The sequence below is a fragment of the Tardiphaga sp. OK246 genome, from assembly GCF_900188215.1.
GTDB lineage: Bacteria > Pseudomonadota > Alphaproteobacteria > Rhizobiales > Xanthobacteraceae > Tardiphaga > Tardiphaga robiniae.
In genome coordinates, this window is the sequence record NZ_FZOX01000002.1 from 626,544 (window position 1) to 681,097 (window position 54,554).

The window sequence follows — 54,554 nt, forward strand, 5'->3', positions numbered from 1 at the left end:
CTCTTAGGATCTTCGCCTCCTCGTGATCGCTCGCAGGCCTCTCTGCTGTCTCAAGCCAGCTGTTCCAAGAGGCTCGCGTTCGTGCGGCCGTCATCGCGGCTTCGATTAGACTGCGGCTGTCTGTCATTGGTTTATGCCAGCAAAAGCCACAATGGCAGCGCCGTAAAAGTTCGCATTCTCATGGATCGCCTCCGCAGTCCTGCGATCATCCAATCGCAACCAGAGCGCGAGAGCAATGAGACTTTTGCCCAAAGCGCGAGTTGTCACCTATCCATTGGCTACCCATCGAGGGTTATCCCTCCAGCCCGTTACGGTGACGTAGCGAGGGGCACGGCGTTAAGGAAAGAGCAATGGGGTGTGCATGTGCGCACACCCCATTGGTCGACAAGCCAGCGGTCCTAATTTAGGCCGCGCTATTTGCACTGTCCCGATGGGACCGCGTTCGCCCAGGCTGCTCGATGGCGCCAACGGGTCAAGGCAATGCCGACCGCCAAACCCTGACGGCTGGGCCCAGGTGGTGCCGAGCGTTGTCAGCAGACGCGCCAAAGGGCCCCGAGGGGGCGGAGGGTGAATACTAATCGAGCCGTCCCGCTTTTCCGAAATTCCAATCGGTCAGAAAGGTCTTGTTCTTTGGTCAGGAGCGTTGACCGTCAAGATCATGACCTGCTCCCTGAAACGCCCCCGATTTAGAGATGGGGTTCTGTTCTCCACTGAGGAGATCCGTCGCGAAAGCCGTGCTCAATGGAGGCGCAATGCTCTGAATCATCGGCGATGATGAGCTTCCTGATGCGGGCTAGGGGAGCACGTCAGTGTTTATCTCTGCGGCCCCGATAGGTTCACCTCACGCTCAGCCCGAAAAACATTGCTGTGCAGGCTGGCGATCCACTGCCGGCCGCTAGAGGTAACATTGAGATACCGGATCGCAAGCTGGATCTGCGGTGCAACGTTAGTCCAGTAGAACTGAGGAAATTTATAGACGATGTCAGCTGGCGTTGCATAGCCGAGTGCCTTGTTCAGTCCGATCTCCTCGAACTCATGGAACAGAGCATTTGATTTCCTGATGTAATTGGGATCGCCGAGCTGGCCAATCAGATCCGCAGCACGCAACAGCAATCCTTCTTCCTCATCGAGGTCATCACCTCCTCCGTTTGTTGCATCGATGTAGGGAAAGCGCGTGTATTCGATGGCCCGGGCAATCCGGGCGGCGTCGACTTCCTCCACGGCATGGAGCCGCTCAATCACAAAGAGCTTTGAGCGGTCGACATGGTAGGGTGCGAGCGCGGCATCGGAGGATCCAACCGGCAATGCAATTTTGCGCCCAGTAAGGTCCGCAACATAAGCGCCGTCTTCATCGCCTTGGATAATGCCCCGCACATATCCAATGTCATGGGTTAGGCAGGCCATAATAAAGTTCGCATAGTCGGTTGCGGTGGTGGTACGTTGCAGGGCACGCCCAGCCAGGATGTCGTTCCCGACCAGCGTAACCAACATGGTATGTTCGATATTGTGATAGAGTGCGTCACTATTCCCGATGCACTCCAAAGCCAGCCTAGCTGCAAAGGGCAGCAATTTCGTCAGATCGGAATGCGAGGAGCGGAAGCGGTCTTCGGTTTCCCGCGCGAGAAAAGAGCCAAGGGCTTGCGCCGTCAGTTGAGGAATTGTGATCATCTCGGCTCCCTATCTTGCCTCGTTGTTGTTGCACCATGATCGCCGGGTCCTCAGCGGTATCCTTCACCTTCAGCATCGTCAAAGCCCTGAGTGCCTGCGGATTTCAACGGATGCTGCTAGTGAGAGTCCCCTAAGAGTTGATTTGAATCAATGCTCTGAAAGCCAGAATCCCGAAGCGTTCGATGCCAAATAGACCTGAGCGCTAGCGGCACGCTGTCCCACCGAGCGCGTACTTCACCTCACCCCTTGGCCCGTCGGTGGGACTACATACAGCGTCAGTGCAAAAACTGCATAAATGAAGATGAGCAGGGCGCCGACGAACCAGGCCGAGCGGCCGCTGCTCGTAATGAAGCTCGCTGTCACGGTCGCAATCATGACCATGGTGACGGCGCCGGGCCAGAATTGCAGGCTCATCGGCATTGGTCCGACGACATAGCTGAGTAGCACCAGGGCGGGGGCGACGAAGAGCGCAATCTGGGAGGCGCTGCCAAGCGCGATGCTAACGCTCATGTCGAGGCGGTCCTTGCGTGCCGCAGAAAAGGCTACGGCAAACTCGGCGGCGGCCCCGACCATTGAGACAATGATAAAGCCAACGAAGGCCGGACTCATTCCAAATGTTGCTGCGGCCTTCTGCACTGACTCGACGAAAATCTCACTTACAAGTGCAACCAGCACAGTGACAACAAGCAGTGTGCCCACCGCAAGGGCAATTGGCCAATGTTCCTCGCCTTCGCTATGCGCGGCGCCTGCGAACAATTCCTTGTGGGTCTTCAGCGAGAATAGCAGGCCGAGTGCGTAAGCAATGATGAGCAGGATGGCCAGGCCAATGCTGAGCTTCTGCATGACGGTCTCACCCTGCACAAGATCCAGGTCGGCGACTGCGGATGGGGCAAGCAGGGCAACGGTCGCCATGAGTAGGAGACCGGAGTAGAGCCGCGCGCCGGAGCGATTATATTCTTGGACATGGTAACGCAGGCCGCCGAGGAGCAGACAGGCACCGAGCATGAAGAGGGTATTGGTGACAATCGCACCAGCAATTGACGCCTTCACCAGCATGTACTGGCCGGCACGTAGCGCGGTGATCGCAATGATCAGCTCCGTTAAGTTTCCCAGCGTCGCGTTGAGCAATCCGCCGACGGCATCACCCGTCTTGGCGGCAACCGCTTCGGTCGCGTGGCTGAGCAGGGCGGCCAGCGGCACGATGGCGAGAACCGAAAGCATGAACAGCAGCGTATGGGAATGCGGCGCTATTGCTTCCGCGACCAGTACGGCAGGCACGAAGATCAACATCCAAAGCAGCGGTGTGTGCTGAATTTGCTTGAGCAGGGGTTTCATGGCGGCGCCGTCTCCATATCGAATGCGACGGCGGAAACTCCGATCCCATCGCCGGACCGGTATTGATCTAGCTCAACAAGACCTCGAAGTTGGAAGAACGCGGACGCACTTCGACCGCTCTTCACCACACCCCTACACAATGCCGGCGTTGCGTCAGAAGCCGTCGGGAGGGCCAGATTTCTTCTGACGGCGCGAGGGCTATGCACATCATCAGTATCTAGATGCGTTAGGATTTGCCGACCTTGGATCTTAAGTGAGGGTGAGCATCAAGCTGACGATCTGGGGATCTTTCCGCGGGGCTGCCTTGAAGCCGAACCTGGTGAAAATCTTTCGCATCGCAGTGTTCTCGGGCAGAACTTCTGCGGTCAATTCTTTTAGCCCGGCATCGCGCCCGAGAATGATGAGGTGGCGCATGAGGATCGAACCCACTCCGCGCCCTTGCCAGCCATCGACGACCATAAACGCCATTTCGGCCCGATCTGGCTCCGAGACGATATATCGGCAACCGCCGATCAGGATATTGTGGCCGGTTTCCTCGACCCGCGCGATCAGTGCGACATGGTTCTCAAAGTCGACGTCCATGAAGAAAGCGCGCTCCTTGTCTGAGAAATGGCGCTTCATGACGAAAAAGCGCCGCTGCAGCGACTGCACGCTGGCCTGCGCCAGCGCGGCGAGCATGTCGGGCTCGTCTTCGGGGCGAAGCGCCAGGATATTCACCGGGCGGCCATCGCGTAACTGCTCTTGCGCGGCGTAGGTGGCGGCATCGGACATGGGAACTCCGCTGGCTGGTCGGGTATACTAGTTCGGACCAGTGCCAAGCAAACTGCGGTCGACGGACGGGTGCTTGATCTGGATCAAGACCGCGGGCGAGTGCAACGGCAACGCTCGCACGACCTGCACAGATCAAGGCGCGTCCGTGAGAACCGTCCGTCAATTTCTATCCGGAGACGTCATCATCCAGCTTGTAGTCCGGCTGGGACTGCTGGCTTTGCTGGTGACCTGGACATTTATCGTGATCCGTCCCTTCGTGCCAATTCTGGCCTGGAGCGGTGTTCTTGCAGTCGCCTTCTACCCCGCTTTCAACTGGCTGGCCAAATTGCTGGGCGGTCGTCCAAAGACCGCCGCAGTCATCCTCACCATCGTCAATCTTGCAGTTGTCGTCGGGCCGGCGACATGGCTAGGCTTGAGCGCAGTGGAGGGGGTGAGACAACTCGCCGGTGAACTGACCGCCGGGAATTTAGCCATTCCGTCACCGCCCGAACAGGTCAAGGAATGGCGGATTGTCGGGCCCAAGCTCTACGAATTCTGGGGGCGGGCATCCAGTAACGTCCGGGCGGTCTTGCGTGAGGTTGCACCGTATTTGAAGCCCTTGGCGGGGACGATGCTCACACTTGCGGGCAGCGCCGGTGTCGGGACGCTCAAATTTCTCCTGTCTGTTCTTATAGCCGGCTTTCTCTTTCCCTACGGTCTTCAACTGGTCTCGGGCGGGAGGCGCCTTCTGTCACTTATCGTCCATGAGCAAAGCGAACATTTGCTGGATTTGGCGGGGGCGACAATCCGCGCCGTCTCCCAAGGCGTGATCGGCGTCGCGGTCGTGCAGGCCCTGCTGGCCGGCATAGGCTTCAAGATGGCCGGCATTCCCAGCGCCGGCCTTCTGGCCTTCGCGGTCATGTTGCTGACCATTGTTCAAATCGGCGCAGCAATCGTCCTCTTTCCCGTGATCATCTGGATCTGGATGGACAAGGATTTCACCACAGCGCTGCTTTTGACATTATTCCTCACCGCCGTCGGCATTCTCGACAACATATTGAAACCGCTCGTGATGGGGCGCGGGCTCACGACACCGACGATCGTCATCTTCATCGGAGTCATCGGCGGAACGCTCGCGCACGGAATTGTCGGCCTCTTTATCGGGCCAATTGTCCTCTCGGTTGCCTGGGAGTTGATCGCCGCATGGATCCGTGAGGATCGTCCCCAACCCGCGCCGAACTGACTTAGACCCTTGACCTAGATCAACGTTGCGTGCCGGGAAGCCCCTTGAATGAGCTTGCGCGACGATGAGGTCGGAACATGTCGATGGAAACGCCAAACCTGCCAGGCGGCCCCATGTCCGGGCTTGTTGCCTCGGCAGTGGAGTACATGGTCGATGCGGGGCAGCGGAGCATGCTGTTCCTGGACGTCATGCGCCAACGCGGCGATCAGTATCGTGAGCACGTCGCGCAGACAGCGCCGCATGTATTGCAATATGCAGCCGAATTGATCATCGATGGTCGCGAACTGATCGAACCCGTCAACTATGCGCTGGTCCGCATCGTTCCGCCAGACGACGTCGAAATCGATATCGAGCGGCGCCCCTTCATCGTGATCGATCCTCGTGCTGGTCACGGTCCGGGAATTGGCGGATTCAAGGCTGATAGTGAGATCGGCGTAGCGATGAGAGCGGGGCACTCCTGCTATTTCATCGGCTTTCTCCCCGAACCTATGCCGGGACAGACCATCGAGCGCATTGCGCGCGCCGAGGCGCAGTTCATCGAGAAGGTCATCAGCCTGCATCCCAAGGCCGACGGCAAGCCCTGCGTCATCGGCAATTGCCAGGCCGGTTGGGCCGTCATGATCCTGGCGTCACTGCGACCCGAGCTATTCGGGCCTCTGATCATCGCAGGGGCTCCGCTGGCTTATTGGGAAGGCGTGCACGGCAAATACCCGATGCGTTATTCGGGTGGCCTCATGGGCGGCAGTTGGCTCACCGCAATGACCAGTGATCTCGGTGCGGGAAAATTCGATGGCGCGTGGCTGGTGCAGAACTTCGAGAGTCAGAACCCTTCGAACACACTGTGGACCAAGCAGTATAACGTCTACTCCAATATTGATACCGAGGCGGATCGCTATCTCGAGTTTGAGCGCTGGTGGGGCGGGCACGTTAATCTGAACGCCGAAGAAATCCAGTTTATCGTCGACGAGCTTTTCATCGGCAACAATCTTGCCGCCGGCAAGGTCGAGATGTCAGACGGACAAAAGGTGGACTTGCGCAACATCAGGTCACCGATCCTGGTGTTCTGTTCCGAGGGTGACAACGTTACGCCGCCGCAACAAGCGCTGAATTGGATACTGGACTGCTATGCTGATGTGGATGAGATCAGGGCGTATGGGCAGACGATTGTCTATACCGTTCACCAAAGCATCGGCCATCTCGGCATTTTCGTTTCCGGTGGTGTCGCCAAGAAGGAACACGCCGAATTTTCTAGCAATATCGATCTCATTGATGTGCTGCCACCTGGTCTCTATGAAGCGACCTTCGAGGCAAAGGGCGAGGAGACCACGAACTCCGACCTTGTCGTGGGCCAATGGGTGATGCGCTGCGAGGCGCGGACGCTCGATGATATCAGGGCCATGGGTGGCAATTCACCTGAGGACGAGCGGCGTTTCGCTGCGGCCAAGCGCGTCTCTGAGATGAATCTCGCAGCCTACCAAAAATTTGTTCAACCCTGGCTTAAGAACGCAGTGACGCCGCAGATGGCGGAGATGATGCGTAATCTGCACCCGTTACGACTGCAATATGAAGCCTTCAGCAGCAAAAATCCGTGGATGAGCGCCGTAAAGTCCGCAGCCGAAGGCATTGAGGATAACCGTAAACCGGTCTCGAAGAACAATCCCTTCCTGGCATTCCAGGAGCGGATGGGAGAGCAAATCGTTCATCTGCTGGATAGCTGGCGTGACTCTCAGGAGGCGCTGAGCGAAGCCATGTTCCTCAACATCTATGGTTCACCGGCGTTGCAGGCGGCCGTCGGCATTGATCCGAAGTCCGAGCCGTCGCGTCGTCGGGAGATGTCGGATGAACACCGCGTGATGCTCGACAAGAGGATCGCTGAGTTAAAATCGAAGATTTCCCAAGGGGGCTTACGCGAAGCGACCTTGCGCTCATTGCTCTATGTAGGTTCTGCGCGGGGAATGGTCGATGAGCGAAGTATCGAGGCACTGCGTCAGGTTCGGAGCGATCACGCTGGAGCACGACTGACGCTGCCTGAGTTCAAGATGTTGGTGCGTGAGCAATTCTTTATGTTGTTGCTCGATTCCGAAGGGGCGCTGGCCGCTATTCCGAAGTTGTTGCCCGCGGACGGTGCTCAAAAGCGATCGGCCTTTACGGCAATGCGTGAGATTCTGTCCGCCAGCGGTGACATCGCGGGTGAACGCGCGAGCCGTTGGGCGCGGATCGCCGGGTTGTTCGGCGTCGACGCAGGAGAGGCGGGGGCGTCAAACGTTGCCGCGTTCGACCCTGAGGCACGGGCGTCGTAAAGAAATTTCAAACGGGGGAAGCAACATCATGTCAACCGATGCAAGCCAGGCACAATCTCCCAGTAAATATGATCGATTGATCGCGTTGGCGCAGGCCGTGCCGCCGGTTTCAACCGTCGTCGTGCATCCTTGCGACGAAACCTCACTACGCGGAGCTGTCGACAGTGCGCAGGCCGGCATCATTCGGCCAATCCTGGTCGGTCCCGAGCAGAAGATCAGGGACACCGCGGCACAGGGTGGGTTTGACATCCCGGGCTTTGAAATCGTCAATGCCGCGCATAGCGAAGATGCTGCCGCCAAAGGCGTTGAGCTGATTCATGCAGCTAAAGGAGAAATGCTGATGAAGGGCAGCCTGCACACCGACGAGCTCATGCGCGCGGTGACGGCAAAGGCGGGCGGCTTACGCACCGACCGGCGCATCAGCCATGTCTTCGTGATGGATGTGCCGGCCTATACCGAGACCATTTTCGTCACGGATGCTGCGATCAACATCTTCCCGGACCTTGGTGCCAAGCGAGACATCATCCAGAACGCCATCGATCTCTACAATCAGGCCGGGTTCGGCCAGTCTCCTCGCGTGGCGATACTGTCTGCGGTTGAAACCGTTACCGCCACGATTCCTTCGACGATCGATGCGGCAGCGCTGTGCAAAATGGCCGACCGAGGTCAGATCACCGGGGGATTGCTCGACGGACCGCTGGCGTTCGACAACGCCGTCGATGTTGAGGCGGCGCGGATCAAGGGTATCAAGTCCGAGGTCGCAGGCCGCGCGCAGATACTGGTTGTTCCTAACCTTGAGGCTGGCAACATGTTGGCAAAGAACCTGGCGTATTTCGCCAAGGCCGATGGTGCGGGAATTGTGCTCGGTGCCCGGGTCCCTGTTGTGTTGACGTCACGAGCCGACACGGCACGCGCGCGGATGGCGTCTTGCGCCATCGCGTCGCTCTATGCGCATGCCAGGCGTCAACGCGCGCCAACAGTTGCTGGGTGATGGCCATGGACACAATCCTTGTCGTCAATGCTGGCTCGTCGAGCGTCAAGTTTCAGGTCTTTTCGGTCGAGGGAGAGGGGAACTTACACAGGCGGATCAAGGGCCAGATCGATGGAATCGGCAGTCGTCCGCGGTTACGTGCGAACGGGCCTAATGGTGAGCCGATGGCCGATCGTGCCTATCCGATCGAGGCCGTGGCTGACGTGCCAGCTGCGATGTCCGTTGCCGGCGCGTGGCTCCGCGAAGAACTCAATATCAACCCCGTCGCCGTCGGCCATCGCGTCGTCCATGGCGGGCCGGATTATGCAAATCCGGTATTGATTGATCACGGCGTCGTGGGGCGCCTGGAGCGATATGTTTCGCTGGCCCCGCTACACCAGCCGCATAACCTAGCGCCAATCAAAACGATCCTTAACAACTTCCCCGCTCTGCCGCAGGTAGCCTGTTTCGACACCGCCTTTCATCGCGATCACAACGCTCTCGCGGACCACTATGCGATTCCGTACCAGCTCCATGCCGAGGGCATCAGGCGCTATGGCTTCCACGGCTTATCATACGAATATATCGCCAAGCGCCTGCCGCAGGTTGCGCCCGACGTCGCTGGCGGGCGCGTGATCGTCGCCCACCTCGGCAGTGGCGCCTCGATGGGCGCGATCAAGAATGGAAAGAGTGTCGAGAGTACAATGGGCTTTACGGCGCTCGATGGGCTCGCGATGGGAACGCGTGTCGGTCAGCTTGATCCAGGAGTCGTTCTGTATTTGATTGCAGAGAAGGGCATGTCGGTATCGAAAGTGCAGGATTTTCTCTATCGGGACTGCGGCCTGAAGGGGCTTTCCGGCGTCAGCAACGACATGCGTGAACTTGAAAGCAGCGGGGATCCGCGCGCGGCTTTTGCGATCGACTACTTCGTCTATCGGGTGGGGCTACACGCCGGCATGCTCGCTGCCGCGTTGCAGGGTCTCGACGCCTTCGTGTTCACGGCCGGAATCGGTGAGAACTCGGCATCGATCCGGGCGCGCATTGCCGAGAGACTTGCCTGGCTCGGAGTCGTGCTTGATCCGGCAGAGAATGCTGGACACGCCAGTAGGATATCGCGATTCGACAGCCGTATTCCCGTCTATGTCATTCCCACCGACGAAGAGCTGATGATTGCGCAGCATACGCTGTCCCTGTTGATGAGTCCGAAAACGCACGATCAGAAACATGAGAGAGTGTCATGAAGATTCCGGTATATCCAGAGACCAGTATCGCGTTGAAAGGCAAGAAGGGACTCGTCGTCGGTATAGCCAACGACCAATCTATCGCGTGGGGCTGCGCCAAAGCCTTTCGAGCGCTCGGCGCCGATGTTGCCGTTACATATCTGAACGAAAAGGCCAAGAAGCACGTCGAGCCGCTTGCGGAGGCGCTGGAGTCTCCAATCTTCATGCCGCTTGATGTGATGGTTGAAGGAGAAACCGAAAAGGTGTTTGAGCGGATCGGCAAGGAATGGGGGCAACTCGACTTTCTTTTGCACTCCATTGCTTTCTCACCCAAGAATGCATTGCATGGCCGTGTGGTTGACGTGGATCGTGAGGGCTTTCAGAAGACCATGGACGTTTCCTGCTGGTCGTTTATGCGGATGGCGCACCTGGCAGAGCCGCTAATGAAGAACGGTGGCACGATGTTCACCATGACCTATTATGGCAGTCAGATGGTGGTGAAGAACTATAACGTCATGGGTGTCGCGAAAGCCGCCCTTGAGGCCGCGGTGCGCTATATCGCCGCCGAGCTCGGACCAAAAGGCATTCGCGTACACGCGATCTCGCCTGGACCACTGGCAACGCGCGCTGCGTCCGGCATTCCGGAATTCGACGAACTGATGGACAAGGCGCAGTCGCAAGCGCCGTCGCGCAGTCTAGTCAGCATTGACGATGTGGGGAGGGCGACTGCATTCCTCGCGCTCGACGGTGCCAAGCTGATCACTGGAAGTGTGCTTTATGTCGATGGCGGCTACCACATTATCGATTGACGGGTGGTGGTTTTGCTTCAGCTGAAGTGTAGACCGATCACCTCAGCGACGCAGGCAGGGCGCTTGCCGCCCTCGATCTCGATTGTCACGCGATAGTGGGTGCGCAAGCCGTTGGGTGGCACTTCCTCGGCTTCCGCTATGCTGACGCGGCCGCGCAATTTTGAGCCGGCCGGCACCGGTGAGAGATAGCGGATACGGTCTGCGCCGTAGTTTAGGGTATTCTTCAGCCCCTTCAGACCCATCACCGAGCGGATGAACATCGGCGTTAAGCTCAAGGAAAGCAGGCCGTGAGCGATGGTCTTACCACCCGGCATCTCCGTTTCCGCGCGCTCCTGGTCGACATGAATCCATTGCTCGTCGCAGGTCGCTTCCGCGAACTTGTTGATGCGATCCTGCGTTACCTCAATCCAGTCGCTAACGCCGACCTCTGTCCCGACGGCGGCCTTCAGCTCTTCGAATCCGTTGAAAATTCGCATGGATGTGATCCGATTCTGCATAAGTTACAGGTTCATTTCGGGAACTTTGTCTGGAACGGCGAGCTCGGCCTCCGTGACCGCCAGCACCTCGGCGATGGTGACGCCAGGCGCTGTCTCCTGCAAAGTTGCGATGCCACCGGGAAAGGCAATGACCGCCATATCGGTGACGACGAGATCGACTGGCCGAGCCGACGTGAGTGGCAGGTTGCATCGGGCGACGATCTTGGACTTTCCCTTCGCGGCGTGCTGCATGGCGACGATTACACGTTTGGCGCCACTAACGAGGTCCATCGCGCCGCCCATACCTGGCACCATCTTGCCGGGGATCGTCCAGTTGGCGAGCCGCCCGCCGGCATCGACCTGCAGACCACCGAGTACGGTGATGTCGACATGGCCGCCGCGGATCAGACCGAACGACATCGCACTGTCGAAAGTGGCGGCGCCGGGCAGCGCGCTGATAGGCTTGCCACCGGCATCGGTCAGCAGCGGGTGGGCCATCCCCTGCTCGGGTATGGGACCCGTGCCAATCAATCCGTTCTCGGACTGAAAGAAAATGTTCAATCCTGGCGGCACATAGTTTGCGACCAGCGTCGGAATGCCGATGCCTAGATTGACAAGGTTGCCCGGTCTAAGCTCTTGCGCGACACGGCGGGCGATAATGGTTTGTGCATCCATAGATCACCCGTTCGCGACGAGGTAATCGACCAAGGGGCCGGGGGTAATAACGTGGTCGGGCGCGATGACGCCGACCGGGACGATATGTTCCGCGGTGACGATGACGGTGTCCGCGGCCATCGCCATGACCGGATTGAAGTTGCGGGCCGTGAGGGCGTAGGACAGGTTGCCGGCATAGTCGGCAAGAAATGCATGCACAAGCGCAAAATCGGCGCGTAGAGCGGTCTCGAGCAGATAGCTCTTCCCGCCCACATCGATCTTTTGTTTGCCTTCCTCGACCAGCGTCCCGACGCCAGTCGGCGTCAGTACGCCACCCAACCCACAGCCACCGGCGCGAATGCGCTCGACGAAAGTGCCCTGCGGGATCAGATTGACGGTGATTTGTTTGCCCAACATTTGCTGTTGGGCCATCGGATTGAGCCCAATGTGGGTCCCGATCATATGGGTCACCTGTGAGCCCTCGAATAGTTTCCCAACTCCTTTACCGGGCGTGGCCGCGTCATTGCTGATGAGAGAAATGTTCGACTTCTTCTGCCGCACTAGTTCGTCAAGCAGGCGTTCCGGCGTTCCCACACCCATGAATCCGCCGACCATGATGCTTGCGCCGGTCGGGATCATCGCAATGGCTTCTTCCAGAGAAACAGCCTTCATAATGAAGCTCCGGTCAACATGATCAGGAGAGGCGACGGTGAAGAAATGTTGGTGTATGAAACCGGTGCTCCTTTGATCTGCGTCAAGACTTGTCATTATTTCCTTCGCGAACAGAGACTCCCACGCCTTCGAGGGCTTCCGCCCAGAGCTTGCGAACCTCTGCGTGGCGCTGTTCGAGGCTAGCGCTCACGGCTTCACGGAAGGGCGTTAGATTCGGGCTTTTCAGAAGAAGTATCTGTGCTTGCAGCAGGCGGCCGCTTTCAAATTCGATACGGCGCAGTGCCGTAACGAATGGATCATGCGTGTCGGCTTCAAGCGGTAGGAGGGCGGCGGGCCGAATTCCGGCATGTATGGCATGCGCGCGGGCGGCCAAATCCCCCGCCAGTGCCAGGGATTGATCGTCAATGCCTATGATCGGCTTTGGCAGCCATGTGGTTTCCCAAGCCGCTGCCAAATAGTTCAGTGCAAGATCCGGTATCCATGATGTCGCGCGCAGCAACAGGGAGACGATCTCAGCTTCTCGATAGAATTGCGCATTCAATTCAGTCTGCCAGGCGGATTCGAGCTTGAGTGGTAGTGCGAATGCGAAGTGTCGCGCCAACGCGCCGTGGGCCGAGATCAAGAATGCTGCGACGCGGGTTTGCTGATGCAATGGCACGTGGCCGTCGGAGTCGAGTGGTCCGAAGAACGCCCTCATTGTATCGTTTCCTGTACTGGTATTGCTCGCAAATGGTCGTAGCCGGCTGGAAATGGAACGAGCTGCCCGCCAACTTCCTCCGGCGCAATCCAGACAGCTTTGTTGCCTTTCCAGCCCCCCGCCAGCACATCCTCAGCAAAGCGTGCGAGCAGGTCGGCAGTGAGCGCAGGCTTCTCCAGCGTGAAGGCGTGGTAAGCACGTTGAACGATGACAAGCGAGCTGTCGGGAATGTGGATACGCAGGGTCTCGTGAAGTGCGCGTGGTGTCAGAAAGTCGAATTCACCGTTGAGGATCATCGTTGGTACCCCGATCCGAGGTAGTTGCGACGTTAACGGGTGAAAGTCGAGGAAAGACTCCATTAGATTCTGCAGGGCGTAGACGTCATTGATGAGCCAGCCTTGTCGCTTGACGTTGTCGAGCGTTCCGAGGACCGGCTTCAGCCACTGGTCGCTGACGTTCATTGGCAGCAGTAGGTCCTGAAGATAGCTGGTGCCGCCAAGGACTAACCCGGTTCGCAAGGCATTGCCGAGCAGATACAGTTGAGGCGGTAGCTCGGCAAAGCAGCTCATCGGCACCAGACCGGTCAGCCGTTGGCCGTGTTCGATTGCATAGCGCAGTGCAATAAGGCCGCCGAAGCTGATGCCACTCAGAAAAATGGGACCGTCGCCGAGTTCTCCAATCAGGAGATGTAATGCGGCGACGTGGTCGTCCTGACGGATGAACAGCGCGGGCTTATCGGACGCACCTTGGCCGAGCAGATCGAACGTCGCGACGCGGAAGCGACGCGCCACCAGTGCGTCGCGATAGGCCGTCCATAATTCAGCGTATTGCGTCAGTCCGTTGACCAGAACGTAGACGGGCGCGTCCGTCGGTCCGTCGAGCTCATAACGTATCCGATATGAACCGTAGCTCAGGAAGGGCATTGCGCTGACCGGTTGGCGATTTGATCGTCGCAATGATCAGTGGTCGAAGACAATTTCTATTGAGCTAGATCAAGCATTTCCTGATTGAGCCCCTCAACATATGCACAAAACATCATCGGGAGGAGACCGTCATGACCGGTAGAGCTGCCATGAAACGTTGCCTCGTCAGCCTGATCCTGTTGCTGCTTGGTACTGCAATTGCGGTTGCACAACCCTTCACACGCCGGTCGTCGCAAGTGCAACATGACGGGCTGAAGAACTACTATGAGGTGCCAAACTTCAGGTTGGGCGGTAAGTATGATCTGAACGATCCGGCCAAGTGGGAGAACGGCGGAGAGGGCGGGGTCACGCTGGAGTCGCTCGGTGGCGGACAATTGCGCACCGCGTACGTCGCGATTGGAAATGCGCGCCGCAATGCGGCCGGCGAGATCACCAACGCCGTTGTCATCAATTCCTATTATTCCGGTGACTCCACTGACATGTATGAGCAATGGGTCAAGGGCGCTGCCCTGTCGGGCGGCGTGCCGATTATTGGTCCGGGTCGACCGATCGATACCGACCGGTACTATGTCATTATGGTCGATCCGCTGGGGACTTGGGGTGCTAGTAAGCCATCAGACGGTCTAGGCATCAAATTTCCGCAATACGGCTATTTTGATATGGTGCAGGCTAACTACCGCATGTTGCGTGATCACCTGAAGGTCGCGCGCGTGGCGCTTGTTGCTGGCGTCTCGATGGGCGGCACGCAGACCTACGTTTGGGGTGTGCTGCATCCAGAGTATATCGGCGCACTTATGCCGATCGGCGGCACGACCCAGTCCGACGCCGAGGACCCCGTCGGCAATTGGACTTTTCAGTTGATGACGGCCGCGATCCAATCTGATCCGGTATGGCAATCCACCAAAGGTGATTACTACAAGCTTCCCAAGGAGAAGCACCCCTTGCCAGGCATGGCCTTCGGCTGGTCGGTGCTCGGCCTGACCGGATATGATTTCGGCTTCAGGACTACTCAGAGTTTCGCATCGGTACAGCCCGAGGTCTTCTATTGGGATCCACCGAACGAGAAGGCCGGTCTCAGTGTCAACAATCGCTCCAAGATGTATGATGCGGTCGACCTTGTCTGGCGCAATCGAGTTGGTGAAACCTACAACGTCAATCCGTACCTCGGCCGAATTCAGGCGCGCACATTGGTGATGCACATCACCAATGATCTCTGGCTGAACTTCAAGCTCGCCCAGCGCGCCGTTGATCGCGTGCCGGGCGCGGACCTCATTTCCGAGGAGAGTCCGGTCGCACATTACGGCGTGTTCCCGATTATCAACAATCGCAAGAACGATCCGAAGTTCGTGGCTTTCATGGACGACGTGGCGAGCCTTGATCGGGCGCAGAAGTTCGTCGACAAGAATTATCGTGTTCCTGGTGTTGCCGAGAATGTGGATAAGACAAAATCATTCTGGAAAGATCATGTGACCTATCCTTATCCGGTCAAATACGCGACCGCGAAGGACAAGCGTGGAACGCCCTGGCAGATCGGCTACATGGACGAGTATGCTGGCACCGACAGGGAGCCGAAAGTTCTTGTCGTCATTCACGGGAAGGGCGCGTTTGGCGGGCACTACGGCAATATCATGCAGTATGCGCTGCGCAGCGGACTGCGCGTGATCGTTCCGGATTTACCTCATTACGGCATGTCAGGGCCCGGCAATCTCGATAAGAGCCCGGCGCGGACCATGCAGGACATGCGCGAGGTGATTTACGATCTCGTTGTCAATCAGCTCGGCGTCAAAAAGGCGCATTACCTTGGACACTCGCTTGGTGGTCAGTTTGTGATGGGTTACGCGCTCACTTGGCCGGATGCAGTGCAGGGCCTTGCGCTTGAAGCGCCGTCTGGTCTTGAGGAGTATCCGCGCGACATCACGATCGCCAAGGACAAGAAAGCGCGCTTGTTCGATGAGGCCTTCGGCCGCGATTTCGACAAGTGGAAGCAGAGCTGGGAGCAGACCGGAATTCTTAAAGCGGAAATGGGGCGATCTGAGCCGAACATCCGCGACTTCTTTTACTTCAAGAAACGTGACCCTGAGACCGGCGTGGTGTCGGCAGCCAAGAGCGGATACTTCTTTAGCGACAGCGAATATGCCCGCTTCCATACGGAGCAGCGTGTTGGGTTAACGAAGGGAAATCCCAAGGAGCTCGAGCAGTGGTGTAACGTCTTCATTTTTGACGTCTACACGATCGGGGCGGAGTTGCAGCAGGACGATCCGAAGAATCTTTACGATCGGCTGACGGAGATCAAGGCGCCGATCTTCCTCGCGTTCGGGGACAAGGAGCCATTTATCCCGACGCCTGCTTTTAACGGGCTAACCGACCTGGGACGTGACGTCATTACGCCGTTCATGTCGCGCATGACCAATGCCGGCAACCGGCCGATGCTTAAAATCTATCCGGAGACCGGACACTTCATCCATACGGACAATCCAGTTGAATACTCCGCAGACGTGGTCGATTTTGTAACGAAGGGAACCCTCGACACCAGTTCACCACTCGGCACTGACCGCATGATCAGGGGAGCTGTCGCGTCAGCCGTCCCTTTAGCACCGACGCCGCCCGGAGCTGCGCCGACTGCCGGCCTGAACAAGTAGGGTGATACATGCCAAGAGTTCGGGCAGGTGAGGTCTCTCTGGGCTGGCGGGAGTGGGGACGAGGCGACGTTAGCGTCGTCTTCGTTCACGGCAACCTCGCCAGCAAGGATTGGATCGAAATCGCCGCACCACTGTTTCCTTCCGGACTGCGCGTGATTGGAATCGACTGGCGCGGTTGTGGCGACAGCGACCAGCCGGAGCCAGCAGCCGACTATAGCAACTACTCCATGCAGCAGCACGCGGAGGATATGTTAGCCGCGCTCGACGCTCTGGACGTCAAATTCTGCCATCTTGCTACGCACTCAACGGGCGGCATCATTGCCGCGCGTATGTTGTTGATGCAACCGGAGCGCTTTGGGAGCGTATTCTCCCTCGATCCAGTTTCACCGCTCGGTATGGCCTTCAACGCCGATCAGATCGGCGTTTTTCGGGCGATGATGGCAAGCAAGCAACTCACGCGGACGGTAATGGCCAGCGCGGCGTCCTCGCTATTCTTGCCAGATAGCTTGGCGCCAAATGCGATCCCACGTTTTCGCGAAGGGCTCGGGGAAATTCAGGCCCTGTTTGAACGCATCATCGAACAGACCTTCGGTGTTTCTGAAGGGATCTGGATCGGCACGCCGCTAAATCTTACCCGCGAGCGAGAAAGTGGAGAACTCAAACGCCGCATGCCGGATATCCGGCATCCCCATCTGGTGTTGTGGGGGGAACAGGATGGCTGGATTCCGCCAGCCGATCTCCGGGCGATGGCTGCGGTAATGCCAGATTGCCGGCTCGTGGTTGTGCCCGGTATCGGGCATTCGATGAATCTTGAACTACCCGCGCTCTACGCAGGCTATTTCGGCGCATGGTTCGGAGGGCGTTCGAAATAGCAGGGATCTGGGCAGGCAATGGCAATTCAGCTCCTCGTCGGCACGATAGTTACCGTGATCACCATCATGGTTCATGCGCTGGTCACCGTTGGTGCGGTGGGCATCGCCCGCTCAGCAGGGCTACGGCACACCACGCGACCGAGACTTCACCTGATGGCCGTGATGGTTGGGGTCGCTGCCGTGCTGATGATTGCACATACGCTGGAAATGCTCGCTTGGGCGCTGGCCTATGCAATAGTCGGCGCTGCCCCAGACGACAGCGACCTTCTTTATTTCGCATTCGTAAACTACACCACCCTCGGCTACGGCGATATAACGCCGGTGCAAGCTTGGCGGCTGATCGGGCCGATGACCGCCATGAATGGCATTCTGATGTTTGGTTGGTCGACTGCGGTCCTCTTCGAAGTGTTGCGTAAGACGCTGGATCATCTTGCCGCGATCGGTGCGCGCGGCTTCAGCCCTGTAGATCCAGACTAGCGAGTCTGCTTCGGTCCAGGAGTACAATCTGACGCTGAGTGTTGCCGATGAAACCGAGAGTCCTCAGTTCGTGCAATCGCGACAGTACGCGGGAAACAGTTTCCAGCGTTAGGCCCAGGTAGTCGGCGATATCGCGGCGTGACATCGGCAGGGCCATAGTGCCCGCGGCAGACAACCGCTTGTCCATCTCAAGCAGGAAGGCCGCGACCCGCTCCAGCGAGGTCTTGCGGCCAAGCAGAAGCATGTGATCCTCCGCGTGTTGCAGATTGCTTGTGGTCATACTGAGCAAGTTGCGCGCGACCATGGCGTCGCTTTCAGCCACGATCTCTAAACTTTGTTGCTTAATGAGGCGAACAGTGGTGTCTACAATCGCTTCCGCAGTGAACCGATGCTCGCCACCGTTCTCAAGGCCGAAGATGTCTCCGGCGAGGTGAAATGCGCCGATCTGACGGCGGCCGTCGGAGAGCAGTTTGTAGCTTCGCACGGCACCGGATTTCACCTGATATACGTACTCTGCAGGCTCTTTCTCCCCGTAGATCTCAGTGCTCTTTTTGTAAGTAAACTCATTCAAGCTGACGATGGGATTCGAGTCGCTGGCCATGCCGAACTCACGGAGGGAATTGGGGCGAGGCGTCGGATTCGTAGTCGTGCGAGCAAACATGGGTCAACTCCCCTCACCAAATGATCGCCAGAGCAACGTTGCATTGCAGGGAAGTGTTGAGCTTTTCGCTTCCTCTAGAGCTGATCTAAGACTAGGGTGCAACCTTAGGCTATTGGTCCAAAGGTCATTGTCCCAAAGTACAATGCGCGAGGCCTTACGTCGCCAAGGGCATTACGCTTGGAATGAATCATTTGAGCGGATGGACGGCGCACTCGCATGATCGATAGGAGACAATGCGAAGGTCCGTCGGGCAGAAAATTGCAGAGCTGTGATTGTCATTAGAGAAACTTGATCTCAGAGGGCAAAATGCCTGGTTTGATCCATGTAGTGGATGACGACGCGTCCTTTAGAGCTGCGATCGAACGTCGGCTCAGGGTGGCCGGGTATGAGGTTGCGGTATATGCTTCGTCACAGCAGTTTCTGGATCGATTGCCAGACGTTAGTCCGCGCGCGTGTATCGTGCTGGATGTTCAGATGCCGGCACTTAACGGCCCGCAATTGCAGAGCCGCTTGATCGAGCTAGGCTCGAGTATGCCGATCATCTTCCTTACGGGACATGTCGATACCGCGGTAACGGTGCGAACGATCAAGGCCGGCGCGGAAGACTTCCTGACCAAGCCCGTGACATCACAGCAGTTGATTGATGCGATTGAGCGTGCGCTAGCGCGCCAGGAGTCTACGGGAGGTCAGCAAGAGAGAAACGCCTTATGTCGCCTGTTGGTTTCATCTCTTACGCCACGTGAGCGACAGGTGTTCGATCTAGTGGTACGTGGAAAGATCAACAAGCAAATCGCCATAAGTCTGGGAACGACGGAGCGCACGATAAAAGCGCACCGCCATCAGGTAATGGAGAAAATGCGTGTCCTTTCACTCGCCGAACTCGTTTCTCTCGCAGAGCGGCTGGGGATGTGCGACCGAGTTTGAATCGCAGCGGCCGCAGCTCTCACTATTCATCGATATCCTGATTAAACATCTGCGTGGGCGGGCCTTCATGAGCGGTGGCGAAGCGACCAAGGGCTAGCGAAGTCGTCAGTCGTAGCAGACTGGAATCCACAAACTGCAGATGCAGAATCTGTCCCTCTGCCATACGTTTTACCAAGCTTGGTTCGGCGATAGTTCCTGCGATGCAGGCATTGGTCAGACACCAAGTGTACGGAACTCTGTAAGTCACGCCTTGATCGATCGTGAGTTCAACCGGCTTTTGCAGGTACATACCTACGGGGGAGAATATTTGTATCCGCTTGGCGGCATCGCCTTCGCGTTCGATGATGTCGAGCCGAACCGCCATTTGACCGGTCGGAAAAGTACCGGTGATCGATGTGCGACAAAGTGGTTTTGCCCCGCCAGGCTTGAAGCAGACTTTGCTCCAGCCCCCGAAGGTGATGTCCTTCACTTGGCGCTGACCGCGGGAGCGAACTTCCCCGTCAGGAGCGGTGGCCGCCGGGTCTTGTTGGGATACTGCGGGTTTGTTGAACGTGAGGCTCGCCAGCGCCGCAAGTAGGAGCGCTCGGAAGGGGTTCAACGGATGCTTGCGTTGTGGTTTATTGGGATCGGAATATGTCACAGCTGACCTCCGGCATTGGTCTCATTTCTGGTCATCCAAAAACTTCGCTACAATTGGCGACCAAATCGGGATAGCTTCCGGCGATCCGATGAGAAAGTGCCCCTCATCACCAAAAGGCGGTATCAAGCGGTACTCTGCTTTACCGCCGGCGGCCGTGAAGGCCTCGTGCATACGTTTCGACAGTGCTGGTCCGAAGAACGTATCGTTTTCGATGTAGATCCACAGCATTGGCATGCGTGATGTGCGGCCGAAATCTGCCGTCGCTTCGATGAGCCTGTCCGGCGCGCAGTTGTTGTTTGGCTTGCCATCGACGCGGCCACCGCGGCCGGCGGCGAAAGTAATGATCGCTTTAACCTGTGGTGGATTTACGCTCGATAGCGCAATGGATGCCCAACCTCCGGCGGATTGTCCAACGACGATGACATCTTTCGGCACGATGCGGTTTTCTGCGATCAAATAGTCAATAATCCAGAGGTTAACTTTTGCGACTGCAAGCCCGGCGTCGTGGAAGTTTGGATTTTCGCATTTTCCGATCTTGGAGAAGAAAGGGCCGTAGATGGCACGCTCGGGAATGTCGATGGCGGATGCCCCATATCCGGTGCCGACCGGCGCCACCACCAGATAACCGCGCCTCGCAAACCATTTGGCCGCATCGCGGAATTCAACCAGGGGAAAGAAGCCGCGGTCAGTCGGATTGAGCGAGACGCCGTGGTTCATGATAACCAGCGGGAAGGGGCCGTTGCCTGTCGGGCGCACCAGATAGGCAAACATCGGCAACGGCAGCGGCAGCACCCAGAGCTCTTCCTGGATGCGCGCAGCGTCGGGCTTGTCGGCCGCTTGCATCGGCGCGGCAGAGGCCATGGATATAAGAAGCGCCGCCGTGACGAACGCGTGAATGGCATGCATGGTGGGTGCCTTTCCGGATCGCCTCATGTCGCGATCCGACAGCCAAAATTCTGAAGGCAGTTGATTCAGATCAATCCTCATTGCCGGAGCCAGCGCCTGTTGGCCCGATGAGCTCGAGTATTTCTGCGATACGTGCGGTTAATGTGCCGATGCGCCGCGAAGAGACCCTGATGGTCGCGTTGCTGCTGGGCTTCGCAGGCGGCTATCTCGATGCCTATACGTGGATTACGCATGGCGTTCTGGCAAATGCGCAGACCGCCAACTTGGTATTCTTATGGGTAAAAGCGACGGCCGGGAAGTGGACGGAGGCATTTCACTTCGTGCCATCGCTCTTCGCTTTCGTCGTCGGCGTGGTGATCGCCTCATGGCTGCGGCGTGCAGTCGGTGATCGAGTCGGCCCGATCAGCATTCTCGTAGAAGCTGGCGTTCTGATCCTTGTCGGTGTGCTGCACAATCGCGTGCCTGATGTTGCGGGCACGCTGGGCGTCTCGATGGTGGCCGCAATGCAGACTTCGATTTTCACCAAGGTTGAGGGTTCAAACTACAGCTCTGTGATGATCACAGGAAACTTTCGCCAGGCGATTGAGGGAGCGGTCGCACTGGTTGCTGGAGATATCCAGGTCGGTCTGTTGCGTAAGTCCTGTATATTCATGGGAGTTTGCGCCGCATTTGGCACAGGCGCCGCTGTCGGTGCTTTCATTACAGAGCGGTCGCCAGCACTCACTCTAACCGTTCCTGTCGGTGCGTTGCTGCTGGTTCTTTTATGCTGCGGCGGATTCCGCGGCGTGATGCGGGATCGCGTTGATCGAAGGGAGCAGGCATGAGGTCGCACGGGATCTTTCCGCCGACGCGCTGGCTTGCCGAATATCGCGCTGACTGGCTTCGCTGTGACATGATCGCTGGCGTCACGCTGGCCGCCTATGCGATCCCGGTGTCGTTGGCCTATGCTGCGCTCGCCGGCATGCCGCCCCAGATCGGGATCTATGGCTACATGCTGGGCGGCATTGGCTATGCCCTGTTGGGCTCTTCGCGGCAACTTGCTGTCGGGCCGACTTCGGCGATTTCGCTGATGATCGCCGCTTCGGTCGGGGGTCTAGCGGCAGGCGATGCGCTTCGCTATGCGCAGATTGCGAGTGTAGCAGCCCTTGGCGTTGCGGCTCTCTGCCTGATTGCCTGGATCTTTCGACTAAGCATGCTGGTACGCTTGATCAGCGACACCATTCTGGTTGGCTTCAAGGCTGGCGCGGGTCTCACCATTATCATGACGCAGCTGCCGAGCCTATTTGGCGTTGCTGGTGGCGGGCGAAATTTCTTCGATCGCCTTTTCGTGCTTGTTGGGCAGCTCGGTGGTGTTCACTGGATCGTGCTTGCGATCGGACTTGTTGCGATCCTGCTGCTCCAGGGCGAGCGTCTATTGCCCGGTAGGCCGGTAGGTCTCGCAGTCGTCATCCTATCGATCGTTGTCGCGACAGCGCTCGGTTTGCCGGCGCTTGGCATTCCCGTCACCGGCGAAATTCCGAAGGGCTTGCCGAGCCTTGCCATGCCGACCTTCGGGCTTCTTGAATTCGATGAACTATTTCCTCTCGCTGCCGGCATCATGTTGCTCGCCTATGTCGAAGGCGTCGCAGGTGCGCGAAGTTTTGCGGCGAGGCACGGCTACCCCATCGACGTTCGGCAGGAGTTTCTGGGGTTGGGCGCCGCCAATCTGGCGGTAGCGCTCGGCCATGGTTACCCTGTTGCGGGAGGATTGTCACAATCCGCCGTTAATGATCAGGCCGGCGCGAAAACGCCGCTCGCTCTGATCATTTGTTCAGCCACGTTGGCGATCTGTCTACTTTTCCTCACGGGGATATTGACCAATCTGCCTAAGGCAGTACTTGCTGCGATCGTCTGCACGGCTGTCTACAAACTAGTTGACATCGCCGCGCTCATGCGGATGTGGCGTATCAGTCGGATCGACTTCTATGCTGCGGCGATCGCCCTTGTCTCCGTGCTGATGCTGGGCATCCTTCAGGGCATCCTGCTGGCTACGCTAGCGTCCATATTTCTGTTACTGGCGCGTGCCTCGCAGCCAAACGTCGCAATTCTCGGGCGCTTACCAGGAACAGGCCGATATGCCGATAGTGCGCGATACCCTGACGTAGAGCCCCTTGCTGGTGTTCTCGCTTTCCGCCCAGAGGCCTCGTTACTTTACATCAATGCGGAAACGGCGATGGAGAATGTGATGGCAAAGGTTCGCGCATCACCGGACACCAAGGTTGTGGTCTGCGGGCTCTCTTCCTCACCCTTTATCGATCTTGCGGGCGTGAAAATGCTTCACGACCTCCATGGCGAACTTGTCTCGCGCGGCATCGCTTTTCAGATCGTCGGCGCCCGCGGGCAAGTCCGAGATGTTTTGCAGGCTGATGGCCTCGCGGAGAAGACCGACAGCGCCAACTGGACCCGAAGGATGGATAGTGTACTCGACGATCTGAGGAAAGGTTGACCGTGTTGCGGTGCCAAGCGGAGCGTCGTTCACAACATCACGTTGCATTGACTTGGATCAACAGGCGCCACTGGGAACGGCTTCAGCATTGGCTACACGCCATCAACATCCCGGATTTGTTACATGTCCAAGGACGGCAACGCCGCAACAACCGATCTGCTGACATTGGCCGCGGGAACGATTATCGGCTTCCTCGGCACGAGATCCAGAGTTCGGTACCGTGGATTGGCTTCCCGGTCGGCCATGCCATGTCCGGCCGACTTTTCACCGTGTTCGGATAGTTCGCGATGATCTTGGCCCAAGAAGTCAGTTTCACAACCAGAAGGGAATGAACCATGCGAAAATTTAGCGTCTTTGCCGTTGCAGTCGCGGTGCTTGCTGGGGTCGTCGGCTTCGCCACGCCATCAAGCGCGGATATGGGCCAGGTTGCCGTGATATTTACCAAGGGTGGCTTTATTGTCGGGGTCGGCGGCGGCGAGGGCGTGTTGAGGTACCGCGGAAAAACCTATCCCTTTACCGTCTCGGGCATGAGCGTGGGTTTCACGATTGGTGCATCTACCACCAAGCTTATCGGACGCGCGATCAATTTGAAGGGGCCCACATCAATTGAAGGCACCTATGGAGTGGTCGGAGCGGGTGGGGCGGTGGTGGGTGGCGCTGGAGGCGTGCAATTGCAGAATGGCAATGGCGTGATCCTGCAGCTCAGCGGCCCCAAAGTTGGCGCTGAACTATCCGCCGCTGTTGGCGGCGTGACGATACGGTTGAAGTAAGCCGGCGTCGAACGCGGCTGCGCACTGCGCGGCCTCGTTTCTTTTAGTAACGATTTTCGACGAACTTCATCCGACGGAGGCTGACCTGATCGTTGTAGCGGCCCTTGTTGGAACGCTTCGACAGCCTAATCTTCTTTCGCGCAATCTTCTTGTATGGGATCGTCTTGAGGATATGCGATATAATGTTGAGCCGAGCCCGCCGCTTGTCGTCGGAGCGGACCAATCGCCATGGCGCATGCCTTGTATCGGTCGCCTTGAACATCATGTCGCGCGCTCGGGAATAGTCATACCAGCGCCCAAATGACTCGGTGTCCATCGGGCTTAACTTCCATTGACGGAGAGGGTCCTCGATGCGTGCCTTGAAGCGCAGCTCCTGCTCCTTCATACCGACTTCAAGCCACAGCTTGATTAGGATGATCCCAGCATCCACAGCGAATTTCTCGACCAGCGGGCACAATTCCAAGAAGCGTTTGTGTTCAGCCGGGCTGCAGAAACCCATCACATACTCGACGCCAGCGCGGTTGTACCAGCTTCGGTCGAAGATCACGATCTCGCCACTTGCCGGGAACTGCTCGATGTAGCGTTGAAGGAATAGCTGAGACTTTTGACGGTCAGACGGTGCTGGCAGGGCGCAGACGCGGAAGACCCGCGGACTCACCTTTTCGGTGAGGGCTTTAATGGCGCCCCCCTTGCCAGCGGCATCGCGTCCTTCGAACAGAACGATGACTTTTAAATTATTGGCTTTAACCCAGTCCTGCAAATGGCAGAGTTCGACCTGGAGCTTTCCCAGCTCCTTCTCGTAGTCCTTGCGCTTTAATCGCTCCCTTGGCACGTCAGCTGACATCTCACAGCTCCAGCATGAATCCGATGCGAACCACGTTCAATCTCCCCAAGAAATTGTGATGGCAATGTCGCCGGGTATTCCTCCCGGATAATCGATGGTCTGGTAACCGATGCGATAGCCGCGTGGCTGCAAATAGTCGCTCCAAAGCTGAAATATCTCACTTGGAATTCCCGTTAGTGTTTTCTCCCATCCCTTTTCTTGCTGATTGATCGCGCGACCCTTGTCGGTGCACAGCGAGTTGGGAAAGCGATAGACCTGAACTTCCGTCAAACCGTTTCGAACCGCCCGCTGGATTATGGTTGATGCAAGCTGAACCTTTTCGGCTTCGCTCTTGCCGGACGGTTGGCTGAGTCGCTCGATCAGCGCGCGCTTCTCGGCCTCAGCCGCCGCGGCGAGGCGTGCGTACTTTTCCACCGCTTCGGCCTCCTTGAGGGCGGCCTCTTTACGGATCTGCGTGGCGTTGGGGATGAGATCGTCGATGCTACGAGACATGATTGATGGCTCCTGGTGATTGTCGGCTTCGGCGCTGTCACAAGGTTATGGACGGCCGATCGTGTTTTATTGATCCAAATCAAGCAAACCGCACCGGGGGGAGGCACGGTGCAGCGTATGGCTGCGGAGCGCCCGGGCGTCCGGAAGGGAGAGAAGACTTGAGCGAACAGTTGCACCCCGCAGCTCCTCATCATCTGCCATTCTTCGTTCCCGGTGCCGACGGAGCGGATACCCTGATGGTAGTGATGGGCGTTTTTCTCGTAGCGACGCTGCTGTGGGCGGGTACGCTATACTGGAAACTGCACAGCCTGCCCGAGCGCATGGCGCACAAAAGCCAAAAACTGCAGATGGAGATCGTCGCTGTCCTCGGTCTGATCTCGCTGTTCACTCACATGCATATTTTTTGGATCGCGGGCTTGTTGCTCGCCATGATCGACCTGCCGGATTTCGGTACGCCGATGCGCAGCATTGCGGATTCCGTGGAGCGAATCGCAAATGCGACGCCGGGCACGCTTTCCGCTGAAGCCAAGGTTGAGCCTGTAACCGGCGCCAAGGCCGATGTTCAGCCCTCGATAAGGCAAGGGGTGCACGACCATGCTTGAACTCATGATCTGTTCGCTGGTTACCATCCTTCCCGATTATCTTTATCGCCGCTATCGGCAGGGAAAGCGGTTCGGCAAAGAGATTACGTTCTTCTCTGTCTGGTATGAACTGAGGTGGGGGATCACCGGCTGCCTGATGCTGACGCTCGGGCTAATCACGATGATCTTCTATTTTCATCCGTCCACTACGTCGGCGGCGATCTACTTCCGGACGGTACCAATTCTACCTGAAGGCTCGGGTCGTGTCGCGGAGGTGAATGTTGGGTTCACTGCTGATGTAAAAAAAGGCGATGTTCTGTTCCGGCTGGATAGTTCCAAGCAGGACGCAGCACTAGAGACCGCCAAGCGAAAGATCGCTGAGGTCGAGGCGTCCCTCATCTCGGCGCGAACCGACATCGCTAAGGCAGACGCCCAGATCGGAGAGGCGAGGGCATCGCACCAGCAAGCCAAGGATGAGCTGGAGGTCAAGACCGAGCTGCAACGTCGGAATCCCGGGATCGTGCCGCAGCGCGATATCGAGAAGCTGCAGGTGCTGGTCGATCAACGGCAGTCCGGTATCGATGTGGCGAGCGCCACGAGGGAATCTTCGCTACTGCGTGTTTCGACGCTCTTGCCGGCGGAGAGAGCGAGCGCCGAGGCTGCACAGGCGCAAGCGCAGGTGGATGTCGACAAGACCTATGTGCGTGCCGGCGTCGACGGCCGTGTTGAGCAATTTCTCATTCGCACCGGCGACGTCGTCAATCAACTTATGCGTCCGGCCGGAGTGTTGATACCTGACGGAGCGGGTCGGCGCAGCTTGCAGGCCGGCTTTGGCCAGATTGAGGCTCAGGTCATGAAGCCTGGCATGGTTGCGGAAGCCACCTGCATCTCGAAGCCGTGGACCATCATCCCGTTAGTCGTGACAAGTGTGCAGGATTTCATTGCCGCGGGGCAGTTCCGGAGTGGCGAGCTGTTGATTGATCCGCAGAACCTGCAAAGACCCGGTTCGATTCTCGTCTTCCTGGAGCCGCTTTACAAAGGTGGATTAGAGGGAGTTACGCCGGGCAGCGCGTGCATCGTTAATGCCTACACCAATAATCATGACGTAATTGCCGATCCAAAAACTGGAGCGTTGAAGGGGTTTGCCCTGCATGCCGTAGATGCGACCGGACTTGTGCATGCATTGCTGCTGCGAATCCAGGCGCTGCTATTGCCAATCAAGACACTGGTATTGAGCGGTCATTGAGAGGAAAGAGTATGGCTATACTTCAAAGACTTGTCGTTGTTGCCGTGATTTCAGCTTCCTCAGCAGTGTTGTCACCGCGGAGCGCAAAGGCGATCGAGCTTGCTGGTGCGTGGGCGACAAGTGCGGACCAATGCAACAAGGTGTTTATGCGCAAGGGGCGTGCGAAACAGATCGCGTTCACGAATTTCTCCGGCGTATACGGCGGCGGTTTCATCGCCGAAGCAGATCGTCTGAGGGGAAAACACGAGATCTGCAAGATCAAGTCGAAGAAGGAAAGTAATGAAACGATCAACCTGATCGCGGCTTGCGCCTCGAGCATTATGCTTTCACACGTCCAGTTCATCCTCAACGTGGTCGATGAAAATACGATCTCTCGAGAGTTTCCGGGAATGGTGGATATGAAAGTGTCCTACCATCGTTGCGATATATAGCGGATTAGCATCCGACGGTGCGATTGCCTTGATCACAGAAAGTGCCGCGCGGGGTGGCTGGATAGAGTTGACCAATGGAGTTACGCCATGAATGAGAGAAAGTCAGCGAGTAATAAGCCCAATAACCTAGTGAATGTGGCGCTGGTCGCTGCTGCCGTCGCATTTGCGGCCCAGCCGGCGAGGGCGGACGATCCGGCGAAATTGCTCAAGGCGATGGCTGACTATACAGCAGCGCAAAAGTCGATCTCCGCAACGTTCGAAAGTGATATCGAGGTCGTGACTCCCGAGCTGGAGAAGATCCAGTTTACGAGTTCTGGAAGAATGCAGCTCTCGCGACCGGACAAGCTCCGGATTAGCCGAACGGGAGGCTATACCGACGTCGACTTTATCTACGACGGAAAGACTGCGTCGATCTATGGCAACAATGCCAAGGCATATGTGCAGGCCGACCTTGTGGGGTCCATCGATCAGCTTGTCGATCTGATCCAAGCGAAATCGGGCGCTGCGATGCCAGGCACGGACTTGCTGCTTACAAATACCTATGACGTGTTGATGTCCAATGTCGTCCAGGCTCAACACATTGGGCAAGGTATGATCGACGGCGTCGAATGCGAACATCTGGCGTTTCGTGGCGCGGATATCGATTGGCAAATCTGGATCGAGAGTGGAGCACGGCCTGTTCCTCGAAAATATGTGATCACCAGCAAGACGGTGACCGGGGCACCGCAATACACGCTCAGGATCAGGGACTGGAAGAATGACGCCGTCGTGGAGGCCGACACATTTGTATTCAAGCCACCGGCCGGTGCGACGAAGGTCGATCTGGATTCCGGCGCAATGGCAGAGTTCGACGAAATTCCCCCCGGTACGCCATCAGGAGCAAAAAAATGAAATCAGTGCGAAAAGTGATCATGGTAGCAGTCGCGCTCATGTCCTTTGTAACGGGATGGTGCTGGAGCGGCCGAGACGTCACAATACATGGGGTGTTCTCCGTCGCTGAAGCGAGGGTTGGGCGGCCGCTGACACCGATGAGCTATGCCGGGGTAGCGCGCCGGACCACCCGCCGAGCCGTTGCAGTGGGTGCTGCGGCCGGCGCCGCGGGCGTCTATTATGGCTCATCGTGCAGGCAAGTCGTGGACGCCTATGGGCGAGTCACGACGGTCTGTTGACGTCAGCGCTGCCTAGCCCGGCTGTTGCGGAAATGCGCACACGCTGACACTGTGTCATAGCGACTGTTCGCAAGTCTCAGACGGTTGGGGAAGACGATGAACCGCTGCATCCCCGTTGCTGTCACGGATCGACTACGCCTGGTCGTACGACTGTGTGTCTGCGCGCTGCTGTGGGCGTCAATTCCGTTCGACATTGCCGGAGCTACTGAGCGTAGTGACATTAAGCGCGTGCTGGTACTTCATTCATTCGGTCGGGAATTTCGCCCCTGGAGCGAGCATGCAAGGAGCATCAAGGCAACGCTCGAGCGGCTTTCGCCGTGGCCGCTGGACATCCAGGAACACGCGCTGCTCACGGCGAGGTTCAATAACCCGGGCCCGGAAGCACCGTTCGTCGACTATTTGAAATCGCTCTACGATGGCCGTCCACCCGATATCGTGTTGAGCATCGGAGCGCCGGCCGCAAGGTTCGTTCAGAAGTATCGCGAGCAGCTTTTCCCCGGAACGCCGATGGTTTTGACGGTGGTGGAGCAGCGGTTGGTGAACCGCGTGGAACTCACGGACAACGACACCGTCATTTCGGTCCGCAATGATTTTCTGGCCGCGTTCAGGAATGTTCTTCAGGTCATGCCGGAAACTCAGACGATCGCCGTTGTGATCGGTGCCTCAGCGTTGGAGAAGTTTTGGCTTGAGGAGCTAAAAAGGGAACTGAAGCCGCTAGAGAACCGCGTTGCCTTTATCTACTATGCCGATCTTCCGTTCACGGAAATTCTCAAGAGAGCGTCTGCGCTTCCGCCGCACACCGTCCTGTTCTGGGGCTTGATGTCTGTCGACGCTGCCGGTGTCAGCCATGAAGGCGACCTTGCCTTGCGTAGCCTTCACGCCGTCGCCAATGCGCCGATCTTTTCCTACCAAGAGGCCTTTTTCGATCCAGAAACGGTCGGCGGCCCGATGCATTCTATCGCCGAAACGAGCGAGCAGACTGTCAACGCTGCGATTCGAATCCTTGGTGGCGAGAAGCCGGGGAACATCAAAGTCGAGCCGATTGAATTCTCTGCTCCGAAATTCGACTGGCGGCAAATGCGGCGCTGGGGCATCAACCAGAGTAATCTCCCGCCGGGCAGCGAGGTCCTGTTTCGCGAGCCCGATATTTGGGAGCGGTATCGCTGGCCGATTCTGCTGATTGCAGCCGTGATTCTGATCCAAACGGGGTTGATCAGCGGCTTGTTGCACGAACGTCGCCGACGGCGTCTTGCTGAGGTCGAGTCCCGGCAGCGGCTGGCGGAACTTGCTCACGTCAACCGCTATTCGGCTGCTGGAGAGTTGACGACCTCTATTGCGCATGAGTTGAGCCAGCCACTTGGCTCCATTCTCACAAACACAGAGACAGCAGATCTGTTGCTGAAGGGCACCTCTCCGGATCTCGCCGAAGTTAGGGAAATCCTTGCCGACATCAGGCGTGACGATCAACGGGCCAGCGAAGTGATCCGCCGACTTCGCAGCGTACTGAAGAAAACGCCGTTCGAGGTCCGGGACATCGATTTGAACAATACGGTGCGGGAGGCGATCGGGCTTGTAGAAGCAGTTACTGATCGACGCGGCATTGCGTTAAGGTTCGCTGCGGCTTCGGGCGATTTGTATGTCAAGGGCGATCCGGTTCAGCTGCAACAGGTCATCCTCAACCTGATCATTAATGCAATGGACGCAATCTCCGATGCCGACGATAAAGAGCGCGAAGTCAACATATCGACGGCCCGGCTGAACGCGCACGCCGAAATCAAGATTAGCGACACCGGTCCAGGGATCGTGGTCGCGGATATCCGGAGCATCTTCAACCCGTTCTTCACGACCAAGGCGCAAGGCTTGGGTATGGGACTCGCCATCGCACGTACTATCGTAGAGGCGCACCAAGGGGAGATCTCTGCTGCAAATCAAGTATCAGGCGGCGCGTTGTTTGTGATCAAAATCCCACTCGCTCTCGCGCAGTCGTCCACCGCATGAAGTCAGAGATCCTCCAACGTCGCGGTCATTGGAAATTCGGCTTTCCTTGATCTTGATCAAAGGAGATTCCTCCCTTCCGTCGATGCTTGCTGCAGGGGACCCCGAAGGAGGGTGTGATGTTCTGCTGCCGCAAGATTCTGTTCGCGCTTGCACTGGCGATGGCGATCCCTGTCGCTGTCTTGGCCCAGACGGTTGATAAGGCAGCCGCTCCAGACGTTCCGGCGAGCCAACCAACGCCGAGCGCCGAGCTGCTAAAGCCAGAGCAACTTGAGGCGCTGGTCGCACCCATTGCGCTTTATCCCGACGAACTGCTCGCGAATGTCCTGGCAGCATCGACCTACCCGCTGGAGGTAGTGCAGGCGGATCGTTGGGCCAAGGAACGCAAGTCGCTCAAGGGGGACGCGCTGAAGGAAGCGGTCGACAAGCAGGCGTGGGACGACAGCGTCAAGGCCCTGGTCAGCACTCCGGACGTCCTGGCGATGATGAGCGACAAGGTCGATTGGACAAAGAGCCTCGGCGATGCGGTGCTCGCTCAACAGCCGGATGTCATGGATGCGATCCAGCGGCTGCGGGCGAAAGCCTATGACAACAAAAAGCTCGTAACCACCAAGCAGCAAAAGGTCAGCGTTAAGACCCAGGAAAGCAAACAGGTGGTCGTGATCGAACAGGCGGATCCTGTGGCGGTTTATGTACCGTATTACGATCCGGCAACGGTGTACGGGACCTGGCCCTATGCGGAATATCCACCGTATTACTTCGGGTACCCGTCTTATATCGGCGCGGGTGTTGTCGCGGCGGGTGTCGCCTTCGGCACCGCCTGGGCAATCGGGCGTTGGGGCAACTACTGGGGCGGTGGCTTCAACTGGGGTAACCGAAACGTCTATGTCAACCATCGCACGACCAATGTTGGAAACGGTTGGCAGCACAATCCGGCGCACCGCCAGGGCGTGCGCTACAACAACGCCAACGTTCAGCAGCGCTTCAACAACAACAATCTGAAGGCGGGCGCCTCCAACCGGATGGATTTCCGTGGTCGCGACGGGCAGCAGGTGCTGCGTCCGAACCAGGGCGCAGGCGATCGCGCGGGAGATCGAGGCGGCGTTGGCGCCGGAACACGAGATCGGCCGGGAGGTGGAGATCGCGCCGGCGTTGCGGACCGGGCCAAAGGCAGCGCCGATCGCGCGAAGGCTGGCAATCGCGCCAAAGGCGGCGGTGATCGTGCGAAGACTGCCAACCGCGGCGGGGCCGGCGCGGCCGGGCGTGGCGGTGGAAATCGTGGCGGCGGAATGAATGTGTCGTCCGGCCGCGCGGCGGCGGCGGCGTCTGCACGCGGGCGGGCCAGCATGGCGAGCATGCCGCGCGGCGGCGGCGCAAGCTTCGCCGGTGCGCGCGGAGGCGGCGGCTTTCATGGCGGTGGCGGTGGTGGTTTCCGTGGCGGTGGCGGTGGTGGTTTCCGAGGTGGCGGCGGCGGTGGGCGGCGGTCTGACATCGCTCTGAAGCATGACGTTGTCCTGCTCGGCCATCTCGCCAACGGTCTCGGCTACTATCGCTTCAGCTATCTCGGCGGCCAGAAGGCCTATGTCGGCGTGATCGCGCAGGAAGTCGAAAACGTGGTGCCAGACGCCGTGAGGCGGGGCGGCGACGGCTACCTGCGGGTGAAGTATGAGGCGCTCGGTCTGACGTTCCGCACCTATCGGGATTGGCTTGCAAATGGCGCAAAAATCCCTTCGGAGGTGTCGCCATGATCGTTTGGACGTCAATCCATCGTGCTGCATCGACAACTGCGGCGGCTGTCGTGGCGCTGGCTCTCATGGGCTCGGTGTCGGAAGCGCAACAATCCTTTCCAACGCCGGAGGCTGCTGCAGCGGCGCTCGCCGTCGCGGTCAAGGGTGGCGCTAGCGATATTCTAAAGGTCCTCGGCAAGGCAGCCGATGACATCGTGTCGTCCGGTGACGAGGTGGCCGACGCTGACACGCGTCTGCGCTTCACATCCATGTATGACGCCAAGCATGCGATCAAGACGGAGGGCAACAAGAGAGCTACCTTGATACTCGGTACGGACGACTTTCCGTTCCCGATTCCACTCATCAACACCAAGACAGGTTGGGAGTTCGATACTGAAGAGGGTCGCATCGAGGTCTTGTATCGCCGGATCGGCCGTAACGAACTTGATGCGATCCAGACCAGTCTCGCCTATGTCGACGCCCAGAACGAATATGCCGAGAAGGATCGCGGCGAGGGCGCTGGCGTTTATGCACAGCGGATTGTATCGACGCCGGGCAAGAAGGACGGGCTGTTTTGGCGTGATGATGGCGATCCGAGCCCGTTGGGTGCGTTGGTCGCAGAAGCTTCAACTGAAGGCTACCAGGTCGGTGAAAAGCCGCAGCCGTATCACGGCTACTACTTCCGCATACTGAAAGGACAGGGGGCCAATGCTCCCGGCGGCGCGCTGATCTATTTGGTGAAAGGCAAGATGATCGGCGGCTATGGGCTAATCGCCTGGCCTGCCGAATACGGAAATTCCGGCGTCAAGACGTTCGTGGTCAATCATGCCGGGACGGTTTACGAAAAGGATCTCGGACCGCAGACCGACCGGATCGTGAGGCGCATGTCCCTGTTCGATCCGGACCAGACCTGGAAGAAAGTCGATGCAGAAAAGCCGTGAGCGCGGGATATCTGCTTTGCGTCTGCTCGTGATGCATCTGACGGCGGTTGTACTGCTCACATCGACTGTTCCGGTGACACCGTCCCGGGCTCAGGCATCCGGCTATGTTCGGGTAAAGCTGTTGAAGGCGGGGCTGGTCTTGGGAGCGGGCGGCGGCAGCGGCATCGTGACATATCGCGGCCGGGACTATCCATTCAGGGTATCCGGCCTGAGTCTCGGGTTTGCAGCGGGAGTGTCCGTCATTCGACTGACAGGATGGGCCTCGGGCATAAGGCAGATCGGGGACTTTGCCGGCACCTATAGCTCTGTTGGGGGCGGAGGCGCCTTCGTTGGCGGGATGGGCGGCGTTCAACTAACGAATGGGCAGGGTGTACGGATTGCCTTGCGCGGACCCCGCGCGGGAGTGGAGCTTGCTGGAAATATCGGCCAGATCACGATTTCCCTGAAGGAGTGACGAGCAGATAGTCACGACGTAATCGGTTTGATTTCGTACGAGGTGCGCACTCAGCATGAATTTATCGAAAGCGCCTGAAAGGCCTTATCCATTCTTGGGGTGGTCCGCAGAAATTGGCTGGGGATTAGTGCGGTCACGTAAACTATCCACTATTCGCGGTAAGGCCTTGATCTGCCGACAGTGCCCCTGGGTGTTCGCATTTCTGCTGCTCGCGCCGTCTGCTGTCACTGCTCTCCCGCTTACTTCGTTTCGCTATGAGACGCAGGCGCGGGAGCATTGCCTTGAAGATACTGTTGTTTGGCTCGATTATCGCGACGAGGTCTATTACCTCAAGCGGCAGAAAAAATACGGGCGAGGCATGACGGGAAGTTTCGGTTGCGAGAAAGAAGCTCGGGGTAGTGGTTTTCGACGATCGCTTCTTGGGAGACGGTGAACGCCGATTCGCCGGGATGACCGACTACAGCAGGACGAGGATAAAATCTATCCTACTGGCGATTCAGACGCGTACGGCGGGCGCTGACGGTTCTCGTCCAAACCTCATGAAATTTCTTGGCTGAAGTCTTGTCGATATGCGGACCGATCAAGGCCGTCATAGCGAATGTGAGATCGTCGTAGTCGATCTCGCAGGTTTCGGCTCGCTGCTTGGGCAGAATGTCGTTTGCGACGATATCGGCAAACAGCTTCTTGTCCGCGCCGTAAGCGATACACAAAACATTGAAAGCTCGCTGGGCCGGCATCGAATGCTCGTCCGAGAACTTATCACGAGAGGACAGGGGCTCCGCTTCCGGAAGCTCCTTTGCGCGAAGATAGGCTGCGCCGAGGATCATTCTGCGGGCCTCGGCTTTGCTGAGCCGGAGCATGACGTAAGCGGAGAACTGATCGGCCGCATCCTCCTCCCGGCCGAGGACAGGGGTTTGCAGCATGTCGAAAACAGCATGTCCGGTCTCGTGCAGGAAAACGTCGAGCGCTGGACCGAGAATTGTGTCGGCTTTGGAGACCCCAGCAGGGAGATCGCGCGTTGTCGCATTCTTCAGAATCTCTGCCAGCAGTTCGTAGCACAACGTGACGACCTCATCTCCGTACCAGGCATCGGGAACGCCGTCGCAACTCGCAACTTTGAGTGTGAGCGGATGGGGAAGGCGGAGAGGGCTCAGCAATTGCTGCAGGAGCTCAAGGGCTCGGCCTTGCTTGATCTGATCGTAGATCGCTTGGTGCGACGGATCTGTTGGCCGAACATACTTGTATCGGATCTGGTCAGACTTGGCTCGCGGCGCAGCATCTACGCTGCCGATGGCGGCCATGGCGCCGAGGAGTATTGCGGTTACTGGGGCAAGCGATCGGCTCAACAAGCCGCTTCGTATCGCGTCCGAAGCGTTCGTCCGATAGGATTGTCGAGGGCTGGGCTGTGGCGACATGTTGGTAAGCCGATTCGAGTGTGGAAATCTCGCCTGCTATTTCTGATCTCGGTCCGATGCGCCGAACGCGGCGCGGTAGATTGCCCAGTAGGCCGCACCAACAAAACCGGCGCCGCCTATGATGTTGCCGAGTGTTACCGGCAACAGGTTGTGGAATATCCCGGACATGGTGATGGATGAGGTGTCGAAATTCGTTGGCGCGTGACCGGACTGGACCAGCAGCCACGCCAAGGGGAGGAAATACATGTTGGCAACGCAGTGTTCGAACCCGGCTGCTATGAAAGCAGACACGGGCAGGATGACTGCAACGATCTTGTCGGTAACCGACCGGCCAGCGTAAGCAAGCCACACCGCCGCGCAAACGAGCACGTTGCAAAGGATGCCTTTGAAGAACAGTGTCATCATATCGGGGCGAACTTTTCCGGCGGCCGTATTCAGTATCGAAAGGCCGATGCGGCCATCATTCATGTCCGGGTGATGTGAGAGAAAGACCAGCAGAACTAGTCCAAGTGATCCGAGGAAATTTCCGAAATAGACGGTAGCCCAGTTGCGGAGCATCGCCGCCGTAGATACCTTTCCGCTCGCCCACGCCATGACGATCAGGTTGTTGCCCGTGAACAGTTCGGCGCCTCCAACTAGAACAAGCGCCAATCCGAGGGAGAACACTAGCCCGCCGACGACGCGTATAGTCGCGAAGCTAAGATCTGCGTCACTGGCAATGATCGTATAGTAAAGGGCGCCGAATCCGACGCTGCCGCCCCCGATGACCGCCAGCATGAAGGAGGCCAGAAACGGCAAGGTGGCTTTCTTTATCCCGACCTTTTCGACAGCTTCCTTGATTTCTGCGGGGCTGTAAGCCTGCAGATTAAAGATAGGCGGTTGCGACGCGCGAATGCGATCGGGCATTGCTGCTTCTCCTCGATCGTCGTCACCGGCGCTATTGCCCGCCTGTACTGCCTATCGTCAAAAGCCCGACGATCTGCGCCGCGATCACTTTCACAAGTGTCATCGACGGGAAGATCATGGCGTAGCCGATGTCCGGGCGTTCGGTCGGCGCCATCTTCGTTGAATAGACCAGGATGGCAGGGTTTCCGGTTGCGCCGGATGCGACGCCGACCAGATCATCGTATGGCATTTTCAGAACGTAGTGGCCGACGATGAGAACGATGAACACCGTCGTCAGAAGTATGGCAACGCCGATGAACAGCATTGTGAATCCGGATTCCGCCACGGTGCGGACAAAGGGCTGTCCGGAATTAACCCCGACGGTCGCGAGAAAAATCGCGAGACCAAAGTTCCGAAGAACGATATTCGCGGGCAAAGGCATGGTCCACAGCATAGGTCCGGTGCGGCGGAGCTTGCCAAGAATGAGCGCAACGATTAGCGGGCCACCGCCGATTCCGAGCGTTACAATACCCACACCCGGAATTGGTATGGGAATCAGACCGAGAAGGACGCCCATCACCATGCCGAGACCGAGCGAAACATAGCTGAAATCAGCGGTCGCTTTGATGGAGTCGCCAAAGTGTTTGCGGATGTCTTCTTTCTTGTGGGGTGGCGTCAGGACCCCGACACGATCGCCAAACTCCAGCATGAGGTCGGGAGACGGAACGAGGTCAGCATCGTAGCGCCGCACGTGTAAGATATGCGCTGGCACGCCGGGCGGCATTGGCAGCTTCGAAAGCGGTACGCCGACCGTGCTGGCCTTGCCAACGAAGACCCGGATGTAATCGAGGTCGGCGCGGTCGCTCGCGAGCCGGCCCGGTTCGAGTCGGCCAAGACGTTCAGCCGCCAGTGCGATTTCCTCTTTGCGATCGGCGACGACGAGCAGGGCGTCTCCCGCATTCAGAATGGTGCCGTCGGTCGGAACGACGTTGCGGCCGTTCTGACGGACCATCGTGATCTGCAGCTCGGCGAGAGAGTCAGCGGCGAGGTCTCCAAGCGTCACACCGGAAAAGTTCTCGCCGATTGTGATTTCGCCCATATGGAAATGCTGGGCCTTGGCCGGGAACGTGGGCTTAACGAGCCGCGTCATAAAATAGATGCACAGGATTGGACCGATGACGCCAAACGGATATGCGATCGAGTACCCTATCGACGGATCCTTGTTCTTCATCACGTCAAGCGCAGCTTGAAGTGATGCCGTGCTTGTCATCGATCCCGCATATAGCCCGAGGGTATGCCCAATTTTGATGTTAAAAATGTGCCCCAGCCCAAGCGCTACGGCCAAACCCGTCAGGCACGCAACGAGGGCCAGCAGATTGTATTTCTGCCCAACTCCGCTCATGCCCTCGAAGAACTGGCGGCCGTAGAGTATGCCGATCCCGTAGAGGAACATGATCAGACCGGTCAGGCCAATTGGGCCAATGATTTGGGCTTTAGGTGCAAAGGCCCCGATCCCGAGGCCGACAAAAAGAACGGCTCCGACGCCCATGGAAAATCCGGCGATGCTGATCTGGCCGACGAGGTAACCTAATCCAATCGCGAGAAAGGCCGTCAAGATCGGCTGGCTTCCGATGATGTCGCGCGCGAAATCCAACATGTATCTCTACTCCCAAATCTGTCGAACAACTGATGGATCAGCGCGCCTTGCATCCCGCAGCACGGAACTGTCCGAGCACCCGGTTCACCAGATCCCGACTGGGCGGCAGCGTGTCAGCAAGCTTGTATTCGAGACCCATCGCCTTCCACTTGAACGCGCCCATCTGGTGGAAAGGTTGTACTTCCACCCACTCGACGTTCTTCATCGGCGCGACAAATCGCGCGATGCCATCGACATTCGCAGGATCGTCATTCTCGCCTGGGACGAGGGTGAAGCGAACCCAAACCGGCTTCGACATCGACGCCAAGCGCTCGGCAAGACGAAGCGTTGGCGCGATGTCGCGGCCGGTAGTTCGGCGATATGTTTCGGGATCCGAACTCTTGATGTCGAGAAGGACGAGGTCGATCTCGGACAGATAGGTATCGTCCGCGTGATCGCCGAGGAAGCCGGAAGTCTGAACAGCCGTGTGCAGGCCCATCTTCTTGGCGCCGGCAAATATTTGCTGGGTGAACGCGCGCTGTACCATCGGCTCGCCACCCGAGATGGTTAGTCCGCCGCCAAGTGCCCGAAGGGAGGGCGCGAAATCGGCAAGGCGGCGGAGCACGTGGGCGGCCGAGACGTAGGTGCCGTCCTTGAGGTGCCAAGTGTCCGGATTGTGACAATAGGTGCATCGCAGAAGGCAGCCCGAGACGAACAGCACGGTGCGCAAGCCGGGGCCGTCGTAGCGAGAGGACGTCTCATAGGAATGGCAGTATCCGAACGTGCCTTCCTGGTCCTTAAATTTGTCCTCATCGGGCGCGTCGGGTGAAATCCCCACCCGGAGGTCATGACGACTTCCCGGCTCCAGTGTCTGCACCGTTGACATGGTGCACCTCGCTCAGATCTGGCCGTGGAAGGTGCGGCTGATCACGTCGCGTTGCTGCTCCGGCGTCAGTCGGACAAAATTCACGGCATAACCCGAGACCCGGATCGTAAGTTGCGGATACTTGTCGGGGTTTTTCATCGCGTCCTCGAGCGTTTCCTTGTCGATGACGTTCAGGTTCATATGGAACCCGCCTCGATCGAAGTACACGTCGAATGCCTTGACTGCTTCATCCACGAGTTGGTCTTCCGACAGATGAGCCTTCTGGGGAGCGACCGAAACTGTGTAGCTGATGCCGTCCTGCGCATCCTTGTAGGGTAGCTTCGCGACCGAGAGGCAGGACGCGAGCCAACCGTGGCTATCGCGTCCATGCATTGGGTTCGCGCCAGGTCCGAACGGCTCTCCTTTCCGCCGTCCGTCCGGGGTGTTTCCGGTGGCTTTGCCGTAGACGACGTTGGACGTAATCGTGAGCACGCTCTGGGTGTGTGTCGCGTTCCGGTAGGTCGGATGCTTACGGATTTTCTCCATGAAACGCGTGACGAGGCTAGAGGCGATCTGATCGACCCGGTCGTCGTTGTTACCGAACTGCGGCGTCGACTTGTTACCCTCGTTCTGGTAGTCAACCACAAGTCCCGTCGCGTCTCGCACGACGCGTACTGTTCCGTACTTCATAGCGCTGAGACTATCGGCAACCACCGAGAGGCCTGCTATGCCGAACGCCATCGTCCGCAGGATGTCGCGGTCGTGAAGCGCCATCTCCAGACGCTCATAGAAGTACTTGTCGTGCATATAGTGGATGCAGTTCATGGCGTGGACGTAAATCTTGGCGAGCCACTCCATCGTTGTATCGAACTTGCCCATCACATCGTCGTAGTCGAGGAAGTCGCCCGCAACGGGCTGCGACTGAGGCGCGACCTGCTCGCCAGATACTTCGTCTCGGCCGCCGTTGATGGCATAGAGCAGTGCTTTCGCCAGATTGACCCGCGCTCCAAAGAACTGCATCTGCTTTCCGAGGCGCATTGCCGAAACACAGCAGGCAATGCCGTAATCGTCCCCCCAGAAAGGTCGCATCAAATCGTCATTCTCGTACTGAAGTGAGGAGGTGTCCTTGCTGACTCTCACGCAGTATCGCTTGAAGGGGGCGGGCATCTTGGTCGACCAGAGCACCGTGATATTCGGCTCGGGTGCCGGACCGAGATTGTAGAGCGTGTGCAGCATCCGGTAGCTGCTTCGGGTCACCAGAGCCCGCCCGTCCAAATCCATGCCGCCAACGCATTCGGTCGCCCAGTAGGGGTCGCCGCTGAACAACGCATCATAGTCAGGGGTACGGAGGAAGCGGACGATGCGGAGCTTCTGGACAAGCTGGTCCCAGAGCTCCTGGGCCCCGGTTTCGTCCAGAATGCCGCCTTTCAGGTCGCGCTCGATGAAGATATCGAGGAAGCTCGATATACGGCCGATCGACATCGCGGCGCCGTTTGCCTCCTTGATCGCGCCAAGATAGGCGAAATACGTCCACTGGAATGCTTCATGTGCATTCGCTGCTGGCTTGGATACGTCGCTCCCGTAGAGCTTCGCCATGGCAGCCAGATCGCCGAGCGCACGCATCTGCTCCGAGAGTTCTTCGCGCATCCGAATGATTTCGTCGGTTGGCCACATGTCGTCGATCTGGGCGCGTTCTGCCTGCTTGACCTCAAGGAGACGGTCGATCCCGTAAAGAGCCAAACGGCGATAATCACCAATGATGCGGCCGCGCCCGTAAGAGTCAGGCAGACCGGTAACGATCCCGGATCTCCGACAGTTCATGATCTCGGGCGTATAGGCGTCGAACACGCCATCATTGTGCGACTTACGATATCTCGTGAATGCCTCGTGCACGCGCGCGTCAGGTTCGAAGCCGGCAGCTTGCAAACCGTTCTCAACCATCCTCAGGCCGCCAAACGGGAAGATCGCTCGCTTGAAGGGCTCATCCGTCTGCAGGCCGACAATGACTTCGTTGTCGCGATCGATATAGCCAGCTTTGTGTGCCAGCATAGTGGAAGGAGAGGCCGCATCTACCGCAAGCACGCCCTTCTTTCTCTCATCCGAAAAGTAAGGCTGCAGTTTCGCCCATACCGCCTTTGTGCGCTGCGATGGAGCTGCCAGGAAAGTCTCGCTACCGGTATAAGGCGTAACGTTCCGGACAATAAAATCGCGCACATTGATCGAAGACTGCCAGTCTCCTGGCCGGAACCCCTTCCAGCAATCTTTGGTGTCAGCTTCCTTCCTGAGAGCAGCACTTGCTTTCATGGTTTCCTCCGGTGCTTTCTCGGTTGCTGTGCCGATGGGTTGAATTTTGCGCGAGCAAGTGTCTCGGATGTTGGCCCAGCCGGACTACCGATGCTTGATCTAGATCAAGCCAACGCTGAGCCAAGCGCAGTTGTGTCCACAGAGTTCTTGCCTCTCCGTCGACCCGCCCGAGCGGTCACTCAGTTTAGGGGGGCTGGTCTTGCAGCGATGCGGCGGGACCGCCTGATATGTGCTGCGAACTTGTAGGGGAGAAACGGCTCTTGGCGTTGTGTGAATTGAAAGAGGGTTCCGAATGGCTGAAACACCCAAACTCTCCGTAGAGAAAGCGTTGAGTAAACTGCGTGAGAACGATGCAAAATCGGATAGCGCAGTACGCGACGAAAAGAGCGATGCGCTGAATGAAGAGATAAAACGAATGAGAGCGCAGCGTCTGCGGCTAGGTCAGCAGCCGCCCAAGCGCGACTAGTGCGTGCGAGACAAAGACTTTCGATCTCTTCCTTCTCGGGAGCTTCGCTGTGATTCCGAGCGAGCCGCCTTTAACGGACGCCTATCTGAGAACGCCAAAGGCCGCAGCGTTTGCCGGGATCATATTCTCGGTCCTGTTGTTTGCAGTGTTTGGGCTCATGCGACTCTCAGTCCCCTCCGATCCTTTCGAACGGGGAGCTTGGCTTGCGGGAGACACCGGTTATGTCACGCTGGCCATGAACCTAGTGCCATTCGCCGGGATAGCTTTTCTATGGTTCGTGGGAGTTCTTCGCGATCGACTCGGGGCACGGGAAGATCGTTTTTTTGCTACGATCTTCTTAGGAAGCGGATTTCTGATGTTGGCCATGCTCTTCGCCGCGGCCTCGGTTGTTGGTGCGATCATCATTGCGTTCCACGCGGCGCCCGAGTTGCTCATTCACTCTGCGACGTTTCACTTCGGGCGCGGCTTAGCCTACGGGATGGTCAACATCTATTTGGCGAAGACGGCGGCCGTCTTCATGATCACGACATCGACTATTGCTATCTATACCCGTTTGACGCCGCGTTGGCTGGCGGTCGGCGGATATATCATCGCAGCTGTTCTTCTGCTTGGTAGCAACTACTTCGATGGAAGCTTGCTCGTTTTCCCACTGTGGGTCTTGGTCGTCAGCGCGTCCGTCCTGTACGACAGGCGGCCCGTTCCTAGTTCGGAGGCGCTGCCGCCGCAAAATTGAGGCGTATTGGTTTATTGATGGTAGCACAGACGCAAGGCCATCATCGCTATCGCATCATAGATGGAGCATGTCGATGTGGATTCTGATGTACGTCTTTTCCTACTCAGTTAGCCCTGCGGTGACAAACGACAGATCGGAATGGAGACTTCTTCCAACTGTCGTGTTTCAGGAGTTCTCCAACGAGCAACGATGCGAGAAGGCCAAGCTGATGCTTGAAGGCAGCTTAAAGGAGGCGGGAGCCAAGTTGAAAAGCGGGCTTGAAGACCTGAAGAGTGTCGGCAAGGCCGACCCCGCGCAGATCATCATTGCGTTTAATGTGGAATGCCTTCCGAAATAGATCGTGCCGCCACGATATCGCTATCGTCTTACTCGACAGCCAGTACCGGCGATGAATAGATGAGCTCCACGAAATCACGACGTGCCTAAAGCGGTCACTCGATGCTCACTTCTTGTCCGGGCTTAGGTGTTAGCAGCGATACTCTCTACCGCGGTCGTGGCATCTTGATGCCGAGCGCCCGTTCAACGCCGGACACCACCGTTGCGCGTGGGTTTATCGAACAATAGTCTTTCACCACCTTAGTGGCTTGCGCGAATTGATAGAGGTCGATGGTGGTATTGCGAACGCTCGCATTGTAGTAGCCGCTCAGCCACATGGCGATGCCGGAGAAATCCTGGAAGCCGAGCTTAGTCAATTCACTGCAGCTCATCTTGCTCATGTCGACGACCATCTTGTCCTCTGCAGCGGCCGGCGCAGCCAATGATGATATGACCGTGGTCGCAACGAGTAATTTATGCATGCTGCCCTCTGCATCGTTTCATTCGCGACCAAGCGGCCGCGCTATGCCTAGGCGGGCAGATTCCGCTGGTTGCGGCTACCCGGACTTGATCTGAATCAATGGGCGGTTTGGTCAGGAGTCCATTAGTGTCGGTCATTTCCTGGCAGCAGGCTGACACTTCTCTTTTTACGGTCACAGAGCCGCAGCGGAGGAGTTTTTGTGCGAGACACGCAGCATGGACGCGATCAAGCTACCCATCTGGCTGCGGATCACTTTGGTCGCAGGCGCCGTCGTTCTGATAACGAGCGCCGGGCTATTTGCCTGGCACTGGCATGCCCGGCCTACAATCCTCTCCATCGCGGTGGGGTCACTGGATGGCGAGGCGAGCAGGTTGGTCGCTGCTTTGGCTAGCAAACTGGCGCAGCAGAAGGCGCCGGTGCGGCTCAACATCGTTGAGGCACCAGGCGCTGCCGAAGCGGCCGATGCATTTTCTTCCGGCACGGTGGATCTTGCCGTGGTCAGGGGGGACGTTGGAGACCTTTCGCATGCGCAAGCGGTCGCCGTTGTGGCGCATACGGTGGCTCTGCTGGTCGCCCCGCCGGGCTCCCCTATTGCTGACATCGCAGGCCTGAAGCGCGCCAACGTCGGCGTGGTTGGCGGCGATATCAATCAGCGGCTCGTAAAAGTTTTGATCGACGAATATGACCTCACGCGATCAGGGGTCGTCTTCAAAAATATTGGGTTGGCTGACGCGCGACGCATGATCGACTCCAAGGAAGTGCGCGCTATATTGATCGTGATGCCGCTTGCGGAAAAGTATCTGTCGCTTCTGCGCAGTCTGTTCCCGCAGGCCGGGAAATCCGGCCCAACACTGATCCCGATCGAATCGGCTCCGGCTATTGCCCAGAAGGAGCGGGCGTACGAGTCCTTTGACATTCCAAAAGGTACGCTGCGAGGCTCACCGCCCAATCCGGCGGAGGACGTCACGACGCTACGAACCTCATTCTATCTGGTTGCGCAAAAGACGCTCAGCAGCGATCTCGTGGCCGACCTTACGGAATCCGTGATGAAAGCGCGGCGCGACTTATTGGCCGAATTGCCAATCTTGGCTCAGGTCTCGGCGGCCGATACAGACGCGTCTGCCTATCTGCCGGCGCACCCGGGGGCGGCCGAATTCTACAACGGCACGCAGGTGAGTTTTCTGGACAAATGGGGCAACATAATCTTTTGGTGCCCATGATCGTGGGCGCGCTCGCGTCCGTGTTCGGTGCATCCTGGAAGTTCCTGTGGGCGAAGCCGCCGCTGACCCAAGAGGAAGCGCTGGATGTACTCTATGCACTCGGACGGCGTATCCGTGGCAGCAGCGATGAGGCCGAACTCGACGAAATCGAGCGCGAGATCGACGGCGTGCTTCAGACGCAACAATTAAAGCGCGCGTCGAGCGATGAGGAGGCCCGCGATGTTGTTGCGCTAAACGTGGCAGCCCATCGGTTGGAAAACCTGATCCACGATCGCAAGCTGTTGGTGGGGGCGCAGCGAACTGGCGCGTCTGGAGAACAGGCGTAATGCAAACCCGCCCGCGTTGCGCGAGCGCAGGCCGCTCTCGAGGTTGCCTGCCGTGTGCGGCGTACCGCTCGTAGCTTCGGTCGACCGAACGCAATCAGGCAAAAGTGCTAGTAGGGCGAAAGGTAGTCGACTTCCATCGTTTTAAGAACAGGAAAATGCGGGGTGTCTCGCTGGCATCACCTCAGCCAGACCCCGTGGATTTCGTGGCTCCGGTTTCAGAATTCGCGAACATCTCGGGCAGCGCCATAACTGCCGTCGGCCCGGTCGAGAATGATCCAGAACGAATGTCGCGACGTATTTGTAACTGACGCTCTAGCTGGGGATTGCCTCCCATGCTTTGATGTTAGGGCGGGGATCATTCCAGGGCGGAGGCACTTTTGACTGGCAATGGCGTGGGGCGGCTAGGGGCAGTTGATCCGACCCGGCAATGGGTCACCGCGATTGGCGTGACCGTGGCGGTTGGCTTCACGTTTTTTCTAGCGGCGCGGCTCGGTCTTACTCTGCTGACAAAGCCTGATGGCGTGGCTGTGTTCTGGCCGGCTTCCGGTGTTGCCACCGGAGCCCTGATAGCGCTTGGTCCCCGTGCCAAATTGCCAGTTGCGATCGGGACGGCCGCGGCAACGATTGCAGCCAATATGTCAGGAGACAGAACCTTGGCAGGCTCTGTCATCTTCGCTCTGTGCAATGCCGGTGAGGCATTGCTTGCCGCTGGACTTATTCAGCACAGATTTGGTTCGGGTTTCGCTCTCGACCGGTTGCGACATGTCCTCGAGTTGCTCGCGGCAGCGGTTTTCGCGAGCGCTATCTCAGGGATCGGCGGGACCTTGGGGTTCAAATTGTTCCAGGATTCGACAGCACCGATCTTGACCATTTGGGAGCACTGGTTTGCGTCAGCCGCGCTCGGCATCGTAACCTTTGCGCCGTTGCTGATCGGAACGGGCGCGGCCGTGCGCAATCCGCCGTCGGCAAACGAGGCTGTGGAAGGATCATTACTGCTCTTGGCAATAACTGTGCTGGGCGCCCTTGTTGTCTTTCCGCCGCACGGATCATGGGCGCATTTGGTGCCCATCGCGTTGCTGTTCCCGCTATTGCTGCTGCTGACGGCCCGTTGCCAACCGATGTTCGCCGCGGCAGCAGCATTCATCTTTGCGCTGACAATCGTGTGGACTATAGCCTTTGACATTGGGTATTTCGGCACCCCTTATCTGCCGATAGACGAACGCGTCGTGGGCGCGCAAGCCGCCATCCTGACAACGTCGCTCTGCGCGCTGGTTCTTGCCTCTCTGTTCGCAGAGCGGCGTGAGCACGAGGCAGCGGTCAGCGAGGTTGCAGCCCGGTTGGAAGAGGCGTTGGAGGCCGGTGCGGTAATGGCCTTCGAATGGGACGCTCGCACCGGCTTGTCGCGTCACAGTGAAAACGCTGCGAACGTACTTGGCTGCGACCCACAAGTTCCGTTAACAACAATTCGCTTTTTCGCGCTGGTTCACCCTGATGACCGCGCTGGCTTCAAGTCGCAGGTGAACAATGTCCGGCCGGACAAGCCTTCGTATGCAATCACCTTTCGAGTGATGCACCCCGACGGTCGGGAAATGTGGCTTGAAGAAACGGCAACGGCCGAGTTCGACCAAGCCGGGGAATGCATGTGCATCAGGGGCCTGACCCGCGATATAACGGAACGCAAGCGAGCTGAGGAGCATCAACGGTTGCTGGTGGCAGAGCTTGATCACCGCGTCAAAAATGTGCTTGCGCGGGTCGGGGCGGTCGCCATGTGCACGAGACAGGGCAGCAGTACGATGGACGAATTTGTCCAATCCCTCGATCAGCGCATTCAAAGCATGGCAATTGCCCATGAGTTGTTAAGCCAGAATAAGTGGGAGCGAGTTCGCGTCGCGGATATTGTCCGCCTCCAGTTGGCGCCCTATGCGACGAAAGCAAACACGACGACTTGCGGACCCGATATCGCGCTCAACGCCGTGGCAGTTGAGGCGCTGGGGATGGTGTTGCACGAGCTTGTGACGAATGCATCCAAATATGGCGCACTGTCGATCCCGCAAGGCCGGGTGTCCGTCAGCTGGGGCTCCCGCAGTAATGGAGGCGCCGCGAAAGTTTTGAACATCGTGTGGCGCGAGACAGGGGGTCCACCGGTAGAGGCTCCGCCTCAGGAAGGATACGGAACAAGCCTCATTTGCAGTCTCATCCCGCATGAGCTCGGTGGTACGGTCAACCTTGCATTTTCGTCTGAGGGTATATCCTGTACAATCGAGATACCACTCAAAACAGGCATAGCCGATGCCACGTGAAAGGACCTCTCATAGTTCCTTCTGTCTGTTAAGGATAGGGCGCAACATCGCGAGAAGTGTTTCCGCTCTTACGGGTTTCGTCAGAATGGCCTCGGCCTTGCCGGGAGGTAGAGAGACGGACGAGTAACCTGTGACGACGAGAACGGGAATACAAAGTTCGTGCAAGCGATCAATCAAGTCGTTAGACCGCTCGCCGTCTCGGAGATTGATATCGATGATGCCAACATCGGGAGCATCTTCGGCAATCAGGCGCTCGGCGTCGGCTATGGTAGCAGCTGGACCGGATACATCCGCTCCCAATAAGCGAAGCAGTCGTTTCATAGCATTGCCGAGTTGCCAAGAGTCTTCAACCAATAGGATATGTGTGCCTTTCAGTTCCGACGGTCCGCTTGCAATGGGTTGGTGACCGATCAGCGCCATGTTGGATCCCTGCGCAATGGTATCTGTTGTGACCTGTCTTCATTGCTGCCACGCCAGCGATTATCGGACCGCTAACGCTCAAATCCGTGCTTGTTCCGGAAGCGGGAAAGCCTATGCCGACGAATGCCCTTTCTGAGGCCCACACCCTTGTCGCTGCAATCGTAAAGTGGCAAATCCCCGCCAGTTTCAACTGTTCACCAGCAGATTTCCGAGTTCAGAGCCTCGTGGAAGGAACGCTATTCAGTGTCAAGTTCCTTACAATGTATAACGGTGTTCTGAAGGTCAATTGATAAGAAGGCTTCGGCACCCAGGAGACCTGTAACGAGGCGCCGAACAAATGGTTATCACTGTCATTTAACTGGTCTAGGTCTATACGGAGTAGTGGCTGAGTGAACGATGCAATTGGATTAAAATTGAGGAGCCGTGCGCCTCCGAAAGACTGAACCCCGACGCGACCGGTGAGCTTCCAATTGTTGTCCCACTGGTAGTAGCCGCCGACGTAGCCGATCAGGTTTGCATTGACGGTGGCCAAGACAGTACCGGCTGCCACCTTTGTGTATTGAAAGGCGGCCAGCATTCCACACGTCTCGTCATCGTTCAGAGCGTAATCCGCTTCGATGACGTTGTTGAAAGACGTCGTCGCCAGTGAAGCGTCGGGCACGGAGCGCGTTAAAGTCTCCTGTATCATAATCGTCGGGATCAGGCCGCCGTTCTGGCGGTATATGTCAGCCTGGAGCCCGACGTTCCAGCTATTGTTCGTGAATGCGCTCCAGGCGTCAGCGCCTGCATGGGTGGCGGCCGCGCACCGCACCAGGCGCTTCCGAGTCACGTCACGGTCACGAACAAGAGAAGCGGGCGATCGGCCCGAGCCCGGATCACGGACGGGGGGCAGTTTATGAAGGGGCGCTGCATTTATCTGTCTCGAGGCCGCCAGCGCAAATCGGCTGGCGGCATCGCCAAGGTGACCGTCCTGCGGGAGGTCACGGGGAGGCTCGGCCAGAGTTATACGTGGAAACACACGTGTGAACGCGTGCACGCGTGTACCGCTTGCGAGGTGATCTACTGACAAAATGCTAGGGGCTGCGACCCCGTGTAGCACGAAAAACCGGGCATACGGTCCCTACACCGGGGGGGGGGCGTCTGCGCAACATGCTGGCAGGCTCTGTCCAGTCGCGCGATGCGGGAGCGGTGGAAGCCCACGTTCGACATCAGAAGGGGTGTGGAACCGACCAGTTCGCTGATGCGCTAGCACTCATGTTCCGCCCAATCGCCTACTTCGTCAGCGCCCGTCGGTCGCTACGGATCAGGTGGGGCAGGACGAACCACCACCCGCATGACGGTTGACTTTTCCGCTTGCCACGCATCGAGCAGCGTCAGACCGAACTGAGCATTGACGTGGTCAGCGATGAAGCTGGTCGGTGCAGTCAGCGTGACAACATCCGCCCTCTCGCCTTGGAACTTCAGCTTCGCGATCCACGCGCGGCACACCTCATCGCCAAGCCTCTTCCGTAGACGCGCCACCACTGCGGCCAGCAGTGGATGCATGTCCGGCCGATGGAAAGGATTGGGTTGAGCGGCGGGCACCGCGTCTGACTGGGCCGGGTTGGTTGAGCGCACGGCATCGTCGATGACGTGCACGAAACCCTTGATCAACCTCGCCAAAAACTTCGCATCGGCATCATCGACCTTGTGAAGCGTGTCTGCCAGGCGCGATAGTCGATCCATCGAAATGCCTTCATGCCGGTGTCCGACTCATCAGTTCGAGACGCACCCTTGCGAGGCTTTCTTCGGAAAGGCTGCCAGATCGCTGTTGTGCGGTCAGTTGGTCCAACCGGCTTGGAGCGAGTTCGCCGAGCAATTCCCAGCCAAGGGCAACGTCACCGCGACCCAGACGGCCAGCAATTTGAGACTGCAGCGCCTCAGATCGGACAGGAGGCGGTGTTGAAGGAGGTCGCGCGCGCGCAGCAGTAGAGCTCTCGGTATAAGAAGAAGGTTTAGTATAATCAGTATTTAGTATCTTCATTCCTTTATATGCAGCCGCCCTAGCCGGCGCCGGGTCGGCCGGAGCCGGGTATTCAGGCTGCGGTAGAAATGCCACAGCGTGTCTTGCAATATCGCCTGCGTCATCATCGGCGTCCGTCACGGGTGCGGGCTCGTCACGGATCACATACTCGAGCGCGACGAACGAACCATTTTCATTGCGGATCGTTTCGCGCGTGACGTAACCGGCAGCAATCAGGGTGCGAAAGATTCGCTGCATGCGATCCTTGCCAACACCCATGACCCGTCCGACCTGCGACAGATGCACACTCCAATTCGGAGGTCGCGACAGCAGATATCCCAGGACGCCTTTTTCATCGACGCCGATCCTGCCGTCTTCCCAGATCGAATTTGGAAACGACGCGTAGCGGGAACTGTGCTTTCTTCTGATTATAGTCATCGACGCTCGTTCCGATTGAGCAGTTTTTTGGGATTTCCGGCCGTTGCGTGACGCATTCAGAGGCGGCGCTCGTAATAGAGGCCGCGACGTCCACGCAGGAATGACCGAGAAGCGTGGAACAGAGCCCACACACCATGCTCTAGAAACGCGAAAGCCCGGCGATGAGCCGGGCTTGAGCGAAATGCATTTCGTTTCGCCAAGCTCATGGAGCGTTGGCGTTGCGCCTGGATCTTTATCTGATCCACGTTGACCTGTCCTTCGTACCGGTCGGCACGTCTTCCAGCTCAACCTGACTCTCTTCCAGTTGGAAAAGGCGTCTCGCGCGAGAATGCGTGGATGAAAATACTGAGTCCGTCCTTCGTGTCAACGCTGTTGATGCTCCCATTGAACGGGGCGAATTTGCCGCCTGTTGATAGCAGCAGCTGAACGACATGCGTGACCAGCACGCTTCACAATGAAGTTGCATTCTGCAGGAGAATTCACGGCGCGCTTCGCGCGTCTCATTGCCTCCGCGAGGCCGATGAGTGCGCCGAAGCCGTATGGCTCCTCACGATCCGTTCCGACATCCGTGGGATGTAAGACCGGATAGATCTGCTCCTCGGTGACGATGACCGGTTGCAGGCGTCCGAAGTCGGATGAAAACACTGATTCGGCGCTTTTTGTCGAGCGCCGTAATACCTAAAGGTTTTCATTGGCAGATTGCCGTCGTGCGCATCGAAAGGGCCGCCCGAGATGCTCGCTAATGAATTTGACAGCTAGTCCTGGCCGGAGAAAAGAATTGTTCAATTGAGGAACATTTCTTCGTGCGATAGCGAGCGACATCGGCAGAAACTGTTCCGGGAGGAGTTTTATTGCGTGAATCCGGGCAGGGCGGCGGTTCAGTAGTGTGCTCTGTTCTAAGCTGCAAAACCAATGCGGCCTGTCACCTCTGCGGGAAAGCAAAAGGCCCGGCACGAAGAGGCGCACGGATCATCCCGGTCAGCCGTTCACTCGGACCTTAGAGAAGGGCAATTATGACAGGCCGTTGTCGTGCTTCGAATAACGCGAAGAACTGATCGGGGGTGCAGGAACTGCGCGGCCATCGCCACCCTGCATTACGACAAGATCGGCTTTTACCCGTTCCGCAACGGAACAGGTAACTTAGGAAATCGAGGGCGGCGAGCTGCGACCTGGCCGTCACTCGACCATAATAGATCGTGAACGGATCGAGAACAAAGTTCGCTGAAAACGTCCAACAAAACGTCCAACACGGCAAACGGGCGTCAGCTGCGTGCTTGATTTTGTTGGGGAATTTCTTAGGAACAAGAGCTTTGGCGCTCCCTAGCGGAATCGAACCGCTCTCTCCACCGTGAAAGGGTGGCGTCCTAACCGATAGACGAAGGGAGCAAAAAACCCCGGCCGATCCAGCGGCCCGAAATCAGGCCAAGGATACCGCGGTTCTGCACGGCTATTTCTAAAATCGCCGCAACATCAAAGCTTTAGGGCTGATCTATCGCGGGCGGCACCGACCGAAAGCAAATCAGTTTGGTGCCAGCGGCCGAACGTATAGTGACGTTTGTTCGGGTCGGCAAGTGGGCGGTGAGGGATCAGGTGGATGATCCCCACGCGCGGCGCACGGACCTTGTACACAGGACATTTCGAACTCTTCTGCACCTCTCAACGGTTCTTAAAGCATGCAGGCTTAAGGCTCTCTCACGGGGGCGTGGAGTGATGCGATGGCAGTGACGAAAAAACGCGACACACGCCGGTCCGTACACCAGGCCGCATGGATCACGCTGGACGGTGGATTCGCGGCCCGGCAATGCAATGTGTTGGATCTCTCGACCTCCGGCGCGAAAGTCGTCGTCGACGATCCCACGTCAGTTCCCAACAAGATGAAGCTGGCCTTCTCGCGCGACGCGCGCACCGGGCGTACGTGTGAAGTGGTCTGGCGCCGCGGCAAGACGCTGGGCGTTCGCTTCATCGCATAGGGCTGCACCATCGTGCGTCCCGATATCGTCATTCCCGTCTTGATGGGCTGCGCGCTGCTGTGGTGGATCGGCCGTGGCATGAACTGGTCCACGCGCCTTATCGTGGCCGCGATCACGCTGGTGGTGATCATGGGCATCCTGCTGCTCGAACGCTCGCTGAACTAACGTTCAAGCGAACGCCTGCGATCAGGAGAGCGGCGGCGCGACATAGGTCTGGAAGCCGGGCCGTGCCGAGATCACCTGATACCAGCGTTGCAGATGCGGAAGTGCAGGGCGCGTGACACCCTCGACGCCGAACCATCGCCGCGCATAGCAACCGATGGCGATATCGGCGAGACTGAAATCGTCGCCTTCCATCCAGGTCTGATGGGAAAGTTGCCGGTCGACCATCTCCCACAGCGCCGCATTGGCATCCGCGGCCTTCTGCAGCGCGGCCATGTCGCGGTCGGCGACGGGCGTCCGCACCAGTCCCCAAAACAACGGGCGCTCGGCCGGCTGCAATGTCGTCAGTGTCCAGTCGAGCCAGCGCTCCATCCCGGCGCGCACCTTTGGCGTGGATGGGTAGAGGCGCGATGTAGCGCCATAGGCCAGGGCGACATAGCGCATGATGGAATTGGATTCCCACAGCACGAAATCGCCTTGCACCAAGGTGGGCACGCGGCCGTTGGGATTCATCGCCAGATAGTCGGCCTCGTTGTTGCGGCCAAATTGCATGCCGGCATCGATGCGCTCATAGGCGACGTCGAGTTCATGGCAGCACCACAGAACCTTTTGCACATTGACCGAATTGGCGCGGCCCCAGATCTGCAGGGATGGAGTGGGAGTCTGTGGCACGATGAACCTCGCTGGCGAATAAGCGCCGCAGGTTTAGCCAGCAACGCGCCGCCATCGCAAGGCCGGTCTCGTGCTGACCTCTCACAAAGGAGCGAGCCCGCAAACGAAACAGGCCCCGCGTGAGCGAGGCCTGTTCATGGGTTCAGCTTGGGAGGCGTCAGCGACCGAAGAAGAGCCACAGCAGAATGATCACCGGAATCGGTACACCCAGCAGCCAGAGCAGAATTCCACGTCCCATTGTCTCAGCCTCCATGAAATCAGTATCGCATCAACAACGCGGCACTGCTCATGGCGTTCCACCGCTGCACCTGCAGCGATGCGTTTTGTGAGTTACCAATGTCCGGTGTTGGGCATTGACGACCATGGCTCCTGCGGCGGCAGTGCGTCGCCTTTCTGCAGAAGCTCGATGGAATGCAGATCGGGCGAGCGAACGAAGGCCATCTGGCCATCGCGCGGCGGACGATTGATGGTGATGCCGAGCTTCATCAACCGGTCGCAGGTCGCATAGATGTCGTCGACCTCATAAGCGAGATGACCGAAATAGCGATCCTCGCCATATTTCTCTTCGTCCCAGTTGTAAGTGAGTTCGACCAGCGGCGCGCCTCGTCCCTTGGTCTTGGCAAGCAACGCCTCGTCTTCGGCGGCGCACAAGAACACCAGAGTGAATTTCGCCTTGTCGTTGTCGACCCGGCGGACTTCCTTGAGCCCGAGCGCATCGGCATAGAATTTCAGGGCCGCATCCAGATTGCGGACGCGCAGCATGGTGTGAAGGTAGCGCATTGGGATTGTCTCCATGGGATCGACACAAGCGTGCAACCACTAGGGCAGCGGCGCTTGCCATAGCAGCTAAACAAGACAAATGGCAGATGTCGTCTTGAGAAAGAGGGCGCACCATCTGAATTGTGAAGAGCGTTGCGCTCAGGCGCTGACATCCACGATGGCGGGCGTATCGATTTCCCGCTTGTGCCAGACGGTCAAATCCTTGCGCGGCTTCTCCCACGCATATTCGTCACCGTTTTTTTGCAAATGCTGAATGGCCGCCACATGGGCGTCATCGGCGCTCTTGGCCTCCACGACGATCTCCACGGATTCCTCGACGGAGCGAACGACGACGACGCTAAAAAATTTCCTTGCCATGCGGGCATAACCGGCAGCGCAAGGCTACGTTCCCGGCGACGATGTATTAAGCCGTGACCGCAGCATTTTATCGGCAACGCTGTCGTAAAGGGCAATCTCGAACCGTACGGGACTAGGTCGGGACGATACTGAAATGATGGTCATCGATCTTCTCCCGCGTGATGTCGACGATGGCGCCGGGAAACCGAACCGCCTTGCCCGACGAATCGAGCGTGCACTTGCCGCGCGCATAGACCCAGTGCGTGTCGCCGTGAGAGACGACGCGATATTCACGGGAGAACACCTGACCGGTCGTCAGTGAGCGATTGATAGCGGCGGCGACATCATCGATGTCGTCCGGATGAATGGCATCCAGCCAGTCCTGTAATGGCGTGCCCCGCGAGGCCAAATCCGCATTGACGCCGAACAGACGGGCGAATTTGCTGTCTGCATAGACGCGGTCATTGGCGATGTCCCAGTCCCAGGTGCCGACCAATCGATCCTGGATACTGGAATCGCCTTCATGATGACGCACGCCGCTCTGGGCGGCTTCGAGCGAAGCCATCCGCAGGATCTGCGCGAGAACTGTGTGATGGCCCGCCTGCGCCGAGATGGCGAGCTCCCTGCAGATCTCCGAGATGGGCCGACCGACAATCATCACCGCTCCCGGAACTTATTGGCCAACTGACCGTAATATTGCGTATATTGATGGGCATTCAATTCAACGTACAGGGAAAAGGTTCCGAAACCTTTCTGTACAACTTGGGAGTGTTACTCGTGTGGCGGTTTGGAAGGGCTTCGGACGAGGAGGCCTTAAAAATGGTTGTGACTTACCTCACCATTAACGAGCCGGAGCG

The 54,554-nt window shown here is 57.9% G+C and carries 55 protein-coding genes and 1 tRNA gene; 28 read left to right on the forward strand and 28 right to left on the reverse strand.

Annotated features, from left to right (window positions below; all coding sequences use genetic code 11):
• Positions 1 to 813: 813 nt before the first annotated feature.
• The 3 genes from CHC01_RS10260 to CHC01_RS10270 all read right to left on the reverse strand — a co-directional run bounded on the left by CHC01_RS10260 (position 814) and on the right by CHC01_RS10270 (position 3,774).
• The gene (locus CHC01_RS10260; protein ID WP_089264191.1) at positions 814 to 1,668 is read right to left on the reverse strand and encodes a metal-dependent phosphohydrolase; all 855 of its coding nucleotides are present in this window, start codon (positions 1,666 to 1,668) and stop codon (positions 814 to 816) included.
• 234 nt (positions 1,669 to 1,902) lie between these two features.
• The gene (gene cax, locus CHC01_RS10265; RefSeq protein WP_089264192.1) at positions 1,903 to 3,003 is read right to left on the reverse strand and encodes a calcium/proton exchanger; all 1,101 of its coding nucleotides are present in this window, start codon (positions 3,001 to 3,003) and stop codon (positions 1,903 to 1,905) included.
• A 249-nt stretch (positions 3,004 to 3,252) separates the two neighbouring features.
• Positions 3,253 to 3,774: a GNAT family N-acetyltransferase gene (locus CHC01_RS10270; RefSeq protein ID WP_089264193.1), complete on the reverse strand. Its 522-nt coding sequence runs from the start codon at positions 3,772 to 3,774 to the stop codon at positions 3,253 to 3,255.
• Positions 3,775 to 3,919: 145 nt separating this feature from the next.
• On the opposite strand from CHC01_RS10270, the gene CHC01_RS10275 reads away from it, so the two are divergent.
• The 5 genes from CHC01_RS10275 (at position 3,920) to fabI (ending at position 10,295) form a co-directional block, all read left to right on the forward strand.
• Positions 3,920 to 4,996, forward strand: coding sequence for an AI-2E family transporter (locus CHC01_RS10275; RefSeq protein ID WP_089264681.1), 1,077 nt, complete (start codon positions 3,920 to 3,922; stop codon positions 4,994 to 4,996).
• Positions 4,997 to 5,073: 77 nt separating this feature from the next.
• Entirely contained in the window at positions 5,074 to 7,296 is a 2,223-nt protein-coding gene (locus tag CHC01_RS10280; protein WP_089264194.1) for a DUF3141 domain-containing protein, read from the forward strand.
• 28 nt (positions 7,297 to 7,324) lie between these two features.
• On the forward strand, positions 7,325 to 8,287 hold the full coding sequence (locus CHC01_RS10285; RefSeq protein WP_089264195.1) for a phosphate acetyltransferase: 963 nt from the start codon (positions 7,325 to 7,327) through the stop codon (positions 8,285 to 8,287).
• 5 nt (positions 8,288 to 8,292) lie between these two features.
• A complete protein-coding gene (locus tag CHC01_RS10290; RefSeq protein WP_089264682.1) occupies positions 8,293 to 9,507 on the forward strand; it encodes an acetate/propionate family kinase in 1,215 nt (404 codons plus the stop codon).
• Positions 9,504 to 10,295: an enoyl-ACP reductase FabI gene (gene fabI / locus CHC01_RS10295; protein ID WP_089264196.1), complete on the forward strand. Its 792-nt coding sequence runs from the start codon at positions 9,504 to 9,506 to the stop codon at positions 10,293 to 10,295. The genes CHC01_RS10290 and fabI overlap by 4 nt, the downstream gene beginning before the upstream one ends.
• 17 nt (positions 10,296 to 10,312) lie before the next feature.
• Here the strand turns inward: fabI and CHC01_RS10300 are convergent, their stop codons facing one another.
• The 5 genes from CHC01_RS10300 to CHC01_RS10320 all read right to left on the reverse strand — a co-directional run bounded on the left by CHC01_RS10300 (position 10,313) and on the right by CHC01_RS10320 (position 13,717).
• Positions 10,313 to 10,771, reverse strand: coding sequence for a MaoC family dehydratase (locus CHC01_RS10300; protein ID WP_089264683.1), 459 nt, complete (start codon positions 10,769 to 10,771; stop codon positions 10,313 to 10,315).
• A 24-nt stretch (positions 10,772 to 10,795) separates the two neighbouring features.
• Positions 10,796 to 11,446 carry a 3-oxoacid CoA-transferase subunit B gene (locus tag CHC01_RS10305; RefSeq protein WP_089264197.1) on the reverse strand — a complete coding sequence of 217 codons (651 nt, stop codon included), beginning with the start codon at positions 11,444 to 11,446 and terminating at the stop codon, positions 10,796 to 10,798.
• A 3-nt stretch (positions 11,447 to 11,449) separates the two neighbouring features.
• The gene (locus CHC01_RS10310) at positions 11,450 to 12,097 is read right to left on the reverse strand and encodes a CoA transferase subunit A (protein WP_089264198.1); all 648 of its coding nucleotides are present in this window, start codon (positions 12,095 to 12,097) and stop codon (positions 11,450 to 11,452) included.
• Between the two features lie 82 nt (positions 12,098 to 12,179).
• On the reverse strand, positions 12,180 to 12,794 hold the full coding sequence (locus CHC01_RS10315; protein ID WP_089264199.1) for a hypothetical protein: 615 nt from the start codon (positions 12,792 to 12,794) through the stop codon (positions 12,180 to 12,182).
• Positions 12,791 to 13,717 (reverse strand): alpha/beta fold hydrolase, encoded by a 927-nt coding sequence (locus CHC01_RS10320; RefSeq protein ID WP_089264200.1) that lies wholly within the window; start codon positions 13,715 to 13,717, stop codon positions 12,791 to 12,793. The genes CHC01_RS10315 and CHC01_RS10320 overlap by 4 nt, the downstream gene beginning before the upstream one ends.
• Positions 13,718 to 13,848: 131 nt before the next feature.
• Between CHC01_RS10320 and CHC01_RS10325 the strand changes: the two genes are divergently transcribed.
• Genes CHC01_RS10325 through CHC01_RS10335 form a run of 3 tightly spaced genes read left to right on the forward strand, consistent with a single transcriptional unit; the run spans position 13,849 to position 17,705 of the window.
• A complete protein-coding gene (locus CHC01_RS10325) occupies positions 13,849 to 16,356 on the forward strand; it encodes an alpha/beta hydrolase (RefSeq protein ID WP_089264201.1) in 2,508 nt (835 codons plus the stop codon).
• Between the two features lie 8 nt (positions 16,357 to 16,364).
• Positions 16,365 to 17,228 (forward strand): alpha/beta fold hydrolase, encoded by an 864-nt coding sequence (locus CHC01_RS10330; RefSeq protein WP_089264202.1) that lies wholly within the window; start codon positions 16,365 to 16,367, stop codon positions 17,226 to 17,228.
• A gap of 18 nt (positions 17,229 to 17,246) precedes the next feature.
• Positions 17,247 to 17,705, forward strand: coding sequence for a potassium channel family protein (locus tag CHC01_RS10335; protein WP_089264203.1), 459 nt, complete (start codon positions 17,247 to 17,249; stop codon positions 17,703 to 17,705).
• Here CHC01_RS10335 and CHC01_RS10340 read toward each other — a convergent pair.
• Positions 17,683 to 18,366, reverse strand: a complete 684-nt coding sequence (locus tag CHC01_RS10340) for a helix-turn-helix domain-containing protein (protein WP_089264204.1) — start codon at positions 18,364 to 18,366, stop codon at positions 17,683 to 17,685. The two genes, CHC01_RS10335 and CHC01_RS10340, sit on opposite strands and share 23 nt — an antisense overlap.
• Positions 18,367 to 18,672: 306 nt before the next feature.
• On the opposite strand from CHC01_RS10340, the gene CHC01_RS10345 reads away from it, so the two are divergent.
• Positions 18,673 to 19,290 (forward strand): response regulator transcription factor, encoded by a 618-nt coding sequence (locus CHC01_RS10345; protein ID WP_089264684.1) that lies wholly within the window; start codon positions 18,673 to 18,675, stop codon positions 19,288 to 19,290.
• A 22-nt stretch (positions 19,291 to 19,312) separates the two neighbouring features.
• Here the strand turns inward: CHC01_RS10345 and CHC01_RS10350 are convergent, their stop codons facing one another.
• Both CHC01_RS10350 and CHC01_RS10355 read right to left on the reverse strand, forming a co-directional pair.
• Complete coding sequence (locus CHC01_RS10350; protein ID WP_244558293.1) at positions 19,313 to 19,930, reverse strand: invasion associated locus B family protein; 618 nt, start codon at positions 19,928 to 19,930, stop codon at positions 19,313 to 19,315.
• 21 nt (positions 19,931 to 19,951) lie between these two features.
• Entirely contained in the window at positions 19,952 to 20,836 is an 885-nt protein-coding gene (locus tag CHC01_RS10355; RefSeq protein ID WP_089264206.1) for an alpha/beta hydrolase family protein, read from the reverse strand.
• A 170-nt stretch (positions 20,837 to 21,006) separates the two neighbouring features.
• On the opposite strand from CHC01_RS10355, the gene CHC01_RS10360 reads away from it, so the two are divergent.
• The 3 genes from CHC01_RS10360 to CHC01_RS10375 all read left to right on the forward strand — a co-directional run bounded on the left by CHC01_RS10360 (position 21,007) and on the right by CHC01_RS10375 (position 24,091).
• Positions 21,007 to 21,660 (forward strand): YoaK family protein, encoded by a 654-nt coding sequence (locus CHC01_RS10360; RefSeq protein ID WP_244558294.1) that lies wholly within the window; start codon positions 21,007 to 21,009, stop codon positions 21,658 to 21,660.
• 68 nt (positions 21,661 to 21,728) lie between these two features.
• The gene (locus CHC01_RS10365) at positions 21,729 to 23,321 is read left to right on the forward strand and encodes a SulP family inorganic anion transporter (RefSeq protein ID WP_244558295.1); all 1,593 of its coding nucleotides are present in this window, start codon (positions 21,729 to 21,731) and stop codon (positions 23,319 to 23,321) included.
• Between the two features lie 335 nt (positions 23,322 to 23,656).
• The gene (locus CHC01_RS10375; RefSeq protein ID WP_089264210.1) at positions 23,657 to 24,091 is read left to right on the forward strand and encodes a hypothetical protein; all 435 of its coding nucleotides are present in this window, start codon (positions 23,657 to 23,659) and stop codon (positions 24,089 to 24,091) included.
• A 43-nt stretch (positions 24,092 to 24,134) separates the two neighbouring features.
• Here CHC01_RS10375 and ppk2 read toward each other — a convergent pair whose 3' ends face one another.
• Together ppk2 and CHC01_RS10385 are read right to left on the reverse strand one after the other, a co-directional pair.
• Positions 24,135 to 24,935 (reverse strand): polyphosphate kinase 2, encoded by an 801-nt coding sequence (ppk2, locus tag CHC01_RS10380; RefSeq protein WP_089264211.1) that lies wholly within the window; start codon positions 24,933 to 24,935, stop codon positions 24,135 to 24,137.
• 36 nt (positions 24,936 to 24,971) lie between these two features.
• Entirely contained in the window at positions 24,972 to 25,427 is a 456-nt protein-coding gene (locus tag CHC01_RS10385) for a hypothetical protein (RefSeq protein ID WP_089264212.1), read from the reverse strand.
• Positions 25,428 to 25,585: 158 nt separating this feature from the next.
• Between CHC01_RS10385 and CHC01_RS10390 the strand changes: the two genes are divergently transcribed.
• From CHC01_RS10390 to CHC01_RS10430, 8 genes are all read left to right on the forward strand, one after another.
• Positions 25,586 to 26,029, forward strand: a complete 444-nt coding sequence (locus tag CHC01_RS10390) for a hypothetical protein (protein ID WP_089264685.1) — start codon at positions 25,586 to 25,588, stop codon at positions 26,027 to 26,029.
• The gene (locus CHC01_RS10395; protein WP_089264213.1) at positions 26,022 to 27,254 is read left to right on the forward strand and encodes an HlyD family secretion protein; all 1,233 of its coding nucleotides are present in this window, start codon (positions 26,022 to 26,024) and stop codon (positions 27,252 to 27,254) included. The genes CHC01_RS10390 and CHC01_RS10395 overlap by 8 nt, the downstream gene beginning before the upstream one ends.
• 11 nt (positions 27,255 to 27,265) lie before the next feature.
• Positions 27,266 to 27,685: a hypothetical protein gene (locus tag CHC01_RS10400; RefSeq protein WP_176454551.1), complete on the forward strand. Its 420-nt coding sequence runs from the start codon at positions 27,266 to 27,268 to the stop codon at positions 27,683 to 27,685.
• An 87-nt stretch (positions 27,686 to 27,772) separates the two neighbouring features.
• Positions 27,773 to 28,576, forward strand: a complete 804-nt coding sequence (locus CHC01_RS10405; RefSeq protein ID WP_244558296.1) for a DUF2092 domain-containing protein — start codon at positions 27,773 to 27,775, stop codon at positions 28,574 to 28,576.
• Between the two features lie 374 nt (positions 28,577 to 28,950).
• The gene (locus CHC01_RS10415) at positions 28,951 to 30,852 is read left to right on the forward strand and encodes a sensor histidine kinase (RefSeq protein WP_089264215.1); all 1,902 of its coding nucleotides are present in this window, start codon (positions 28,951 to 28,953) and stop codon (positions 30,850 to 30,852) included.
• 116 nt (positions 30,853 to 30,968) lie between these two features.
• Positions 30,969 to 32,597 (forward strand): DUF3300 domain-containing protein, encoded by a 1,629-nt coding sequence (locus CHC01_RS10420; protein ID WP_089264688.1) that lies wholly within the window; start codon positions 30,969 to 30,971, stop codon positions 32,595 to 32,597.
• Positions 32,594 to 33,517, forward strand: a complete 924-nt coding sequence (locus CHC01_RS10425) for a DUF2950 domain-containing protein (protein ID WP_089264216.1) — start codon at positions 32,594 to 32,596, stop codon at positions 33,515 to 33,517. Before CHC01_RS10420 ends, CHC01_RS10425 begins: the two co-directional genes overlap by 4 nt.
• Positions 33,501 to 33,971, forward strand: coding sequence for a hypothetical protein (locus CHC01_RS10430; RefSeq protein ID WP_089264217.1), 471 nt, complete (start codon positions 33,501 to 33,503; stop codon positions 33,969 to 33,971). Before CHC01_RS10425 ends, CHC01_RS10430 begins: the two co-directional genes overlap by 17 nt.
• Positions 33,972 to 34,456: 485 nt before the next feature.
• Here CHC01_RS10430 and CHC01_RS10440 read toward each other — a convergent pair whose 3' ends face one another.
• The 5 genes from CHC01_RS10440 to pflB all read right to left on the reverse strand — a co-directional run bounded on the left by CHC01_RS10440 (position 34,457) and on the right by pflB (position 41,076).
• On the reverse strand, positions 34,457 to 35,272 hold the full coding sequence (locus tag CHC01_RS10440; RefSeq protein ID WP_089264218.1) for a DUF4344 domain-containing metallopeptidase: 816 nt from the start codon (positions 35,270 to 35,272) through the stop codon (positions 34,457 to 34,459).
• A gap of 150 nt (positions 35,273 to 35,422) precedes the next feature.
• On the reverse strand, positions 35,423 to 36,292 hold the full coding sequence (locus tag CHC01_RS10445) for a formate/nitrite transporter family protein (protein WP_089264219.1): 870 nt from the start codon (positions 36,290 to 36,292) through the stop codon (positions 35,423 to 35,425).
• A gap of 31 nt (positions 36,293 to 36,323) precedes the next feature.
• Positions 36,324 to 37,928, reverse strand: coding sequence for an aspartate:alanine exchanger family transporter (locus tag CHC01_RS10450; protein WP_089264220.1), 1,605 nt, complete (start codon positions 37,926 to 37,928; stop codon positions 36,324 to 36,326).
• A gap of 37 nt (positions 37,929 to 37,965) precedes the next feature.
• Positions 37,966 to 38,793: a pyruvate formate-lyase-activating protein gene (gene pflA, locus CHC01_RS10455; RefSeq protein WP_089264221.1), complete on the reverse strand. Its 828-nt coding sequence runs from the start codon at positions 38,791 to 38,793 to the stop codon at positions 37,966 to 37,968.
• Positions 38,794 to 38,805: 12 nt separating this feature from the next.
• Positions 38,806 to 41,076 (reverse strand): formate C-acetyltransferase, encoded by a 2,271-nt coding sequence (gene pflB / locus CHC01_RS10460; RefSeq protein ID WP_089264222.1) that lies wholly within the window; start codon positions 41,074 to 41,076, stop codon positions 38,806 to 38,808.
• A 292-nt stretch (positions 41,077 to 41,368) separates the two neighbouring features.
• Between pflB and CHC01_RS32445 the strand changes: the two genes are divergently transcribed.
• From CHC01_RS32445 to CHC01_RS10470, 3 genes are all read left to right on the forward strand, one after another.
• Entirely contained in the window at positions 41,369 to 41,542 is a 174-nt protein-coding gene (locus CHC01_RS32445) for a hypothetical protein (protein WP_170849664.1), read from the forward strand.
• Between the two features lie 49 nt (positions 41,543 to 41,591).
• On the forward strand, positions 41,592 to 42,275 hold the full coding sequence (locus tag CHC01_RS10465) for a hypothetical protein (protein ID WP_089264223.1): 684 nt from the start codon (positions 41,592 to 41,594) through the stop codon (positions 42,273 to 42,275).
• 73 nt (positions 42,276 to 42,348) lie between these two features.
• The gene (locus CHC01_RS10470) at positions 42,349 to 42,612 is read left to right on the forward strand and encodes a hypothetical protein (RefSeq protein WP_089264690.1); all 264 of its coding nucleotides are present in this window, start codon (positions 42,349 to 42,351) and stop codon (positions 42,610 to 42,612) included.
• Positions 42,613 to 42,757: 145 nt separating this feature from the next.
• On the opposite strand, the gene CHC01_RS10475 is transcribed toward CHC01_RS10470, so the two are convergent.
• Positions 42,758 to 43,072, reverse strand: a complete 315-nt coding sequence (locus CHC01_RS10475; RefSeq protein WP_089264224.1) for an HdeA/HdeB family chaperone — start codon at positions 43,070 to 43,072, stop codon at positions 42,758 to 42,760.
• A 214-nt stretch (positions 43,073 to 43,286) separates the two neighbouring features.
• Here CHC01_RS10475 and CHC01_RS10480 point away from each other — a divergent pair, with 214 nt between their 5' ends.
• The 3 genes from CHC01_RS10480 to CHC01_RS10485 all read left to right on the forward strand — a co-directional run bounded on the left by CHC01_RS10480 (position 43,287) and on the right by CHC01_RS10485 (position 46,917).
• The gene (locus tag CHC01_RS10480; protein ID WP_349636613.1) at positions 43,287 to 44,291 is read left to right on the forward strand and encodes a TAXI family TRAP transporter solute-binding subunit; all 1,005 of its coding nucleotides are present in this window, start codon (positions 43,287 to 43,289) and stop codon (positions 44,289 to 44,291) included.
• Positions 44,282 to 44,617, forward strand: a complete 336-nt coding sequence (locus CHC01_RS33385; RefSeq protein WP_349636614.1) for a hypothetical protein — start codon at positions 44,282 to 44,284, stop codon at positions 44,615 to 44,617. Before CHC01_RS10480 ends, CHC01_RS33385 begins: the two co-directional genes overlap by 10 nt.
• A gap of 377 nt (positions 44,618 to 44,994) precedes the next feature.
• Positions 44,995 to 46,917 carry an HWE histidine kinase domain-containing protein gene (locus tag CHC01_RS10485; RefSeq protein ID WP_089264225.1) on the forward strand — a complete coding sequence of 641 codons (1,923 nt, stop codon included), beginning with the start codon at positions 44,995 to 44,997 and terminating at the stop codon, positions 46,915 to 46,917.
• A 9-nt stretch (positions 46,918 to 46,926) separates the two neighbouring features.
• Here the strand turns inward: CHC01_RS10485 and CHC01_RS10490 are convergent, their stop codons facing one another.
• From CHC01_RS10490 to CHC01_RS10510, 5 genes are all read right to left on the reverse strand, one after another.
• A complete protein-coding gene (locus tag CHC01_RS10490; RefSeq protein WP_089264226.1) occupies positions 46,927 to 47,337 on the reverse strand; it encodes a response regulator in 411 nt (136 codons plus the stop codon).
• 214 nt (positions 47,338 to 47,551) lie between these two features.
• Positions 47,552 to 48,166, reverse strand: a complete 615-nt coding sequence (locus tag CHC01_RS10495) for a hypothetical protein (RefSeq protein ID WP_089264227.1) — start codon at positions 48,164 to 48,166, stop codon at positions 47,552 to 47,554.
• Positions 48,167 to 48,633: 467 nt separating this feature from the next.
• Positions 48,634 to 49,062: a DnaA N-terminal domain-containing protein gene (locus tag CHC01_RS10500; protein ID WP_089264228.1), complete on the reverse strand. Its 429-nt coding sequence runs from the start codon at positions 49,060 to 49,062 to the stop codon at positions 48,634 to 48,636.
• Positions 49,063 to 49,072: 10 nt separating this feature from the next.
• Entirely contained in the window at positions 49,073 to 49,777 is a 705-nt protein-coding gene (locus CHC01_RS10505; protein ID WP_089264229.1) for a helix-turn-helix domain-containing protein, read from the reverse strand.
• A gap of 1,311 nt (positions 49,778 to 51,088) precedes the next feature.
• Positions 51,089 to 51,163: transfer RNA gene (locus tag CHC01_RS10510), tRNA-Glu, on the reverse strand.
• A 329-nt stretch (positions 51,164 to 51,492) separates the two neighbouring features.
• On the opposite strand from CHC01_RS10510, the gene CHC01_RS10515 reads away from it, so the two are divergent.
• Positions 51,493 to 51,747: a PilZ domain-containing protein gene (locus tag CHC01_RS10515; RefSeq protein WP_089264230.1), complete on the forward strand. Its 255-nt coding sequence runs from the start codon at positions 51,493 to 51,495 to the stop codon at positions 51,745 to 51,747.
• 12 nt (positions 51,748 to 51,759) lie between these two features.
• Positions 51,760 to 51,912: a hypothetical protein gene (locus CHC01_RS32450; RefSeq protein ID WP_089264231.1), complete on the forward strand. Its 153-nt coding sequence runs from the start codon at positions 51,760 to 51,762 to the stop codon at positions 51,910 to 51,912.
• Between the two features lie 21 nt (positions 51,913 to 51,933).
• Here CHC01_RS32450 and CHC01_RS10525 read toward each other — a convergent pair whose 3' ends face one another.
• From CHC01_RS10525 to CHC01_RS10540, 4 genes are all read right to left on the reverse strand, one after another.
• A complete protein-coding gene (locus tag CHC01_RS10525; protein WP_089264232.1) occupies positions 51,934 to 52,581 on the reverse strand; it encodes a glutathione S-transferase family protein in 648 nt (215 codons plus the stop codon).
• A gap of 330 nt (positions 52,582 to 52,911) precedes the next feature.
• A complete protein-coding gene (locus tag CHC01_RS10530) occupies positions 52,912 to 53,361 on the reverse strand; it encodes a VOC family protein (RefSeq protein ID WP_089264233.1) in 450 nt (149 codons plus the stop codon).
• 138 nt (positions 53,362 to 53,499) lie between these two features.
• Positions 53,500 to 53,667, reverse strand: a complete 168-nt coding sequence (locus CHC01_RS10535) for a hypothetical protein (RefSeq protein WP_244558297.1) — start codon at positions 53,665 to 53,667, stop codon at positions 53,500 to 53,502.
• 163 nt (positions 53,668 to 53,830) lie between these two features.
• Entirely contained in the window at positions 53,831 to 54,355 is a 525-nt protein-coding gene (locus CHC01_RS10540; RefSeq protein WP_089264235.1) for a PAS domain-containing protein, read from the reverse strand.
• Positions 54,356 to 54,554: the final 199 nt, after the last annotated feature.

Excerpts from the sequence above, each read along its gene's own strand:
- CHC01_RS10260 (WP_089264191.1), bottom strand. The coding sequence starts at position 1,668 with ATGATCACAATTCCTCAACTGACGGCGCAAGCCCTTGGCTCTTTTCTC.
- cax (WP_089264192.1), bottom strand. The coding sequence starts at position 3,003 with ATGAAACCCCTGCTCAAGCAAATTCAGCACACACCGCTGCTTTGGATG.
- CHC01_RS10270 (WP_089264193.1), bottom strand. The coding sequence starts at position 3,774 with ATGTCCGATGCCGCCACCTACGCCGCGCAAGAGCAGTTACGCGATGGC.
- CHC01_RS10280 (WP_089264194.1), top strand. The coding sequence starts at position 5,074 with ATGTCGATGGAAACGCCAAACCTGCCAGGCGGCCCCATGTCCGGGCTT.
- CHC01_RS10285 (WP_089264195.1), top strand. The coding sequence starts at position 7,325 with ATGTCAACCGATGCAAGCCAGGCACAATCTCCCAGTAAATATGATCGA.
- CHC01_RS10290 (WP_089264682.1), top strand. The coding sequence starts at position 8,293 with ATGGACACAATCCTTGTCGTCAATGCTGGCTCGTCGAGCGTCAAGTTT.
- fabI (WP_089264196.1), top strand. The coding sequence starts at position 9,504 with ATGAAGATTCCGGTATATCCAGAGACCAGTATCGCGTTGAAAGGCAAG.
- CHC01_RS10300 (WP_089264683.1), bottom strand. The coding sequence starts at position 10,771 with ATGCGAATTTTCAACGGATTCGAAGAGCTGAAGGCCGCCGTCGGGACA.
- CHC01_RS10305 (WP_089264197.1), bottom strand. The coding sequence starts at position 11,446 with ATGGATGCACAAACCATTATCGCCCGCCGTGTCGCGCAAGAGCTTAGA.
- CHC01_RS10310 (WP_089264198.1), bottom strand. The coding sequence starts at position 12,097 with ATGAAGGCTGTTTCTCTGGAAGAAGCCATTGCGATGATCCCGACCGGC.
- CHC01_RS10315 (WP_089264199.1), bottom strand. The coding sequence starts at position 12,794 with ATGAGGGCGTTCTTCGGACCACTCGACTCCGACGGCCACGTGCCATTG.
- CHC01_RS10320 (WP_089264200.1), bottom strand. The coding sequence starts at position 13,717 with ATGCCCTTCCTGAGCTACGGTTCATATCGGATACGTTATGAGCTCGAC.
- CHC01_RS10325 (WP_089264201.1), top strand. The coding sequence starts at position 13,849 with ATGACCGGTAGAGCTGCCATGAAACGTTGCCTCGTCAGCCTGATCCTG.
- CHC01_RS10330 (WP_089264202.1), top strand. The coding sequence starts at position 16,365 with ATGCCAAGAGTTCGGGCAGGTGAGGTCTCTCTGGGCTGGCGGGAGTGG.
- CHC01_RS10335 (WP_089264203.1), top strand. The coding sequence starts at position 17,247 with ATGGCAATTCAGCTCCTCGTCGGCACGATAGTTACCGTGATCACCATC.
- CHC01_RS10340 (WP_089264204.1), bottom strand. The coding sequence starts at position 18,366 with ATGTTTGCTCGCACGACTACGAATCCGACGCCTCGCCCCAATTCCCTC.
- CHC01_RS10345 (WP_089264684.1), top strand. The coding sequence starts at position 18,673 with ATGCCTGGTTTGATCCATGTAGTGGATGACGACGCGTCCTTTAGAGCT.
- CHC01_RS10355 (WP_089264206.1), bottom strand. The coding sequence starts at position 20,836 with ATGCATGCCATTCACGCGTTCGTCACGGCGGCGCTTCTTATATCCATG.
- CHC01_RS10360 (WP_244558294.1), top strand. The coding sequence starts at position 21,007 with ATGGTCGCGTTGCTGCTGGGCTTCGCAGGCGGCTATCTCGATGCCTAT.
- CHC01_RS10365 (WP_244558295.1), top strand. The coding sequence starts at position 21,729 with ATGATCGCTGGCGTCACGCTGGCCGCCTATGCGATCCCGGTGTCGTTG.
- CHC01_RS10375 (WP_089264210.1), top strand. The coding sequence starts at position 23,657 with ATGCGAAAATTTAGCGTCTTTGCCGTTGCAGTCGCGGTGCTTGCTGGG.
- ppk2 (WP_089264211.1), bottom strand. The coding sequence starts at position 24,935 with ATGTCAGCTGACGTGCCAAGGGAGCGATTAAAGCGCAAGGACTACGAG.
- CHC01_RS10385 (WP_089264212.1), bottom strand. The coding sequence starts at position 25,427 with ATGTCTCGTAGCATCGACGATCTCATCCCCAACGCCACGCAGATCCGT.
- CHC01_RS10395 (WP_089264213.1), top strand. The coding sequence starts at position 26,022 with ATGCTTGAACTCATGATCTGTTCGCTGGTTACCATCCTTCCCGATTAT.
- CHC01_RS10400 (WP_176454551.1), top strand. The coding sequence starts at position 27,266 with ATGGCTATACTTCAAAGACTTGTCGTTGTTGCCGTGATTTCAGCTTCC.
- CHC01_RS10405 (WP_244558296.1), top strand. The coding sequence starts at position 27,773 with ATGAATGAGAGAAAGTCAGCGAGTAATAAGCCCAATAACCTAGTGAAT.
- CHC01_RS10415 (WP_089264215.1), top strand. The coding sequence starts at position 28,951 with ATGAACCGCTGCATCCCCGTTGCTGTCACGGATCGACTACGCCTGGTC.
- CHC01_RS10420 (WP_089264688.1), top strand. The coding sequence starts at position 30,969 with ATGTTCTGCTGCCGCAAGATTCTGTTCGCGCTTGCACTGGCGATGGCG.
- CHC01_RS10425 (WP_089264216.1), top strand. The coding sequence starts at position 32,594 with ATGATCGTTTGGACGTCAATCCATCGTGCTGCATCGACAACTGCGGCG.
- CHC01_RS10430 (WP_089264217.1), top strand. The coding sequence starts at position 33,501 with ATGCAGAAAAGCCGTGAGCGCGGGATATCTGCTTTGCGTCTGCTCGTG.
- CHC01_RS10440 (WP_089264218.1), bottom strand. The coding sequence starts at position 35,272 with ATGGCCGCCATCGGCAGCGTAGATGCTGCGCCGCGAGCCAAGTCTGAC.
- CHC01_RS10445 (WP_089264219.1), bottom strand. The coding sequence starts at position 36,292 with ATGCCCGATCGCATTCGCGCGTCGCAACCGCCTATCTTTAATCTGCAG.
- CHC01_RS10450 (WP_089264220.1), bottom strand. The coding sequence starts at position 37,928 with ATGTTGGATTTCGCGCGCGACATCATCGGAAGCCAGCCGATCTTGACG.
- pflA (WP_089264221.1), bottom strand. The coding sequence starts at position 38,793 with ATGTCAACGGTGCAGACACTGGAGCCGGGAAGTCGTCATGACCTCCGG.
- pflB (WP_089264222.1), bottom strand. The coding sequence starts at position 41,076 with ATGAAAGCAAGTGCTGCTCTCAGGAAGGAAGCTGACACCAAAGATTGC.
- CHC01_RS32445 (WP_170849664.1), top strand. The coding sequence starts at position 41,369 with ATGGCTGAAACACCCAAACTCTCCGTAGAGAAAGCGTTGAGTAAACTG.
- CHC01_RS10470 (WP_089264690.1), top strand. The coding sequence starts at position 42,349 with ATGTGGATTCTGATGTACGTCTTTTCCTACTCAGTTAGCCCTGCGGTG.
- CHC01_RS10475 (WP_089264224.1), bottom strand. The coding sequence starts at position 43,072 with ATGCATAAATTACTCGTTGCGACCACGGTCATATCATCATTGGCTGCG.
- CHC01_RS10480 (WP_349636613.1), top strand. The coding sequence starts at position 43,287 with ATGGACGCGATCAAGCTACCCATCTGGCTGCGGATCACTTTGGTCGCA.
- CHC01_RS10490 (WP_089264226.1), bottom strand. The coding sequence starts at position 47,337 with ATGGCGCTGATCGGTCACCAACCCATTGCAAGCGGACCGTCGGAACTG.
- CHC01_RS10500 (WP_089264228.1), bottom strand. The coding sequence starts at position 49,062 with ATGGATCGACTATCGCGCCTGGCAGACACGCTTCACAAGGTCGATGAT.
- CHC01_RS10505 (WP_089264229.1), bottom strand. The coding sequence starts at position 49,777 with ATGACTATAATCAGAAGAAAGCACAGTTCCCGCTACGCGTCGTTTCCA.
- CHC01_RS10515 (WP_089264230.1), top strand. The coding sequence starts at position 51,493 with ATGGCAGTGACGAAAAAACGCGACACACGCCGGTCCGTACACCAGGCC.
- CHC01_RS10530 (WP_089264233.1), bottom strand. The coding sequence starts at position 53,361 with ATGCGCTACCTTCACACCATGCTGCGCGTCCGCAATCTGGATGCGGCC.
- CHC01_RS10540 (WP_089264235.1), bottom strand. The coding sequence starts at position 54,355 with ATGATTGTCGGTCGGCCCATCTCGGAGATCTGCAGGGAGCTCGCCATC.